41 protein-coding genes, 3 pseudogenes and 1 riboswitch are annotated in these 53,340 nt (G+C 39.4%); of the genes and pseudogenes, 40 read left to right on the top strand and 4 right to left on the bottom strand.

What is annotated here, in order from left to right; translation table 11 throughout:
• The first annotated feature begins 112 nt into the window (after window positions 1-112).
• From AMS59_RS10260 to AMS59_RS10285, 6 genes are all read left to right on the top strand, one after another.
• Window positions 113-805, top strand: coding sequence for an endonuclease V (locus AMS59_RS10260; RefSeq protein WP_053483663.1), 693 nt, complete (start codon window positions 113-115; stop codon window positions 803-805).
• A 63-nt stretch (window positions 806-868) separates the two neighbouring features.
• Window positions 869-1,405, top strand: coding sequence for an SMI1/KNR4 family protein (locus tag AMS59_RS10265; RefSeq protein ID WP_053483664.1), 537 nt, complete (start codon window positions 869-871; stop codon window positions 1,403-1,405).
• 20 nt (window positions 1,406-1,425) lie between these two features.
• The gene (locus tag AMS59_RS10270; RefSeq protein WP_053483665.1) at window positions 1,426-2,964 is read left to right on the top strand and encodes an SMI1/KNR4 family protein; all 1,539 of its coding nucleotides are present in this window, start codon (window positions 1,426-1,428) and stop codon (window positions 2,962-2,964) included.
• Between the two features lie 255 nt (window positions 2,965-3,219).
• Window positions 3,220-6,078 carry a hypothetical protein gene (locus tag AMS59_RS10275; RefSeq protein WP_053483666.1) on the top strand — a complete coding sequence of 953 codons (2,859 nt, stop codon included), beginning with the start codon at window positions 3,220-3,222 and terminating at the stop codon, window positions 6,076-6,078.
• 265 nt (window positions 6,079-6,343) lie between these two features.
• Entirely contained in the window at window positions 6,344-7,183 is an 840-nt protein-coding gene (locus AMS59_RS10280; RefSeq protein WP_234007731.1) for a hypothetical protein, read from the top strand.
• 130 nt (window positions 7,184-7,313) lie between these two features.
• Window positions 7,314-8,279: a glutaminase gene (locus AMS59_RS10285; RefSeq protein ID WP_053483667.1), complete on the top strand. Its 966-nt coding sequence runs from the start codon at window positions 7,314-7,316 to the stop codon at window positions 8,277-8,279.
• Window positions 8,280-8,421: 142 nt separating this feature from the next.
• Here AMS59_RS10285 and AMS59_RS10290 read toward each other — a convergent pair whose 3' ends face one another.
• Both AMS59_RS10290 and AMS59_RS10295 read right to left on the bottom strand, forming a co-directional pair.
• Window positions 8,422-9,771 (bottom strand): amino acid permease, encoded by a 1,350-nt coding sequence (locus AMS59_RS10290; protein ID WP_053483668.1) that lies wholly within the window; start codon window positions 9,769-9,771, stop codon window positions 8,422-8,424.
• 161 nt (window positions 9,772-9,932) lie between these two features.
• A riboswitch (glycine riboswitch) is annotated at window positions 9,933-10,009 on the bottom strand.
• A 527-nt stretch (window positions 10,010-10,536) separates the two neighbouring features.
• Window positions 10,537-10,929: a rhodanese-like domain-containing protein gene (locus AMS59_RS10295; protein ID WP_053483669.1), complete on the bottom strand. Its 393-nt coding sequence runs from the start codon at window positions 10,927-10,929 to the stop codon at window positions 10,537-10,539.
• 348 nt (window positions 10,930-11,277) lie between these two features.
• Here AMS59_RS10295 and AMS59_RS10300 point away from each other — a divergent pair, with 348 nt between their 5' ends.
• The 10 genes and pseudogenes from AMS59_RS10300 (at window position 11,278) to AMS59_RS10340 (ending at window position 19,942) form a co-directional block, all read left to right on the top strand.
• Entirely contained in the window at window positions 11,278-12,108 is an 831-nt protein-coding gene (locus AMS59_RS10300) for a biotin/lipoate A/B protein ligase family protein (protein WP_053483670.1), read from the top strand.
• A 209-nt stretch (window positions 12,109-12,317) separates the two neighbouring features.
• Window positions 12,318-13,106: pseudogene (locus AMS59_RS10305) on the top strand (ribonucleotide reductase N-terminal alpha domain-containing protein); the annotation flags it as partial.
• A gap of 208 nt (window positions 13,107-13,314) precedes the next feature.
• Window positions 13,315-14,166, top strand: coding sequence for an LAGLIDADG family homing endonuclease (locus AMS59_RS10310; protein WP_053483671.1), 852 nt, complete (start codon window positions 13,315-13,317; stop codon window positions 14,164-14,166).
• Window positions 14,167-14,197: 31 nt separating this feature from the next.
• Entirely contained in the window at window positions 14,198-14,929 is a 732-nt protein-coding gene (locus tag AMS59_RS10315; RefSeq protein ID WP_082337454.1) for a hypothetical protein, read from the top strand.
• Window positions 14,930-15,249: 320 nt separating this feature from the next.
• On the top strand, window positions 15,250-15,459 hold the full coding sequence (locus AMS59_RS26950) for an HNH endonuclease (protein WP_082337455.1): 210 nt from the start codon (window positions 15,250-15,252) through the stop codon (window positions 15,457-15,459).
• 202 nt (window positions 15,460-15,661) lie between these two features.
• Window positions 15,662-16,789, top strand: a pseudogene (locus AMS59_RS10320) (ribonucleotide-diphosphate reductase subunit alpha); the annotation flags it as partial.
• Between the two features lie 412 nt (window positions 16,790-17,201).
• Window positions 17,202-18,062, top strand: a complete 861-nt coding sequence (locus tag AMS59_RS10325; RefSeq protein ID WP_053484142.1) for a metallophosphoesterase — start codon at window positions 17,202-17,204, stop codon at window positions 18,060-18,062.
• Between the two features lie 128 nt (window positions 18,063-18,190).
• The gene (locus AMS59_RS10330) at window positions 18,191-18,544 is read left to right on the top strand and encodes a hypothetical protein (RefSeq protein WP_053483672.1); all 354 of its coding nucleotides are present in this window, start codon (window positions 18,191-18,193) and stop codon (window positions 18,542-18,544) included.
• A 297-nt stretch (window positions 18,545-18,841) separates the two neighbouring features.
• Window positions 18,842-19,126: a hypothetical protein gene (locus tag AMS59_RS10335; RefSeq protein WP_053483673.1), complete on the top strand. Its 285-nt coding sequence runs from the start codon at window positions 18,842-18,844 to the stop codon at window positions 19,124-19,126.
• A gap of 177 nt (window positions 19,127-19,303) precedes the next feature.
• Window positions 19,304-19,942, top strand: a complete 639-nt coding sequence (locus tag AMS59_RS10340; protein WP_082337457.1) for a pyridoxamine 5'-phosphate oxidase family protein — start codon at window positions 19,304-19,306, stop codon at window positions 19,940-19,942.
• Window positions 19,943-20,457: 515 nt separating this feature from the next.
• Here the strand turns inward: AMS59_RS10340 and AMS59_RS24165 are convergent.
• Window positions 20,458-20,604, bottom strand: coding sequence for a YrzI family small protein (locus AMS59_RS24165; protein WP_082337458.1), 147 nt, complete (start codon window positions 20,602-20,604; stop codon window positions 20,458-20,460).
• An 813-nt stretch (window positions 20,605-21,417) separates the two neighbouring features.
• Between AMS59_RS24165 and AMS59_RS26215 the strand changes: the two are divergent.
• The 6 genes and pseudogenes from AMS59_RS26215 to AMS59_RS10365 form a co-directional block, all read left to right on the top strand.
• Window positions 21,418-21,516 (top strand): annotated as a pseudogene (locus tag AMS59_RS26215) (alpha/beta hydrolase); the annotation flags it as partial.
• Between the two features lie 343 nt (window positions 21,517-21,859).
• The gene (locus tag AMS59_RS10345; RefSeq protein ID WP_053483675.1) at window positions 21,860-22,300 is read left to right on the top strand and encodes a LytTR family DNA-binding domain-containing protein; all 441 of its coding nucleotides are present in this window, start codon (window positions 21,860-21,862) and stop codon (window positions 22,298-22,300) included.
• Between the two features lie 10 nt (window positions 22,301-22,310).
• Window positions 22,311-22,763, top strand: coding sequence for a DUF3021 domain-containing protein (locus tag AMS59_RS10350; RefSeq protein WP_053483676.1), 453 nt, complete (start codon window positions 22,311-22,313; stop codon window positions 22,761-22,763).
• A 5-nt stretch (window positions 22,764-22,768) separates the two neighbouring features.
• Window positions 22,769-23,494 carry an ABC transporter ATP-binding protein gene (locus AMS59_RS10355; RefSeq protein ID WP_053483677.1) on the top strand — a complete coding sequence of 242 codons (726 nt, stop codon included), beginning with the start codon at window positions 22,769-22,771 and terminating at the stop codon, window positions 23,492-23,494.
• Window positions 23,491-24,222, top strand: coding sequence for an ABC transporter permease (locus AMS59_RS10360; RefSeq protein ID WP_053483678.1), 732 nt, complete (start codon window positions 23,491-23,493; stop codon window positions 24,220-24,222). Before AMS59_RS10355 ends, AMS59_RS10360 begins: the two co-directional genes overlap by 4 nt.
• 446 nt (window positions 24,223-24,668) lie before the next feature.
• A complete protein-coding gene (locus AMS59_RS10365; RefSeq protein WP_053483679.1) occupies window positions 24,669-25,577 on the top strand; it encodes a nitronate monooxygenase family protein in 909 nt (302 codons plus the stop codon).
• A gap of 58 nt (window positions 25,578-25,635) precedes the next feature.
• On the opposite strand, the gene AMS59_RS10370 is transcribed toward AMS59_RS10365, so the two are convergent.
• Window positions 25,636-26,568, bottom strand: a complete 933-nt coding sequence (locus AMS59_RS10370) for a DUF1385 domain-containing protein (RefSeq protein WP_082337459.1) — start codon at window positions 26,566-26,568, stop codon at window positions 25,636-25,638.
• Window positions 26,569-26,738: 170 nt separating this feature from the next.
• Here AMS59_RS10370 and AMS59_RS10375 point away from each other — a divergent pair, with 170 nt between their 5' ends.
• The 18 genes from AMS59_RS10375 to AMS59_RS26220 all read left to right on the top strand — a co-directional run.
• Complete coding sequence (locus AMS59_RS10375; RefSeq protein WP_053483681.1) at window positions 26,739-27,164, top strand: hypothetical protein; 426 nt, start codon at window positions 26,739-26,741, stop codon at window positions 27,162-27,164.
• Window positions 27,165-27,224: 60 nt separating this feature from the next.
• Window positions 27,225-27,659: a type II 3-dehydroquinate dehydratase gene (gene aroQ / locus AMS59_RS10380; protein WP_053483682.1), complete on the top strand. Its 435-nt coding sequence runs from the start codon at window positions 27,225-27,227 to the stop codon at window positions 27,657-27,659.
• 2 nt (window positions 27,660-27,661) lie between these two features.
• Complete coding sequence (locus tag AMS59_RS10385) at window positions 27,662-28,723, top strand: Xaa-Pro peptidase family protein (RefSeq protein ID WP_053483683.1); 1,062 nt, start codon at window positions 27,662-27,664, stop codon at window positions 28,721-28,723.
• 17 nt (window positions 28,724-28,740) lie between these two features.
• Window positions 28,741-29,298: an elongation factor P gene (efp, locus tag AMS59_RS10390; protein WP_053483684.1), complete on the top strand. Its 558-nt coding sequence runs from the start codon at window positions 28,741-28,743 to the stop codon at window positions 29,296-29,298.
• Window positions 29,299-29,497: 199 nt separating this feature from the next.
• On the top strand, window positions 29,498-30,505 hold the full coding sequence (locus AMS59_RS10395; protein ID WP_053483685.1) for a nitronate monooxygenase family protein: 1,008 nt from the start codon (window positions 29,498-29,500) through the stop codon (window positions 30,503-30,505).
• A 207-nt stretch (window positions 30,506-30,712) separates the two neighbouring features.
• Window positions 30,713-30,922 (top strand): hypothetical protein, encoded by a 210-nt coding sequence (locus AMS59_RS10400; protein WP_012295089.1) that lies wholly within the window; start codon window positions 30,713-30,715, stop codon window positions 30,920-30,922.
• Window positions 30,923-30,926: 4 nt separating this feature from the next.
• Window positions 30,927-31,304 carry a hypothetical protein gene (locus AMS59_RS10405; protein ID WP_053483686.1) on the top strand — a complete coding sequence of 126 codons (378 nt, stop codon included), beginning with the start codon at window positions 30,927-30,929 and terminating at the stop codon, window positions 31,302-31,304.
• 13 nt (window positions 31,305-31,317) lie between these two features.
• Window positions 31,318-32,229, top strand: a complete 912-nt coding sequence (locus AMS59_RS10410; RefSeq protein WP_053483687.1) for a stage III sporulation protein AE — start codon at window positions 31,318-31,320, stop codon at window positions 32,227-32,229.
• Between the two features lies 1 nt (window position 32,230).
• Window positions 32,231-32,374, top strand: a complete 144-nt coding sequence (locus tag AMS59_RS25800; protein WP_199777723.1) for a hypothetical protein — start codon at window positions 32,231-32,233, stop codon at window positions 32,372-32,374.
• A 62-nt stretch (window positions 32,375-32,436) separates the two neighbouring features.
• Window positions 32,437-32,856: a hypothetical protein gene (locus AMS59_RS10415; RefSeq protein ID WP_053483688.1), complete on the top strand. Its 420-nt coding sequence runs from the start codon at window positions 32,437-32,439 to the stop codon at window positions 32,854-32,856.
• Window positions 32,857-33,414 carry a SpoIIIAH-like family protein gene (locus AMS59_RS10420; RefSeq protein WP_053483689.1) on the top strand — a complete coding sequence of 186 codons (558 nt, stop codon included), beginning with the start codon at window positions 32,857-32,859 and terminating at the stop codon, window positions 33,412-33,414.
• Window positions 33,415-33,615: 201 nt separating this feature from the next.
• Complete coding sequence (accB, locus tag AMS59_RS10425) at window positions 33,616-34,110, top strand: acetyl-CoA carboxylase biotin carboxyl carrier protein (RefSeq protein ID WP_053483690.1); 495 nt, start codon at window positions 33,616-33,618, stop codon at window positions 34,108-34,110.
• 13 nt (window positions 34,111-34,123) lie between these two features.
• Window positions 34,124-35,482: an acetyl-CoA carboxylase biotin carboxylase subunit gene (gene accC, locus AMS59_RS10430; protein ID WP_053483691.1), complete on the top strand. Its 1,359-nt coding sequence runs from the start codon at window positions 34,124-34,126 to the stop codon at window positions 35,480-35,482.
• 148 nt (window positions 35,483-35,630) lie between these two features.
• Window positions 35,631-35,897: a hypothetical protein gene (locus tag AMS59_RS10435; RefSeq protein WP_053483692.1), complete on the top strand. Its 267-nt coding sequence runs from the start codon at window positions 35,631-35,633 to the stop codon at window positions 35,895-35,897.
• Complete coding sequence (locus AMS59_RS10440) at window positions 35,894-36,133, top strand: hypothetical protein (RefSeq protein ID WP_053483693.1); 240 nt, start codon at window positions 35,894-35,896, stop codon at window positions 36,131-36,133. The genes AMS59_RS10435 and AMS59_RS10440 overlap by 4 nt, the downstream gene beginning before the upstream one ends.
• Window positions 36,134-36,345: 212 nt before the next feature.
• A complete protein-coding gene (locus tag AMS59_RS10445) occupies window positions 36,346-36,576 on the top strand; it encodes a hypothetical protein (protein ID WP_053483694.1) in 231 nt (76 codons plus the stop codon).
• A 186-nt stretch (window positions 36,577-36,762) separates the two neighbouring features.
• Window positions 36,763-50,180 (top strand): amino acid adenylation domain-containing protein (locus AMS59_RS26955; protein ID WP_369814323.1); only part of this gene is annotated, 13,418 nt, incomplete at its 3' end.
• Window positions 50,181-50,217: 37 nt separating this feature from the next.
• A partial coding sequence (locus AMS59_RS26220; RefSeq protein ID WP_234007766.1) for a non-ribosomal peptide synthetase occupies window positions 50,218-53,340 on the top strand: 3,123 nt, incomplete at its 3' end.

Here is a 53,340-nt window from a genome sequence, read left to right on the forward strand (position 1 = left end):
TTTTCGTGCCTGGAATATATTACAGAAAATTCAGTTTAAACGTTAGTGTGGAATTATTTTAATGCGACACTAGTGATCATGATAGTATATTTATATAGAGAGGAGAAGATTCATGGAAATGGAAGAAATGATCCTGAATTATACATCGCAACAAAATGAATTAAGGAAGCGTATTTCCCTACAAAACAATTTTTCTGATGATCAAATTCAACTCGTTGCAGGGGTGGATATTGCCTATTGGGGTGAAAACAATAAAGAATATGGAGCTTGTTGCATACAAGTTATTGATTTTAATTCCAAAAAAATCGTTGAACAAGTTGAGTACATAAATAAAATCACAATTCCATATATTTCTGGGTTTTTAGCCTTTCGTGAATTGCCTCTTGTATTAGAGGCTGTTAAAAAGTTGAGAACGGATCCAGACATTTATATGTTTGATGGAAATGGTTATTTACATAAGCGCAATATGGGAGTTGCTACCCATGCTTCTTTCTACTTAGAAAAACCGACAATTGGCGTAGCGAAAACGTATTATAAAATTGAAAATATGGATTTTATCATGCCGGAAAATAGAGCAGGAGCGTTTACTGATATTGTGATTGATGGGGAAGTGTATGGTCGTGCTCTAAGAAGTAGAAAGGATGTTAAACCGATATTTGTTTCATGTGGTAACGTGATTGATTTAGATACGGCAACTAATATAACGATGCATTTTATTGAAAAAGATAGCCGTTTACCAATCCCTACAAGATATGCGGATTTAGCGACTCATCAGGCAAGGAAATTGCAAAAAGATAATGTGTGAATATGGTGGTATCTTTAAGTAGGATAAATTCTTTTATGGAAAAATTCAGAGTGGAGGTTACAAATGAATACTCAAGCTAAAGATTTGTGGGATCGTATCATTAAAAAGAATTCAAAGGTAGGAGTTAATGGTGAAGAAGTATTGAATCTTCAAACAGGTGCTACAGCTGAAGAATTCCAACTAATCGAAAAAACTTTAAATATTATTCTGCCTGAGGAGATGAAAAGTTTTTATAGCATTTATAATGGGCAAGTTTGGACTTTAGGGGTTGAGCCGATTATTAGGAATTTAACACTTTCTCCTATTTCTGAAATTATTGACAATTGGAAGTTTCTACAGGAGGAATTTGATCCAGATGATTTGCTTCCAGATATAGAGTATGGTGTTGAGGTAAAACCAACGCTTTGGAATGAAAAATGGATTCCGATTGCTGAAAATGGTGGAGGCGATTATCTTTGTCTTGATACAGATCCAACAGAAGAAGGAGTAGTGGGTCAAGTGTTGTATTTTTGGCATGATTGGGGAGATCGAACAATTGATGCAAATGGTCTTTTTGAATTTATAGAAATCTGCTTAAATGAAAATGATTCTGATATTTGAATAAGGAGATGGACACGAAGATGATTCAGTTGATAATGGAGAAATTCAAGGTTCAATTAGACGAACTATTTTCACCGTTTTTAAATCCACCAGCTTCTGAGGAAGAGATACAGAAGGTTGAAAATGAGATGAGCATTAAATTTCCTGATGAATTAAGAGAGCTTTATCTTTTGCATAATGGAGAGAACGAAGATGGGCCGGGTTTGTTTTTTGGAATGCCGTTTTTACCATTAAATGATGTTTTGCAGGAATGGCAAGTATGGGCACAGTTAGAAGAAGAATATGCATTGGAAGGTGCTTCTTATTCTGTCCCAACTGGATATATAAAAGAGAGGTATATCAATCGTAATTGGATACCTATTAGTAAAGATTTTGGTGGCAATAATATCGGCATAGATGTCGATCCAGATCATAAAGGGCGAATAGGGCAAGTCATAAATTTTGGGCGTGATGAGGAAATAAAGTATGTTATAGCAAATCAATTATCAGAATTCCTACTATTTATTTCTGAAACGATAGTACAGGGTAATTATCAAATTGAACAAGAAGAAGATTATATCTACTGGAATTATGAAAACAGCACGCATTTTTTAGATATACTAAACGCCATTGAATTGCCTGTTCTAGATCCTGTATCTTCTCAAATCTCAAACGAGGATACAACGAAATGGATGCAAGATTTGGACTCTCGATGGGAAGAAATAGTACAAGAAGAGTTTTCTGATCCAGAGAAGTTTATGAAAAAAAAGAAACTATATTTAATTGGGAAAAATCTCACGAATATTAAACCGTTACGACTTTGTACAGAAGTAAAAGAATTAATCTTAACAAACAATCAACTGACTGATTTAACACCTTTACATAACATGCTATCTTTAAAAAAACTCTATTTAATTAAGAATCCGCTAAGTGATTTAACGCCATTAGCGAATCTCAAGTATTTGCAAGAATTAAATATTAATCATACAAAAGTTTACGATATAACACCGTTAGTAAGTACTCCACAATTAAAAAAATTAGAAATGGCACAAACAGATGTTAAAGATTTTTCAATTCTTCAACAATGTCAAGCGCTTGAATCCTTATCAATTTCAATAGTGAATAAAGAACAGTTAAAACAAATAGCTCAAATTAGTACTTTAAAACAATTATTTATTCACCAGTTGCAAAATATTGTAGAAGAGGATTTACTACAGTTAAGTCACCTAAAGAACTTGCAAGTAATGAAATTTGAAAATTGTTATTTGAAAAATGTAGATTGTTTTACATCCAGTCATTCACTGCGAGAAATCATTTTACATGATACAGTATTAGAGGACGGGAGAGCAATAGGTGCACTTAAAAATTTAAGAAGTATAGAGTTAAATGGTTCTACAATTGGAAATCTTGAGGTTATTGCAAATTCTTCATCGCTTAAAATATTTACAGGATCATTTGAACAGTTTCATTTCTTAAAAGATCTTTTTCATCGAACGATTGACTTTTCCACAATTATTGGTGAGATGTCAGATGAGGAAGATAAAGTATGGCATCAGTATTTAGATACCCATAAAATCTAAATTAAAATATATGTAAAGAGGTATCCCAAATCTTTAATTGAGATGCCTCTTTGGTTTTTCGTTAAATGCGCTAAATAGTTTATGTTTTTTAAAGCAACATCATCGAAAAGTTAGAGTTTCAGGTATCAAAAAAACATTATTTAAATTCGAGTAAATGAGCACTATTTCCTTTTTTGGATATATTGCCAAAATTAAGGGAAATTTTTAAACTCATACCGATATAAAATTTAGAAGGTATAAAGGAGGACAAAAGACTTGAATAAAAAATTTCTTTTATCAGTTGCAGCAATTCCTGCAGTCATTGTTGCACCAGCAGTAGTAGGGGCGGAAGAAGTATTAACTATTAAAATAAGCGCAGATGCGAAGGTCAATGACATAATCACAGCGGATGTGAAAAATTTACCACCTAATACATATGTAAACAGTTATCAATGGTACTATATTGAAGCAGATGGTTCGGAAAAAATGATTCCTGGTGCTACAGACATATCTTTAAAAGTTCCTGTTGATGCAGAAAATAAAACTATTTTCGTAAAAGCGACAACTTCAAGTGAAACCTATAAAAGTAATACATGTACGATAAAGCCATTGCAATTAAGCCTTGATGAACCAATTTTTGAAGGCTACTCATCAACTAACTATGTGTCACCAGGTGATACTGTTAAAGTGGTAGGAGCAAATGTGATAGATGCAAATGGAGCAAAATTTCAAAGTAACCAGATTACATACAGCTATCAATGGTTTTATAAAGTAGGAGAAGTCTTTTCAATTATTAATGGGGCAACAGGAGCAACATTTACGATTCCTACTGATGCCATAGATAAGGAACCGAAAGATATTGTAGTGAAAGTAACTGCGAAAGTAGGTCCACGCACACTCGAATCGCCTCCTTCAAAAATTCTTACAGTATCTAAAGCGCCGACAGAGACATTAACGAAGAATATTGAAAATTTACTGAAGAATGGCAACAAATATAATTTGACAAGCTTTGGAGAATTTCAGGCACTTGTGAAAGACTTAGATAAAAAATATCAAGCTCTATCAAGTGCTGCAAAGGCGAATGTTACTAATTATGATGTCTTGAAGCGAGCACTTGCAGATATTGCTACGATAAATGCATTAACTGAAAAGTTGGATAAGTTAAAAGATAAAGGCGTTAGTGAAAAAGATTTACCTCAGTTTTTGAAAAATCTTGAAGCAGATTATAATAAGCTTGACTATTTACAGCGCAGTTTAGATGTCAATGATGAATTATACAATGCGATTAAAGTGGCATTGCATAACCCATCAAATATTAATGAGCTTTCAGAAGTAAGAGAGATTAATAAACAAATTATTGCATTATTATCCTACGAAAATTCCTATATCAAATATGTCCCTTCTAGCTTAGAGTCTTTACAAGCGGAAGTGAACAAAATTGAAACTCGAATGTCGAAGCTGTCAAAAGATTACCGAACAATCGTACAAAACCAAACAATTTTACAAGAAGCAAAGCAAGATATTAAGAAAATTGAGCAGTTTATAAAATCATTTGATAAATTGTCACCAAATGATACACCAAGCAAGCAAGTGACTGCTGCAAAATCGATTCGCTCTACTTATGAAAAGTTAACTTACAAGCAAATGCTATTAGTTCCAAATACGTATAAGGAAAAATTGCAGAATGCAGAAAATGCAGAACAAATTCAAATTGTGAAATTAAACGCATTAATTCAATCATATGTAGGAGGCAAGCAGTATCCAATTAATCCAACAAAAGAGACTTGGAAAGAGATTGTAGATAATGTAAATAAAATAATCAGTGATTATAAAAACTTAACGAAGACTTCAGCGGCACAAATTATAGATTATGATCGTATTTTAACATTGCAAAAAGATCTTAAAACGGCTGAAAAAGTTATTAAGGATATGGATGCCTATCAAACACTTAAGAAAACACCAGGAGTCTCAGAGAGCAAGTTAAAATCAAGCTATAGCAGTACACTTAAAGCCTATAATAAGCTAACAACTTTACAGCAATCACTTGTCTATAATGCAAAAGAATTTTTAAATAATTCACCAGATGTGACTGTTGGTAACGATGGAAAGTTGCCAGATGATAAAGCGGCAGCAGAAGCCCTAAAAAAACAAATCGATTCCTTTGCAAACATCACCAACTATACACTGGAACAATTAGAAAAAGAAGTAGAGAGTGCTACAGCGGCTTACAAAAAGTTATCATCTGCAGCTCGGAAATATGTGACGAATTATGACTTACTAACAGCAGCAAGCAAAGATATTTCTGGCGCCAAATCGTTCCTTAAAAAAGTACAGGATGCTAAAGAAGAAAAGGATGTTACGAAGCAGGTCAAGAAAATTCAAACAGTGCAAACAGCTTATGCAAAGTTACCTGCAAATCAGCAACATTTAGCTAAACCTGAGTATGAAAAATTACTGAAACTATTAGATGGAAATGTTCCAAACGTATCAAAACTAGATAATGAAATTGCTGGAATTGTAAACAACAATTTGTATACCGTATCTATAGATAAAATTAAAGAGCTTTCAACTCAATATAATAAGCTGAGTTCTAGTGATAAAAAACGAGTTACCAATGCCTCTATCTTAACAACGGCTGTCTCTGATGTGAAAAAAGTAGAGTCATTCATGAAGCAATATGACAAATCATTCGAAAAAAATCCAGCAACTGTTACTAAAGCATTTTCAAAATTGACGTCAAAGCAGACGAGTTTAATAAATGAAAGTGTTCGGAAAAAAATTGTTGAAGAAGAAGCGAAACAACAATCTGCACACGAATCTGCTTTAAATTTAGTGGAAATGATAAATGGGCTTGAGAAAAATGGAGAATATATTGCCAATTTAGATACTGAAGTAACAAAAATTCGCATTTCGTATGACAAGCTTAATTCTACTGAGAAAAAAGTAGTGAAAAATTACTCGAAGCTAACGCAAGCAGAAAGTGATTTGAAAAAAGTTACGGAAGTATATGAGCTATATAAAACATATGAAGCGGCTGCAGAAGAAAAGAAGGCAGCTGCATATAAGACATGGCAAACTGCTTATGGCAAACTTTCTAAAAAGCTTGAACTTCTATATAAACAAATGCAACCCTAATATTTTTATTTGCTGTAGCCCTGAATAACGAATTTATTCGGGGCTTTTCAATAACCAAAAATTCAATTGTTCAAACTAAACTTATCGCTTTTATTTGTCTAAATATTCATTTTTCCGCTATACTATTTACAGTTAATTTTGGCTGTTTTCTAGATATACACCTTTTAAAATTGCTAGATAGACAAGCGTTTCACAGGATAAGCTGGCACATATAATCTTTTCTGAAGCGGCCATCTATAAAGGATTTTTAGAGCAGTCCTTTAAAATGAAAAAATTTATTGAGAGTGTCAGTATTGATATTATCCCATCACATGCAGCAGCTGCACCTCATCTGGGACGAAGTGCATTAGATACTGTTGAGTTAATGAATGTTGGGGTAAACTACGTGCATTATGCGGTTACAAACACAGGAGGATCGTCTCCAAATGTCGTTCAGCCATATGCAGAGGTGACTTACTTAGTTAGAGCGCCTAAAAAGCATCAAGTACAAGAGATTTATCAACGTGTTAAAAATATTGCTAAAGGGGCAACGTTAATGACTGAAACATCGTTAGAAATTGCCTTTGAGGGAGCTGCGTCAGATCTTATTCCAAATAAAACACTTTATGATGTGATGCAAAAACAAATACTTGATTTAGGAATGCCAACTTATACAAAAGAAGATGAGCAGCATGCCCAAGCTATTTTTAATACATTTTCTTCTGAAATTCAGGCAACATCGTTAATTGGTCTAAAAAAAGAAGATGCCGCGCAGTTACAAGGTAAAGTTATTGCTAACCACATCCCAAGCGTCCTTCCTGAGTTTATATTGGGTGGATCAACGGATGTTGGAGATGTAAGCTGGAATGTCCCAACTGTTCAATGTACAACGGTGTGTATGGCATTAGGTACACCACTTCATACTTGGCAGGTTGTATCACAGGGTGTCATGCCAATAGCTCATAAAGGGATGTTACAGGCTGCAAAAATTATGGCTTGCACTGCTGTTGATTTAATTAATAATCCGGCACTTATTGAAAAAGCTAAAAAAGAATGGAAGGATCGTCTGGATGGAGAGACATATGTTTCACTAATTCCAGAAGGTACTAAGCCACCAAAGCTTTAAAAAGTTATAGCAGATAGAGTCTTCATAGGGTAAACTATGGAGGCTCTGTTTTTGCCTAATAATAAGTTTTATCTTAGTAAAGTGTACGAAAGAGTAGCAAAGTTGCATTTTTTGAAAGGAGACCACAAGTATGCCGACAAATCATATTAACCATCATCACCTTGCGGCAGAATGGATGAAACAGTTTCGTCCTTATGCAAAAGAGGGGAAATGCGCAAGCTATATTCCTGCTTTATCAGAAAAAGATCCAAATCAATTAGCTATTTCGATTATCGGACCAGATAGTGACGAAATCAAAGCAGGAGAGGCAACTGAACTGTTTACTCTGCAAAGTGTTTCAAAAGTTGTTACATTTATTTTAGCGTGTATGGAACGGGGATTACCCTATGTTTTAGAGCGAGTAGATGTTGAACCGACAGGCGATACCTTCAATTCAATCATTCGACTTGAAAGTCATCAGCCTGGAAAACCTTTTAACCCAATGATTAATGCAGGAGCGATTACAGTATCCTCTATGCTTGACGGAAATTCACCACAAGAGAAGGTTTCAAAAATCTTAAATTTTTTAGAACAAATCATTGGCAAAAAAATAAGGGTAAATGAAGAGGTTTTCCAATCTGAATGGCAAACGGCTAATCGTAATCGATCATTAGCATACTATTTAATGGATTCAGGCTTTTTAGATTGCCCTGTAGAGGAGGCATTGGAGGTTTATTTGAAACAATGTGCTATTGAAGTCAATGTTTCGGATTTAGCGATGATTGGTTTAGTCATCGCCAATGATGGCTATCATCCTCTATTAAAAACCCAACTCTTTCCAAAGCAAGTGGCAAAATTAGCGAAGGCATTAATGGTTACTTGCGGTATGTATAATGCTTCTGGTAAATTTGCTGCATTTATTGGGTTACCTGCTAAAAGTGGTGTCTCTGGCGCAATTTTGGTGGCTGTACCAAGTCACGCAGGCTTAGATTCACCATTTCCTGCTGGCTGCGGTATTGGCATTTATGGACCAGCCATTGATACCATCGGGAACAGTGTAGCGGGTGTGAATTTACTAAAGCATATCGCTACCGAGTGGAATATGAATATTTTTTAATCACAAAAAAAGATGACTTCGTAAATGGACGAAGTCATCTTTTTTGTGATTTGATTTTGCTGCAGCTTCGATTTCACACAAAAAATAAAGCCCTGAATAGGTTCACTTTCTTTAAAAGTGTTACTATCCAGGACAATTCATCTTAGCGTATTGCTTTCTTTCTTTTCATTTTATAAATAATTAGTAGCATAATAAACCAAATTGGTGTTAGCAGTAATGCAGTACGTGTTGCCTCTGAAATGAACATGACTACTAATAGAAATGCAAAAAAGGCAAGTACTAAATAGTTTACGAACGGAGTAAAAGGTGCCTTGAAAATCGATGCTTCATGAAGTGCACGATTTCTACGTTTATAAATGATATGAGAGATTAATATTATACTCCACACCCAGATAAAGCAAATTGCACTAATCGTTGTAACAACACTAAAGGCGTTTTCAGGCATTAATTTACTTAGTAATGCACCGGCGGAAACTACAATTGCAGAAACAATGAGTGCGTTACTTGGTACACTGTTTTTATTGAGCTTTGCAAACGTTGGTGAAGCTTGCTTGTTGTTGCCAAGATTAAAAAGCATGCGGCTTGTAGAAAATAAACCACTATTACCGGCCGAAGCAGCAGATGTTAGAACGACAAAATTAATAATACCTGCAGCAATTGGAATTCCAGCTAGTGTAAATACTTGTACAAATGGACTACTTGAGGCAGACATTTCAGACCAAGGATTAATACATAAAATAACAAATAACGCTCCTACGTAGAATAATAAAATACGTAATGGAATTTTGTTAATGGCAGAAGGGATATTTTTTTTAGGATTGGCCGTTTCTGCAGCAGAAACGCCTACTAATTCGACACCAACAAAAGCGAAAACAACCATTTGGAATGCCATAAGGAAACCGTTTAGGCCGTTCGGGAATAACCCGCCATGTGCCCAAAGATTTTCAACAGAAACTGTGCCAGAGCTTGTTTGAAAGCCTGTAAATAACATGATTAGTCCAATAATAATCAGCGCAACAATGGTGATGACTTTTATAAGGGCAAACCAAAATTCTAGTTCGCCAAATAGTTTTACAGACAATAAATTCAAAATTAATAACAGTACTAAACAGCCAATTGCAGGCACCCATTGGGGTATATCAAACCAATATTGTATATAAACGCCGACAGCAATAATATCTGCCATAGCAGTCATAATCCAGCAAAACCAGTATGTCCAGCCAGTGATGTAACCTGCCCAAGGGCCTATGTATTCGGATGCAAAATCAGTAAATGATGTATAGCCAGCATTCGATAATAATAGTTCGCCTAATGCCCGCATGACAAAAAATAAGGCAGTTCCGACAATTAGATAGGCAAAGAGGATGGAAGGTCCCGCTAAAGCAATGGCTTTACCTGATCCTAAAAATAAACCAGTACCTATTGTTCCGCCAATCGCAATGAGCTGCACATGGCGATTTTTTAAATCACGTTTTAATTGTTGTTGTTCCACGTTGATCCCCCTCAAAGATGTAAAAACTATGACTGGAAAATAAAAAAGAGACTAGTAGTGACACTAGTCTCGTAAACGACAGAATAACAAATACCGATAACGGATGTTGTATGTAAAAAAAGAAAACATTCGTGTGGTATAGCTTTCATGATGAAAGTTGATATTACTCTTCTGTCCTTTTGCCTGAGATAGTGAACCCTTCGGCGACGCAAAATGCGCTCTCTCCAGAACTGCTCCTGCTATAGTGTTATCCATAGCATTCATAGCTTGTATTGTATGTCTTATTGACATTATTTTAAGATATTATACATCCTATCAGTGCCTGCTTAATTATTCAAGGGTAAATTTCAGTTATTTTCAGAAAAAAAGAAGATTGGAGTTCGTCTAGGTAAATATTTTACGAAAAATAGTATTTTTAGACATACGTTAATTTATGGATAATATTTAATTTGTGGTATATGGCGTTAAAAGAGGCGAACTATTGGAACTAGCCTAGGAAGCGTCTTGCATTTTGGCAAGGGAAAAGTGATGAAAGAAGTATATTACACACGTTGCTTTATGTTCCTCGAACTAACTTGTCAGACGTTAAACAATATATATTATAGTAGAAACTCAGAATTTTTTGCAAAAAGCAAACCATCTCATAGTCATTTGAGATGGTTTGCTTTTTGTTTAAAACAAAGTGATATAGGTAAATATAAATAAACTTACTTTGTTTCCATGAGTAGATTTATTTATATTAGTCACTAATGTCTTATCGATTTTTTAATTTTGTTTTTTGGATTTTATTTTACCTGTCCAAGTACGGAAGCCGCCTTGAAGTTGGTAAATTTGGTTGTAGCCACGTTTTTTAAGAAACAGAGCAGCACGTGAGCTACGGCCTGTATTTTGACAGTATAAATATACTGGTAAATCTGGGCGAATTTCTTTGTAACGTTGACGTAGAGTAGTTGAAGGAACATTACGTGCACCAAGAATGTGGCCAGCATCAAATTCTTTTTGCTCACGTACGTCGATAAGCTGTGCTTTACGATAGCCTTCAATAAATTGTTCTTGTGTTAGGTTTGTTACGGCTTTTTTTAGTCGTAGGGCATTGATGCCGATATATGCAATTACAACTACTAAAATAACACCGATTGTGATAAGTGTGTTTAACAAAATTTCTTACCCCTTTCTATCTTCTTTATTATTATAAAAGATGCGCTAGCGATAGTCCAATGAGTTTGATAAAATTAATTAGATTGTGGCTAGAATTAATCTATCTTATGTATATGAATGTTTTAGTGAAAGGTCTCAGAAGTATTCCTCTATTTTCTTGGTTTAGGGTGGGGGAATACTTTAATAAAGAATAGAACTTAATGCAGAGTGTCAAAATTTTGAGAAGCATTATTTTTGGCTGATCACCAAGAGTTGAACATTTGTTAAAACGTATGCAAATATATATAAGGTGACTTATTTTGTACACTTTCGCTAAAGTTTAATTAAATATTTGTAGGAGATGAAAATATGACAACTTGGTATTTTCTTAATTCAGGGAAATGTAGCCCTTCTTTTAATATGGCATTAGATGAAGCATTACTCGATTGGCATAGTGAAGGTTTAATTCCACCAGTCATTCGCTTTTATGAGTGGGAGCCAGCAACTCTTTCGATTGGCTATTTTCAGCAAGCGAAAAGAGATATTAATTTCGATGCTGTGCGAGAGCAAGGATTAGGTTTTGTTCGTCGACCAACAGGTGGTAGAGCCGTTTTACATGAACATGAGTTGACATATAGCGTCATTGTTTCAGAAAGCTACCCAGATATGCCTGAATCAGTGACAGAGGCATATAGAGTGTTAAGTGAAGGTATATTGCAAGGTTTTCATAATCTAGGTATGGATGCTTATTTTAGTGTACCTGATACAGAAGAACAAAGAGCAGACTTAAAGAAACCAAAAAGCGCAGTTTGCTTCGATGCACCAAGCTGGTATGAGCTTGTTGTAGAAGGTAAAAAAGTAGCTGGTAGTGCACAAACTCGTCAAAAAGGTGTTATTTTACAGCACGGAGCTATTTTACTTGATTTAGATCAAGAAAAATTATTGTCTGTCTTCAATTTTTCAAGTGAAGAGGCGAAGGACCGTATGCGTAGAAAGATGCCAGAGAAAGCGGTAGCTATCAATAATCTTGTTAAAGAACCAGTGACTATTGAACAATGTGTAACAGCTTTTAGAGATGGCTTTGCAAAATCGTTGCAAATTGATTTAAAACCATTTACACTTTCTGAGGAGCAATTAGAATACGTGCATGCACTTGAAGAGAAAAAATATGCATGTGATGATTGGAACTTCAAAAAATAAAAAATGGTAGAAGAAAAATATTTTTTTATCGTTCAACCCTTGTGATAACAAGAGGTTCGGATTCTATTCGAAATTGCAAGTGTTGAATTAAAAAACTATATATAGTATCTTTTTTAAAGAACCATACACAATATGTAGTGTTTAACGACACATGATATTGTGTATTTATTATGTAATGCAAGTAATGCAAAAATAAGGGAGGCAAAACGATGGTACTCACAAATCATCAACCCGAAGTAAACAAATTTGAACAGTTAAACAAAGATATTGAACAATTTCCACAGGTGCATCCTGTAACGCCTGATATGCACATTAAGCATAAAGGTGTATCAAGGCTTGTGATGATCGATCGCTACTCGTTTAAGGATACGGAGAAGAAAACGTTAAAAGCCGGTGATTTCGTCGTATTAACAGTGAAAGCAGATCCAAAATTCCCTGCACGTGGTTTAGGGACAATCCAAAAGCTTGATATGTCTACAAAAACAGCAGATATTTTGATTGAGGAAGATTATCGTAGTGCTTTAGATGATCCAAAAGAGCAAGAAACGGGTGTGATTACGCGTTCAATTGACGTGCTAGAAAAGCCTCTTGAAATTTTTTATGAACAAATCGCAAAACGAAATGCAACAGGACTTGCTGCTGTTGAAAAAACACCAGAGAAACGCCAAGAATGGTTTGAGAAGTTCTATGCGCAGTTAGTATCATTAAAATTCATTCCAGCTGGACGAGTTATTTACGGAGCAGGGTCTGAAACAGATGTAACGTTCTTCAACTGTTACGTAATGCCATTTGTAGCAGATTCACGTGAAGGAATCAGTGATCACCGTAAGCAAGTGATGGAAATTATGAGCCGCGGTGGTGGTGTAGGGACAAATGGTTCGACATTACGTCCACGTAACACTTTAGCACGTGGTGTAAATGGTAAATCATCTGGCTCTGTATCATGGTTAGATGATATTGCGAAGCTGACTCATCTTGTCGAACAAGGTGGATCCCGTTAACCGAAAACGGCGGGATTAAAATCTCGTGAATTGCTGGAACACCCTGATAGCTTTTCTTGCTACAACGTAAACTGTGAAGTTAGGCGTGAATGCTTGAAAAAAGAAAAGATTGGGCAATCAGCAGCGAAGCATCTATGGAAACGTAGTTGAACGTTCAACGACTATTGAACCTTCCTAAACTTTGAACCACATCGGAGGTGGAAGCATGGAAGAAGTAAATCGTATTGTACGGAGACGTCCTTACGAGGCGCGAGACAAAGAACGATTGATTAAAAGAATTATTGAGTTGCATGAAAATGGTATGAGCCAAGTTGATATTGCAAAAACACTTAACATAAGTAGAGGAACAATCCTTAGATGGAACAAAGAGCTAGAGCTTTTTAAAGCGAGAAAGCCTGGTCAAGCGGGAAAGCTGAAAAATAAGAAGTATCATTACGATGAAAACTACTTTAAAAATATTGATACACCCAATAAGGCTTATTTAGTAGGTTATATTACTGGTGATGGTACTCTACATGACCGTGGTAAATCTAAACGTCTTATTTTATCACTTGCTGAGCAGGACCGGCAATTACTTGAAGATATAGCAAAAGAATTGACTATGCAAGAAGCGATTAAATTCCGTAAGCGATATGCACCAAATGAACAAAACAAATACTCTTTAATAATAAATTCAACAGAAATGTGCAATGATTTAATGAGGTTGGGAATTAAACCTCGAAAAACAGGTTTTGAAAGTTGGATTGATTTTAAAAATGAGGATTTGCAATGGACCTATTTAAGAGGTTTTTTTGATGCAGATGGCCATTTCTCAAAGCGTGGGAGAATAGGTTTTACGGGTAGTCGCGAAATGCTTTTATCGTTACTAAAATTTTTGCATAATCAACAACTAGCTTTGACGGTCCATAAAGTTTACCCAAAACAAGGATGCGTTGATTTATTTATTAATCGAAAAGATGACGTGTTAAAGATTGTTCGTAAGTTATACGCACATGGTTCCATACAGCTCAATAGAAAATATGAAAAAATCAAATCCTTCTTTGATGATATAGTCTGATCTTATGTGAAAGCATAAGAATGTGGCAGAAATGACCACATCGAAAAAGTATTTTAAAATATTTTTTTGTAACAAAAAGCGTGGGGCACAAATGATTATGCTGGCAGATTGGCATCCTGATATCGTGGAATTTATTATTTCGAAAATGCAAAATCCACGTATTCTACGATACCTAATCGAAAATACAACGGATGAAACGATCATTCGTCTAGCAAAAGAAAAATTAAACTTTAAACCTCTTTCATTCCAAGAGGAAGCTATGTATCAAGGGATTGTTAACTATAAAGGTATTGAAGGCTTAGGCGGTTTTGATACGGCTATTATTCGTGAAGCGGAAAACAAACTACGCGATGGTGGTACTTATACTGTTCACAATCCAGAGTTTTTAACGGGTGCAAATATTTCTGTAACATTAACAAAAGAATTTATGCAAGCTGTAGAAAATGACGCTGATTTTGAGCTTCGTTTCCCAGCTGTTGAAGAATATACAAAAGAAGAGATGGCTATTTACAACAGTGAGTGGCATAAAGTTGGAGATGTGCGCGAATGGGAGAAAATGGGCTATAAAGTACGCACTTACCGCACGATTAAAGCGAAGGAATTATGGAATTTAATCAACGTTTGTGCAACATACTCTGCAGAGCCAGGTATTTTCTTCATCGACAACGCTAATGACATGACAAATGCAAAAGCATATGGTCAAAGTGTTGTAGCGACAAACCCGTGTGGTGGACTTCGCCTCACGTTAAAAATTGCGGGATAAAGCGGGAAGGCTGAGAAATAGTAATTAACGATACTTTCAACATGATTCTTATTTGTTAGGTGATAACATGACAAAACAATGTAGGAAGTGTAATAAGATAAAAAATTTAAGTTGTTTTGGAAAACGATCTGACAGTAAAGATGGCTATAGAAACGATTGTAAAGAGTGTGTATCTCAAAGAGTGAAGGTTTGGGGAAAAAATAACTTTTGAAAAAATCGAACAAAATCTTTTAATAATGGCTCTGGAAGAAGAAATGGAAAAGCTGGAGATATTATTAGAAATTCAGACCCTATATCTGAGAATGACTTGAAAAAGCTCTATGAAACTGAACCATTTTGTAGCTATTGTAAAATTGAACTTGAAAAAGGAACAAGTAGTATTTGAACATAAAACCCCTCTAAGTAGAGGTGGAAAGCATTGTATCCAGAATGTTTGTATAAGCTGTCATGATTGTAATCAACTTAAAGGGACAAGAACGGAAGATGAATTTCAGAAGTTCATATTTAGTTACATTGAAAGATTTCGTTAATTATTTGCTAATCCGAACCGAAGGCTAAAGGTAAAACTTCAGTCAGGGGCAACGCATACCCGGTGATCCTACCTAGTAGACTATAATCCGGGCACGAGACCGCAACATTACAGAAAGAAGTGTAATGAAAATGTATGCTGAACTTGCAGGAATTGAACTGTAAGAACTAGAGGATAAAAAGCCTTTAGGATAACAATAATTGGAACAACCACTTGCACCATATTCTGTGTGTAACTTAGCAGCTGTGAACTTAGCACAGTTTGCAAATAAAGAAGATCAAACAATTGATTACGAAGCACTGCGTGAAACAGTTCGTGTTGGTGTTCGTATGCAAGATAACGTTATTGATGCTACACCATACTTCTTAGAAGAAAACCGTGTACAAGCTCTTGGAGAGCGTCGTGTTGGCTTGGGCGTAATGGGCTTAGCGGACTTACTTATTTATTGTGAGAAAGAATATGGCTCAGAAGCGGGTAATGAGCTAGTTGATGAAATCTTTAAAACGATTGCTGAGACTGCGTATGAGGCGTCAACTGAGCTTGCAAAAGAACGCGGTAGCTTCCCATTCCTTGTAGGAGCAACAGAGGAAGAGACAGCACGTTTACGTAAAGCATTTACTGAAACAGGCTACATGCAAAAAATGCCTGCGCACATTAAGGAACAAATTTTAGCAACAGGTATTCGTAACTCGCATTTATTGACAGTAGCCCCAACTGGTTCTACTGGTACGATGGTTGGCGTGGCAACTGGTCTTGAGCCATACTTCTCGTTCACATATTACCGTTCTGGTCGTCTAGGTAAATTCATCGAGGTAAAAGCAGAAATCGTTCATGAATATTTAGAACGTCATCCAGAAGTAAATGAGAATGACCTTCCTGAATGGTTCGTTACAGCGATGGAGTTAAAACCAGAGGCACACGCGGATGTGCAATGTATCATCCAAAAATGGATCGATTCATCCATTTCAAAAACTGTAAACGCACCAAAAGGTTATACAGTACAACAAGTTGAAAAAGTATATGAGCGCTTATATAAAGGCGGTGCTAAAGGTGGTACGGTCTATGTAGATGGTAGCCGTGACTCACAAGTACTGACACTAAAAGCTGAAGAAAATGATATGGATCAACTATCATTTGAAGAAGAATTAGTAGAAGAGCCAACAAAACGTCCTGTTGTATTAGTAGATACGATTCAAGCGTTAGAATCGACAACAGTTATCGGTTCGGATGTAGGGAATACTTGTCCAGTATGCCGTAAAGGAACTGTTGAAGAAATCGGCGGCTGTAATACATGTACAAACTGTGCTGCACAACTAAAATGTGGCCTATAAAATAATGAAAAAGTGTCTATCTCGTGGTAGGCACTTTTTTATTGTATGCTTTGTAAAAAAGATTGATCGTTTATCATAAAGATTGATTATTTGTAATAAAGTTTGATGAAAATCACCTCTTTAGTTATTATTTGAGATGATTTTTTTATTGGGCATAAATGTTAAAAATGATGTTTATCTTGTGAAGAAATGTACATAAACTAACAGTTCAGGTTAGTTCCACAGTGTTGTTGAACTATACCTTATAAATAATAAGCTTTCTATGTAATAGTTTAAAAGAGATTGTAAGGTTTGTACTTAAAATAAGGGGACAGATTAAATAAATTTCATAATATACCCTAAAATGATAAAATAAGAATATACATTCTATTTTGATTATATTGTCAATTTTAGGGGAGGGCAAATGAAAGATATGAAACATAAGATTGCTTTACTAGCAGATGTCCATGGGAATGCAAGTGCTTTAAAAGCAGTTATCGAAGATTCGATTAAAGAAGGTGTTACTGAATATTGGTTTTTAGGGGATTTAATCATGCCTGGTCCTGGGGCAAATGATTTATTTGAAATATTAGATAGTATTAAAGTTGCTACTTATGTTAAAGGAAATTGGGAAGACTGCTTCCTTGACGTATTGAATAAAGAGATTGACTTTAATAATGCTTCTGATATCTATGTTTCTAGGTTAGTTCAGTATCAGTGTGAAAATTTGGATGAAAACTATATTAATCTTATTAAGAATTTACCATTACACCTAACAAGACAAGTTAATAATCTATCAATCAGTATTAGCCATAATTTACAAAATAAAAATTATGGAGGGGATTTATGGCCCACTAATAATCAGAAAAATTTTGATCAGTTATTTGAGCATGATTACGATATTGCGATTTATGCTCATACCCATCACCAATTGTTACGCTATAGTAGCAATGATCAATTGATTATTAACCCAGGAACTATTGGACAGCCCTTTTACAAATGGGACAAGTTACATTCTGACCTACGTGCTCAGTATGCAATTCTTGAAATTGATGAGACGGGGATTGCTGAGGTGAGATTTAGAAAAATTTCCTATGATGTAGAAAAGGAATTAAACAACGCTATTAATAATAAACTTCCTTATATTGACTTATATCGAGAAATGCTTGAGACAGGAAAAACTCATACCCATGATATTGAGTTATTACAAAAGGTCAATGATAAATTTAACTATAAAGATGAGATAATAAATTTTTTTGAAAAAAAATATTGGGAATATAAAGGGATAAAGTGAACTTTTTCAACTAACGACAGATTAATTGAATAAGACATGTACTTATGATCTTCGGATTAATATGCATAATAGCGAGAAGAAAGTTCTTGAGTGATTGTTGTTAAAACTATAATAAAGGAGAAATGTGCATGGGAGTTTCTGTTTATTACACTTGTAGGAGAAACCATAACCTTACCAACAGTGAGGAGCAAGAGATAACGACCATCATCGATAAATACAATGCGGGTTTTGAAATGAAGGATATTGGAGAAACATTTTGTGTTTATGACTATGATCAGGATGAACCAACAGTGATCTTTACAGGTTCAACAAAGCTACCTTTTTCAGATGATTTTGAAGATACATTGCATGCGCTGTTTTATTGGTTGACCTGTTTGACGGATATTAAAAGAAGTATTTCTAAAGGGGATTGGCATGTACATCTAGACGATACCGATGCCATTTGGGATGAGGAAACGGGTTGGAAAATGCCTGAATATTAGTACTAATATTTCTAAAAGAGTGATGGACGGATTTTATTTAAGTGCATGTGCGAGGCAAATCAAAAATGCGTCAATTACTCACTAAATTAAGAAGAGGAGGCATTCTCCTTTTTACTGTTTTCTTCAGACTGTCTGTTACTGAACTAACGGAGCAGTTCATTTTTTTAGAGTTGATTTTTCTGTTGGATATTTATGGTAAAGTTGATTTAAAGATTGTGAAGAAATGTACATAAACTAACGCCTAGTTTGGTTTAATTAAGAACTACAATAAATGCTGTAATATATGGAGGTATAGTTATGTGGATAATATTAGGGATTATTGCAATAGTAGCAACTCTTATAAATCTTTATATGTATATAGCAGGAAAGGATTATAAGCTTGCTATGGCGATAGGATTATCATTTACAGCATTAACACTTTGTTCAGAATACAGTCTTGTATCTAGGTGGGTAAAGATGGAAGATTGGCCAGCTCTATTGGATGTAGTACCTAGTATGGAAAAGGCATTATGGTTTTTGACAATTGTTTCCATCATGCTAAATATAACACCTATACTTTTAGAACTAAAAGGTAAGAGATAATTACTTATTGTCACATCATTTATATAATATGCAATTATTGTGTATGTCTGTTTGTATAACTAACGGGCGCTTTCACGGAATAAGAATTGCTCCCTTTTTGCTTTTAAGGGCATTTAATTAAAGAAGAATGGTATTATCAGTTCTTATGTAATCGTAAAACGAAGGAGCGAAGTCTGTTTGGAACAAAATAAAAAATTTAAAAATACTATTGAAACTGAAGAAGAATTACGTTCAATTATTGGATTTCCGAGTGAATTAGTAATAAGAAAGGTGATTACAGATTTAGACCATCATTGTTATGATTTTATTTCTAAGTCACCTTTTTTAGTGATTTCAACTTCTGATAATTTAGGTTTCTGTGATGTTTCACCAAGAGGGGATATGCCTGGTTTTGTTCGTGTACTAGATAATAAGCATTTAATTATTCCAGAAAGACCAGGAAACAAAAGAATAGATTCTATGCGTAATATTTTATTAAATCCGAAAGTGGGCCTTTTATTTTTTATTCCGGGATTAGGGGAAACACTCAGAGTTAACGGTAAGGCTTGTTTGGTAAAAGATGATGAACTACTTGAAAAGATGGCTGTTAAAGGACAAAAACCTATTGTAGGTATTGGAGTGGAAGTAGAGGAATGTTTCATACATTGTGCAAAAGCTTTTAAGAGGTCAAAATTATGGGAAACGTCCTCTTGGGCTAATAAGGAAACATTACCATCTGCCGCTAAAATTTTATTTGAACACGCTAAGATTCCAAACTCTAGTGTTGATATAATTGCTGAAAGACTTCAGGAAAGTTATACAAAAAGACTTTATTGAAAAGGTGTTTTTCTTAATCAATGCTCAGCAATGATCTTCAGTAATCGGGCGCGATTGTTTAATAAACGTCACTGTTCTTCTTAAACTCCCATGAAAGAACTTAATCATCTTTCATTTTCTGTGATGTAGCGCTGGTTTTTGCGCTACATGGATGGCTAACGGCAGAATAATGGAATTAAGATAAAAATTGCTAAATTCAATTTTAGTATCGAGGAATTACGCTTTTTAGAATTAGAATTTCCCTAACATTGTAATTCCGCATTTTCCTAAACTACATCAAGTTGTATGTGTAAAATATCGCTAAAAAAAGTGCGAAATACCTCCTGAAGCAACCCGTCCTAGGTTAGAACGGGTTAGCTTTACTGAGATTATAAAATTAAATAGCTATATTGTCACTTTATATTACTTCATCTGGTGGCTAGGTTGTGTCTTTCTCCACCCATAAAACTGCATGACGTCTTTTGATCATATAAATCATCTCAATTCCCACCTTTCATGTTTTTTAATTAACAAAATTAATATTGACGAATACGAATATAATTTTCTACTTTTCTTCGGTTCTCTTCAAAGATTTTTTTCGCATTTTCATTATGAAGTGCTTCCTCAAGAGAGTTCTCACGTTTTGTAATAGTTATCGTGAGAGCAAAAATGTTTAATATCATTTATTATCACCTCCTTAAATTACCATGAAAAATGAAAAAAACCGTAGAGAGACTCCCCTACGGTGAAAAAAGGCACAAAAATACCGCAGGGGCACACTTCTCCCTGCGGTATGGGTATGCTTAATTACAAAAAAAACCTTAAGCGATCCATTCCGATCTGGTCGAATGTGTGATTTTCATTTTTACTGAAGTTGTAACTACCAATGACATCAATTTAACGATAACGATCATTTCATTCGACCTCCTTAAGAATTTTTTGTTTACTTTGTAAGTATATCTATCTTTAAGTTGTTTGTAAACATCTTTTACTAAGTTTTCCTTATTGTGTTAATGATTAGTAAAACTCTTTGCTGCTTTACATTGTTAGTTACCTGATTTTTTCGGAGGAGCAAATAGAAGGTATAGAAGACTTAAAGCCAAAAAACATAATTATTTTTAAGGCAGGGATTTCAGAAAAGGTTTAGAATAATTAAATTTAAGGACAATTTAAAGGAAAACCTAAGGTTCATCACCATAACTTGGGGTTGACCATAAAAAATTCAATAAAAATAAAAAAAGCTGTCATTTTGATCTTTATTCAAAACGACAGCTTTTTATTTACAATTAAATCAAGGATTTAGAGTGATTTATAATCAAAATTTATTCTAAACCAACATCAAAGCTTTTAGCTATGGCCAATCGTACAATCAAGTCAGATCTGGTCAAACGACTTCGTACGAAAAGAGGCTCCAAAATGGATAATAAAAGTTTCGCAAATACAACATGGAATTGTAAGTATCACATCCTATCTCACCAACAGTGAATTGAAACAATACCTTTGTTTATCCTAAAATGAATCATGTGTTTGTTGTTATGCCCATCCCTGAGGCCATAGATGCTCATCACAAAATTATTAATATAATTAGTAACTAGATTAGCTAAACGAAAGAGTGCGTTACTTTAAGAAGCATGAGCTATATGTTAGTTCAATTAAAAGGCGATTTAAATAAGCAAGGTTCACGAAAAACATCAAACTTTTTATAACATTTGAGAATAGAAAAAGCGTGTTTGGATCAATCTTTTTTTTCAAAACATGCTTTTTCTTTTTGTTCGTTAATCAATATTATAAGTAGCTATTTGATAAAACTTTGTTTCAAAGCAACACTTTTTTTATTGCTAAACCACTTATCCCATATAACCGACCAGTCGTCCAAAATCCATTTACATAATTAGTTAAAAATTTTATAGTGAAGTCGAATGAAAGGACTGTGATGATATGAAGGTAGAAGTGTCGATTGACCCGGCATGCAAAGAGCCAAAAGTTATTATTCACACAGATAAGATGACCGATGAAATAGAGAATCTCATGCAGTGTATCACTTCCACTGAAATGAATACATTGTCGGCCCTATCACAAAAAGGTGTTGAATTTATTAACTGTGGGGACATTGTGCGCATTTATACGGAACAAAAGAAAGTTTTCGTTCAAACAATGGATGGTATTTACACTGTACGCTTTCGCTTGTATGAGCTTGAAGAAAAGCTAAATACACAGATGTTTGTACGTATTTCAAATGCTGAAATTGTCAATCGCAATATGATTATACATATGGACATTAGTAAAACAGGAACAATCGGGGTTGAACTAAAAGGTGGAATTAAAACATACGCTTCAAGGCGCTATGTTACAAAAATTAAGAAGCAATTAGGGTTATGAGGTGAAAAACGTGCGAAAAGAATTATTAATTCGAATTATTGGTGGGTTTGTCATTGGTGCTGTACTTGGGCAAGTAGTGCAATTCTTTGTATCAATGGGGATAGCGCAAGGAAGTTACGCTTGGGTAGTTCCCGAATTCCGAGCACTATTTACAAATGGAATAATCGCAATTATTACTCAAGTTTTGTTGACTGGTTTGATTGGGATAACTTTCGCTTTAGCAGCACTATTTTTTGAAATGGCTAGATGGGGGATGCTGAAGCAGTATATTGTGCACTTTTTTGTAACGGCAATTATTTGGATACCGATTGTGATGATTTTATGGATGCCGAAAACGGTGGCTAATGTTTGTTCCTTATTAGCAAGTTTCTTAGGAACATATGTCATAACATGGCTATTTCAATATAAGCTTTCTAAACGTGATATTGAAAAAATAAATGCAATGTTAACAAAAGAGAGGTGAGGCTCATGACAATTGAAATTAACGGTTTAACAAAGCAGTATAAGGAACATGTAGTGGTGGATCAGTTATCTTTAAAGATAAAGATGGGGGAATTCTTTGCACTTCTTGGCCAAAATGCTGCCGGGAAGACGACAACGATTAAAATGCTTTGTGGACTTTTATCACCAACAGCTGGAGATGCCCTTTTGGATGGTGAAAGTATTGTTCATCATCAGGTCGCTGCTAAAAAGAAATTAAATATTTCTCCGCAGGAAACAGCCGTTGCACCGAATTTAACGGTATTAGAAAATTTGCTATTAATGGGCCGGATTTATGGGTGCTCAAAAACAGAGGCAAAGAAACGAGCGAGCGCACAAATGAATTTATTTGGCTTGATTCCTCGTCAGTCTAGTAAAGCCAAAACATTATCGGGCGGCTATAAGCGTCGATTAAGTGTTGCGATGGCTATGATGTCTAATCCGAAAATACTTTTTTTAGATGAACCAACATTAGGTATGGATGTACGTGCACGCCGCGATTTATGGAAAATACTAAATCAGTTAAAAGGTCAAGTAACGATTGTACTAACGACTCACTATTTAGAAGAAGTAGAGATACTGGCAGATCGTGTAGGAATTATGCATCAAGGGAGATTACGTGCTCTTGGTACAGTCCAGCAATTAAAGCATGAAACACAAAAGAATTCTTTAGAAGACGTATTTTTAGAGCTTACAGAGGAGGAGTTACTTTGAGAGCAGGTGTATTTGCAACAAGAAATCATAAGGAAATAGTACGTGATCCATTAACACTCATTTTTGGCATGGGCTTGCCAATGCTTCTTATGTGGCTATTTTCTGTCATGCAAAAAAATATGCCGTTTGCATTATATGAAATTAGTAATCTCACACCAGGTGTTATTGTTTTTAGTTTCTCATTTCTCACTCTTTTTTCTGGTATGTTACTAGGTAAGGATAAAAGTTCATCGTTTTTAATGCGGATTTTTGCTTCTCCTATGTCAGCAAGAGATTATATTTTGGGCTATGCCTTGCCTCTGCTACCAATTGCAGTATTGCAAATCGTATTCAGTTTACTTACCGCTGTATTTTTAGGCTTGTCCTTAAACATATCGGTCTTTTTAATGGTAGGCGTACTTATTGTAATTTCTTTATTGTATATAGGGTTTGGTTTATTACTTGGAACAATTTTTACGGACAAGCAGGTAGGAGGTATCTTTGCGATATTTGTCAATTTATCAACGTGGTTTAGTGGTATATGGTTTGAGCCTGACATGATAGGTGGTACATTTCAATCTATCACACAATTTTTGCCATTTATTCATGCCGTGAATGCAGCGCGTGCAGTACTAAGTGGAGCATATTCAGATGTTTTCGTTCCGCTCTCTATCGTTTTAGGTTATACGGTCTTTATTTTTATGATTGCTACTCTGTTATTTCAACGTAAGATGCGTGGACAGAGCTAAAATTTAACTTATTTCAGCAGAAGTCTCCCACCTCTATAGGTGGTGAGATGAATGCAAATGTAAGCTATTTTTCAGCGGGTGTCCAAACGCCTGCTGAAATAGAAGAACTCAGTCTAAGATCGCCACGTCCTGTGGCGATCTTAGACTGAGTGACCAACATCATGTTGGCCTAAAGCCTCCGGCGGATGTCATGGAATCGGAAAGGAGTTCTTAGGGGATGTTAGCCTAAAACCATCGCATCCATGCGATAACGGCTAACTGACCTGCATCGGTAAAAACGCCACGTCCTGTGGCATTACCGAAATGACCGACGTCGTGTCGGCCCTCACGCAGGCCTAAGCACAAAGCCGATTCCAGACGCAATTATGCCAAGGCACAATTGATTTTTTTTTAGTAGGATTTTCAGGAAATTTCTCGAAATATTTAAGTATAAAGGGGGAGAGTGTATGTCTAGTTTGCCAATTATAGTAGCTCCGATGTTTTTAGTTTCTAACCCTAAAATGGTTATTGAGGCTAGTAGAGCAGGGGCTATCGGTTCATTTCCGTTATTAAATGCAAGACCCGCTTCAGTTTGTGCTGAGTGGCTTGAAGAAATAAAAAAGGCACTACCTACTAAGCAATGGGCAGTCAACTTAATATGTCATCCTGTAGCGAATACACGCTTTGAGGAAGATTTACAGTTAATTGAACAATTCCAGCCACCAATTGTCATTACGTCACTCGGTAATCCAAAGAGAGTTATGGACGTTGTGCACGGCTATGGAGGGAAGGTCTATGCAGATGTTGCGAACGTCAAACATGCTAAAAAGTCTGCCGCCACAGGTGTAGACGGACTAATCCTTGTTTGTGCAGGCGCTGGTGGGCATGGCGGACAATTGAACCCATTTGGCTTTATCTCTGCGGTAAAGAAATTCTTTACGGGGACCATCATTTTATCGGGCTCCATCTCTAGCGGTGCAGACGTACTAGCTGCTCAAATAATGGGAGCAGACTATGCCTATATGGGTACTCGTTTTTTAGCTTGTAATGAAGGAAATGCACCTGAAGAGTACAAAAATATGGTAATTGAAAGTGATACCTCTGATATTTTATATACAGATGCCTTTAGCGGTGTCCATGTGAATGTGTTAATTCTATCCTTATTGAAGGAGGGCATTGATCCAGCGACATTGAAGCCAAGAGAGGACATTGATTTAACACATCTCGTGAATGTCAAGGCATGGCGAGACATTTGGTCTGCCGGACATGGCATTACCAATATTGTCATGCGGGAGTCGGTTCGTGAAATAATCAAAACATTGGAAGAAGAATACGAGAAAGCAAAGCAGCAAATAATTTCTGTACAGTCATTGTAAAAACTATAAAAAAAGGCAAGTCCAACTGATGCATTTAGTTGGACTTGCTCTTTAATTTTTAATCATGATTTAAAGTAGCTGCGATTTCTGGTTGCTGTTCAACTTGAAGCAGCATATTGAAGGATGCGATAGCTACTTCTACTTGCTCATCCTTAGGCTCACGTGTTGTCAGTAATTGGAGCCATAAGCCTGGATAGCCAAGGAAGCGTAACACGGGAATATTACGGCATGCATTTGTCGCTTGAAGTACTTCAAATGATATACCAAGAACGACTGGAATTAATAGAATACGGTCCAAAAGGCGTAACCAAAGTGGATCAGTTGGTACGAAGAAATATAAAAACATGCCTACAAACACAGTGAATAGCATAAAACTACTACCGCAACGATAGTGTAAGCGTGATTGTGCTTGTACATTTTCTACTGTTACGTCCATACCAGCTTCATAGCAATTGATAACCTTATGTTCTGCACCATGATATTGGAATACTCGTTTAATTATCGGAGTTAAAGATATAAAATATAAATAGGTAAGTAGTAAAAATAGCTTAATGCCGCTTTCCAGTAAAATTTGACCGGTTTTGCCCTCTATCCATCTAGAGAAAAAATCTGCAATAAATACAGGAATTAATGTAAAGGCAAATTTACCAAATAAAAAGGAAAGAATACCTACAACTGCAACTCCTAAAATCATTTGAAGTCTCGAGCCTTCCTCTTTATGATCTTCTTCTTCGCCAGGTGTAACGTCGTAACGGTCCCCTGAAAATTGCATATGGCGAGAGCCTAAGCCAGCTGATTCAATCAGTGCTACAACGCCCCGTACCAATGGAATTTTTTTAAGCTTTTGTAAAATAGGGTTTTGAACTTTTTTAAAATGATAATAATCAATGGAATCATCGTTACGGCGAATAGCAGTAATCGTATGTTCCTTTCCTCCGAACATTACACCCTCTAATTGTGCTTGTCCCCCGTATACAGGTGAATTGCTCAAGGCTAACACCACTCTCTTTATATATTTCAACTGTATCATTGTACTAAATTTAGCGAAAAACCTCTAGAGTTACGCATAGTAAAATTTCTATATGGTTACACTAATCGTACAGTTTAGGAAATGATTAACGTTTGAAAATAAACTCGTGGTACAAGTTAGGAGGACTTTGCTTGAAAGTAGCTAGTATTACATCGCTCGTCAGTGCACTTGTTTTAGCATTGTGTTTAAAGGGATTTCAATACTTTCAACTCATTAAATGGAATCCAATAGGTTTTTATAAGAAGTGGGATATATTTGAAGGTAGTTCAAAACTATTTCAATGGAGCTTTCTCATCCTAGTCTTATTTTTTATTGGATTTTTATTATTTATTACATTGAGATATGTCTATATTATCCCAGCTGTGCTAACTTCTTTTTTGCTCGGCCTTTTTTTGTCCATCACATTAGAATGGATTGTTCTTGATTTGCCTTTACAATCTTCTTCCTTTAAAAAACTATCAATCCCTTTCATAGTCATCGTTATTTGTCTATTACGTTTCTTGCTTGAAACTGCGAATTTTCATCAGAAAGAGCACACAGCACAAAAAGGAAATTAGTTGCTGTATGTGTCTTGTATGATAAAATAATGGCAAGTACATAGAAAGAGGCGAGTATGCGTGAAGTTATTATGTTTGAATGGACCTAACTTAAATCGGCTAGGTAAACGAGAGCCACATATTTATGGTTATGAGACATTAGAAGATGTGAAAAATAATGTTCAGAATCTTGCGGCGTCTTTAGGTGCCACTGTCGAGTTTCGTCAATCTAACCATGAAGGAGTACTTGTTGATTGGGTGCATGAAGCAGAGGACGAAAAATATGATGGTATTATCTTTAACCCCGGTGCATATACCCATACAAGCATCGCGTTACATGATGCAATTGCAGGAATTTCTGTGCCGGTTATAGAAGTACATATTTCAAATATCCATAAACGTGAGGCTTTCCGTCATCATTCTTATCTCGCTCCGGCATGCCTTGGTCAAATCAGTGGACTAGGTACGAAAGGCTATGAACTGGCACTACGCACATTTATCGAGAGGGAGAATTGATTATGTTGAAATTACAAAAGCTACGTAAGGCACTTCAGGAGCAAAGTATCGATGGCATTTTAATTACGAACGGATACAACCGTCGTTATATGACTGGTTTTACAGGGACATCGGGTGTAGCGATTGTGTCTCAAAATGATGCTGTGTTTATCACGGATTTTCGTTATACAGAGCAAGCGGCTGCGCAAGTACAGGACTTCCGAATTGTCAAGCATGAGGCGACGATCATTGAAGAAATTGCAACGCAAGTAAACAACATGGGTATCAAATTATTGGGCTTTGAGAAAGATACTGTTAGCTATGGCACATATGAGCTGTATAAAAACAAAATTCAAGCAGATTTAGTACCGATTTCTGGGCTAATTGAAAAAATTCGCTTGATTAAGACGCAACAAGAGATTAATATTATTAAGGTTGCGTGTGAAATTGCTGATCACGCATATACACATATCTTAAACTTCATCAAGCCAGGTAAAACAGAGCTTGAGGTTTCGAATGAATTAGAATTTTTCATGCGTAAACAAGGAGCAACTCAGTCCTCGTTTGATATAATAGTTGCGTCGGGTCTTCGCTCAGCTTTACCACATGGCGTTGCAACGAATAAAGTGATTGAAAAAGGCGACTTTGTTACATTAGATTATGGAGCGCTGTACAATGGCTATATCTCAGATATTACACGTACTGTGGCAGTTGGCGAGCCATCTGAAAAATTAGTGGATATGTACAACGCAGTACTTGCTTCCCAGCTTTTAGCACTTGAAAAGGTAGGCCCTGGCTTAACAGGGATTCAAGCAGATGCGATTGCACGTAACTACTTAACAGAAAAAGGCTATGGCGCGGCATTTGGTCATTCATTAGGACACGGGATTGGTCTTGAAGTACATGAAGGTCCTGGCTTATCGATGCGTTCTGAAGTGGTGCTAGAGCCAGGTATGGCCGTAACGATTGAACCAGGCGTTTATTTACCTGGAATCGGTGGTTTACGTATCGAGGACGATATTTTAATCACAGAGACAGGTAATGAACTACTAACTCATTCGTCAAAAGAACTTATTATTTTGTAAACTATGGAGGAACACAAATGATTTCAGTAAACGATTTCCGTACAGGTCTAACTATTATTGTAGATGGCCAATTATACCGCGTGTTAGATTTCCAACACGTTAAACCAGGTAAAGGTGCTGCATTCGTACGCTCTAAATTACGTAACCTACGTAACGGTTCAGTAAACGAAAAAACTTTCCGTGCTGGTGAAAAAGTTGAAAAAGCACAAATTGATAACCGTAAAATGCAATACCTTTATGCTCAAGGTGACGAGCATGTTTTCATGGACTTAGAATCATATGAGCAAACTGAACTTGCTTCAGCTGCAATTGAATATGAATTAAAATTCCTAAAAGAAAACATGGAAGTTCATATTCAATCATACCAAAGCGAAATGCTAGGTGTTGAATTACCAAACACTGTTGAGTTAGAAGTAGCAGAAACAGAGCCTGGTATTAAAGGTGATACAGCTTCTGGTGGTACAAAACCAGCAACTCTTGAAACGGGTCTTATTGTACAAGTGCCATTCTTCGTAAACCAAGGTGACAAGTTAATCATCAATACAGAAGAAGCTTCTTACGTTTCTCGTGCGTAATGAATAACAATATCAAGCCTACTCTTTGCTAACAAAAGGGTAGGTTTTTATTTATACATAAAATACAAACGCAATCGAACTTTGTGACAATAGATAGAGAAATAGCAACCTTTTTACTAGTATAAAAATTTGGTTCTATCATTTGATATATGGTCATATTTGGAAGAGTTGTTTACAATAATGGTAAGGAGTGAATGCTATGTTACAAACAACTTTTGAGACAACATATCCAATAATACAGGCACCAATGGCTGGTGTAACTACGCCGAAATTTGTGGCTGCCTGTGCAGAGGAAGGTATTTTAGGCTCGATTGGAGCGGGCTATTTAGATGGGGAGCAAACGAAAAGCTTTATTCAGGAAGTTAAAAAGTTAACGAAAAAGCCATTTGCTGTTAATTTATTTGTACAGGAAGAGCCACGTATTGATATCGATGTCCTTCAAAAAGCTCGAATGGCTTTACAACCGATTTATGATGAACTAGGACTTTCACCTGTACAAAGTGTTATGTCCAAGGAAGTGTTTGAAGGACAAGTACAAGCTGTTCTTGATGAAAATGTAGCTATTTGTTCCTTCACATTTGGTATTCCTTCAGCAGATGTCATTCATCGTTTACAGGACAACAATGTTTATGTTATGGGTACAGCTACTACATTAGAGGAAGCAAAACGTGTAGAACAAGCAGGGATGCAAGCTGTTGTCCTTCAGGGTGGGGAAGCTGGTGGTCATCGTGGTTCCTTCACTGAACCTATGCAATTAATTGATTTGCATGATTTACTGCAGCAAGTAGTAGGACAAATTTCCATACCGATTATTGCTGCAGGAGGTATTGTTACAAAGGAAGATGTAAGCAAAGCACTAGCAATGGGTGCTCAAGCAGTTCAAATCGGTACAGCCTTATTAGTAGCGGATGAGTGTGAAATTTCACCTCTCTATAAAAATGCCTTACTTGAATCGAAAGCACAGCAGACGACGATTACTCGTGCTTTTTCTGGTAAACCAGCAAGAGGCTTAGTGAATGGTTTTACGGAACGTATGAAGAATGCTGTTGTAGCACCTTATCCATTGCAAAATGATCTAACTACAACAATTCGTAAAGAAAGTGCAAAACAGGGCAAAGGCGAATTTTTATCGATGTGGATGGGTGAAAAGAGCTATTTAGTGAATCAACCAGGTACTGTGAAAAGCATCATTGAAAAGCTACTTTAACTTCTTTCCGATTCCGGACGCGTTGTTTATCTGAGAAGAAGCGTAGCCACAGCGGCAAATGTTTTCTGTAGCGAAAGCAAAGCGTCAGTTACAATTATGTCGAGGCATCATTAATTTCATAAAAATACTAAGATCTCTATACGTCTGTATAGAGGTCTTTTTTTTCGGGTAACAACATATATTGCTGTACACGAGGGGGCGTATGAAATGGAATTACAAGACGTATTAAGAGTCGCTGGAGTGGGACTAGTAGTTGCGCTTCTTCATGTCTTCTTTGATCAAACAGGAAAGAAAGAATTTTCATTTTTCCTATTTTTCATTGCCTACTTATATATGACAGCGGAATTACTGCGATTTTTACGTCTATTTTTCAATGAAATCCTTACATTCTTTCAATGGCTGACCTCATCAGGGTAGGTAAATGGAAATTGTCATCGTTGCTGTTGTCATGTTGCTTTTATTATTGCTTATTAAAGAAGTCATAAGGCCACTCCATGCGCTAATTAGTGTAATGTTTTCGTTTTTGCTATTCGGTATGTTGTTTTCGACACTCTTAATGCCATTCATCAAGCAATTGCTTGAGACATTAGCTTTTTTACCTTATGCAAAAGCAATTGTAGTAAGTGCTAGCCTTTTTTATATAGGGCAATGGGTGTCTTTTTTACTTGTAGAACAAGGCTATAAAGTACTCGCGCAAATTGTCTATGATGGGGTCAAGATTGTTATTTTGTTGTACTGGTTTAAGGAATTTTTGGCTGTTTTACAGGAGGTGTCGGCCATTTTACAACGGCTAAACTAAGGGGCGGAAGACATTGCTGGAGCAAATATTTTCGTTTTTAACAGATCCATTTTTTCTATTGCTGAAGATGACGCTTATTTTATGTGGCTACGTCATTATAATTTTGATTGTCAATATGATATTACCAGAATTTGAAAAAGGGACAAGGATACTTTTTTTTCTTATTGTACTTGCAACAATAGGACCAGTCGTTGTGAAATCATTTAATTTAATAGACGAAATAGCACAGGGACTTGCACATATATTTACTGCATTTTATCCCATCCTTACTTCAAGCTTTCTTTTATCAAGCAGTATCACAGCGATTGCTTCTTGGCAGCCTTTTTTACTTTTTTTTGTACAAGTCTTAACGATTATTAGTAGTAAATGGCTTATTCCGGGAGTGCTTTTTGCCATTGTTTTCGATGTTTGCAGTGTCATTGTTAAAGAAATTTCGTTTACGAGAATTGCTGAATTGATTCGTTTTACCATAATGAGTATCGTCTCTGCATCTGTTATTTGTTACATCATTCTAATGTCGGCGAGTGGCGTGGCGGTATTTACTGTCAACGCAGCTGTTGCAGAGCCTGTGAAAAAATTAATAGAGGAAAATATTCCGGTTGTTGGTTCCTTTATAGTAGATAGTTTTTCGATGTTCCAGCATATGACACAATTTTCCTCTTCCATTACTAGTATTTCTGCATTTATAGCGGTTATTACCGTATCGTTCATTCCAACAGTTCAGCTTGTTGTCAGTGCCTATTCGTTGAAAATGTTAGCTGCTATTTTAGAACCAATTGCTTTTGATGATATTTGTAAACTACTTGATCATGTTAGTAAATCTCTATTTACATTGTGCGCTGTATCATTTCTAATTGCTTTTTCATTTATGTTTTCTTGTTTATTCCTCATCGTTTTTGTGCAAGTTATGGCTGGGGGGAGATAGATTGATTCTTTTATTGGCAATGCTCTTTATCTGTCAGATATTTGTGTTTCTAACAGAAGATAAAGAAATAATTTCACTCACAAAGCTTGTTATTACGTTAGTATTTTTGCAATTGCTATTAAAGATTCCATTTATCAATTCATAGGAGGAAACAAGCGTACATACACTTGAAAAAGAGAAGATGAAAGGAGGCAATGTACAAGTGATGTGGAAAAGAAACGAAAAAAAACAACGTCATTTATAGTCTTAATGCTTATCGCTGCCTCCATGGGAATTTTCATCATTTTACCAATGTATCAATCGAATACAACAAATGGGCAAGAAACACCGATGACCAATGAAGCAAAACTTGAGCAGACACTGAAGGCTATGAAAGGTGTTGGGGAGGTTAAAGTCTATTTTTATTACGGAGATATGACAGATGCAAAAGATGACAATAAACTATTCAGTCAATATTTTCGAGGAACTGAACAAGGCACGAAAGAAGTAACAGGGATGCTAATTGTTTCAGAAGGAGCAGCAGACATCTTTGTTAAAAACGAAATTCGTGCGGTCGTTAGTCAAGTAATGCAATTGCCGATTCATCGAATTATTATCGTTCCAATGGAAAATAAGGAGGAAAAGTAAATGCGCGTACGTAGAAGAACAGTTTGGTTTATGACATTATTAAGTCTAGTAGCGGTTATTTCAGTGTATTATTTGGTTGATCCAGCAAAACAATTTAATGGACTAACTATTTTCACAGATGACTCATTACAGCAAACTGCGGTAACGGGTGTGACAGATCAACAAGCAACGAAAGAGGGAGAGACGAAGGAAGTATCTTCTCCAAGTCATTTATTTGAAGAAATGCGCATGCAAGTTAGTGATGAAAGAAGTCAGCTTAAACAACAATTAACACAGAAGATCGGTTCAAAAGATTACACAGCAGAACAAAAAAGTGAAGCTTATAATGAAATGGATAACCTTATAAAACAAGAATCCTCTGAAGCAATGTTAGAAATGCTTATTAAATCTTCAGGTTACTCCGATGCGTTTGTAAAAGCAGATGGTGATAAAGTATCTGTAACTGTTATGGCGGAGGAGCTATCAAAAGCTCAAGCAAATGAAATTATTTATTTGGTAAAAACAGAGATGGAAGGCGCAAATGACGTCCAAGTAAAATTCAGCGCAAATAACTATTAAAAATAGAAAGAAAAAGATGAATTTTCTGTTTATTAGATAACTATTGTTATATATCAGCGTAATGAAAAGGCTTTCGTTTAGTAAAGGAAAGCCTTTTATTTTGTTCATATTTACTTAATTTGCATTAAAGTATTTCAAATTGTTCGAAAAAAATATAGAATAGTGTTTGTAGTAGATTTTATTTCATAAGGAGAGTTAGAAATGTTCAAAATTCAAGAAATTCGTGAAATTATCAAATTAGTAGATTCTTCTTCAATTGACGAGTTCGTTTACGAAGTAGATGGCGCAAAAGTTAAATTAAAAAAGAATGGTGTTGTTGTTACTGAAACTGTAGCACCTAAAAAAGAAGTAGTTGCACCTGTTGTACAACAGTCTGCACCTGTAGCACCAGCTACTCCAGCACCAGTAAAAGCTGAAGAAGCACCGGTTGCATCAACAACAAATAACGACTCGTCGTTACATAAAATTGTATCGCCGATGGTTGGGACTTATTATCAATCTCCAAATCCAGATTCACCAGCTTACGTTAAAGTGGGAGACAAAGTTGGTAATGAAACAATCGTATGTATCGTAGAAGCTATGAAACTATTCAACGAAATTGAAGCAGAAGTTCAAGGGGAAATCGTTGAAGTACTTGTTAAAGACGGTGAATTAGTAGAATACGGTCAACCATTATTCCTTGTAAAAGCTGAGTAAGGAGTGCACAACCATGAAAAAAGTATTAATTGCAAACCGCGGCGAAATCGCTGTGCGTATCATTCGTGCTTGTAAAGAGTTAGGCATTCAATCTGTTGCCGTATACTCAGAAGCAGACGCAGACGCATTACATGTGAAATTAGCAGACGAAGCATATTGTATCGGACCAAAGCTATCAAAAGATTCATATCTTAGCTTCCCGGCTTTACTTAGCGTAGCAGAAAAAACAGGTGCAGACGGTATCCATCCTGGTTACGGTTTCGTATCTGAAAACGCTGACTTCGCTGAAGCTTGTGAAAACGCAGGCATTAAGTTCATTGGACCTTCATCTGATTCTATTAAAATTATGGGTATTAAAGACGTTGCACGTACAACAATGGAAGCAGCAGGCGTTCCACTTGTTCCGGGTACTGGTATTGTTCCAGATATTGAAACAGGTAAAGAATGGGCTGCTAAAATTGGTTACCCAGTGATCATCAAAGCAACTGCTGGTGGTGGCGGTAAAGGTATCCGTGTAGCTCGTACAGAAGAAGACCTTGTAAAAGGCATTGATATTACGCAAAAAGAGGCTGCTGCAGCATTCGGTAACCCTGGCGTATATTTAGAAAAATTCATCGAGTACTTCCGTCACTGTGAAATCCAAGTATTAGCGGATGGCTATGGTAACGTTGTACATTTAGGTGAACGTGACTGTACAGTTCAACGCCGTATGCAGAAATTAGTAGAAGAAGCTCCATCTCCAGCTCTATCTTCTGAACGTCGTGCTGAGATGGGTGCCGCTGCTGTTAAAGCTGCAGAAGCTTGTAACTACGAAGGTGCTGGAACAATCGAGTTTATTTATGACTATCAAGAAGATAAATTCTACTTCATGGAAATGAATACTCGTATCCAAGTAGAACACCCAGTAACTGAAATGATTTCTGGTGTAGATCTTGTACAACAACAATTAAAAATTGCATCTGGTGAAAAACTTCCTTTCACACAAGATGATATTAAATTAAATGGATGGGCAATTGAATGCCGTATTAACGCAGAAAATGCTTATAAAAACTTCATGCCATCAGCTGGTACTGTAGATACTTACGTAACTCCAGGTGGCTACGGTGTACGTATTGACTCTGCTGTATATGCTGGCTATACAATCCCACCATACTATGACTCAATGGTTGCAAAACTAATTGTTCATGCCAATACACGTGAAGAAGCGATTGCGAAAATGAATCGTGCGCTTAGCGAATTTGAGGTATCTGGTCCTGGGATCAATACAACAATTCCATTCCACCAAGCATTAATGAACAATGATGTTTTCAAATCAGCGCAATTCAATACGAAGTTCCTTGAAGAGAATGATGTTTTGGGGACAAGCAAGTAAGACGTATCAAATCGTCTCGGCTAATAGTCGGGAAGCTTGCGAAATAGTTGTGCGATATTTGACAACGAAATAGAATTAGGAATAAAACAAAACGGAATATCCGAATTTTAGACCCTTTAACGAACCTGATTCGTTAGGGGGTCTTTTTGTGTGTAAAAATAAGCTGCGTACCGGTATTTTCGATTTAGAAAATATGAATCCGATCGAACTAAAAACGATTAATCCTATAACCAGAAATAATGATCCGTTAATAACAGTGCCAACAGTTATGATTGAAGTTATTTCAGTTCGTTTAAAAGGTAATCGTATAAGTGCATATTCGGCGCTAATCATCGTTAAAGAACTAATGCGCTTATTGAGTATACGCAAACAAACGATTAATGAATACGACTACAACTACAATTTACGAATATGAATATCGAATATTTAGACGAAATAACAACGGAAACATTATTCGGATTTATAACATTATTAGGCGATTTAAAAGACATTACAAAGCAAAGTAAATTATGTGTGATAAAAGCTATATTAAATCGTATGGTCGGTAATGGCTGGATTGAAAAGCGATTTTGGAAAGATATAAAAATTAAAGTCGACGGGAAAATCAAACCGCCTGCTAATGAGAATTATTTAGCAATACTTCTTTCGTAAAGAAAACTCGTGGCATAGTGGAGAATTGGATAGGTGAATTCTTTACATATTTTAGGAGTATTCACTATAAAGGTCGTGGAATCTACCTATTAATAGTACAAATAAAATTTTATGGACATACTGTAAAAAAATAACTATACTGAATAGTATGAAAGATTAATTGAGTTGAAGTCACATGTAAATATCTTTCAACAAAAAGGGGGCGCATAACAATGAAAAAAAGAATTAGAATTGGAATTTTTATTTGGGTGGTTGCTTGCGGGTTTGATATTGTTACTACCAGACTGGGTTTAGCTAAAAAAGTCACTTCTTTTAATGAACTCTTCCCTATGACAGTCTCGGATGGCATCTTTATCGGAATCAATACTGCTCTGTATCTGTGCGGATTATTTGTTTTCCTTAGTGGGATCTTACAGCTATTTAAGAGACAGAGGCATGCGTAGCTTCGAGGAATCGATAGAGAGAATGCAAAGTGTTCCCATTGGTCGTAGATGGGGCACTAGCACGATCTTTATTACCATTATTTTGTTTAAAAGTATATTTTTGTAATATGGTAAATGAATTTACCGAGGGAATAGGGGGAATTGTTTATGAAAGGTAACAGCGACAGTGGAAAGATGGTCAAAGAGATGTACCCTCTCACGTCTTTGCAGGAAGGGATGCTCTACCATCATATAGCCAACAATGGGTCGTCAGGCTATGTATTTCAGAAAATCTTGACTTTCACGGGTGACATAAGCGAGGAGCGATTCGTTCAAGCATTGAACCTGCTTGCGATACGCCATGATGTATTAAGAACGGTCTTTATTTATGAAAAAGTGATAAGTCCGAAACAAATCATATTAAACAATAAAGAATTGGAATATGAAGTCTTTGATCTGAGGGGACTCCACGAAATGGAGCAGGAGAAAAAGGTATCAGAAATAGCTAACTCGGATGTTGAGCGAGGATTTGACCTTGAGCATGATCTCCTGTTACGCGTAAAGTTTCTCTTCCTCCGAGATGATTGTTGCAAAGTAATCTTGGGCTACCATCATATTATCTTGGATGGCTGGTCCTTGTCCTTAATCATCAACGACTTCGTAAGATACATAAGCCTTCGCCAACGTATCGGTATGTCCGAGGCGAAACGAATTGTTCTGAAGGAGAAAAGTCAGACAGGTGAATTCAATGAATATGTGCAATGGCTCGAAAAACAGGACAAAGAAACTGGTCTAACCTATTGGAGAGAGTTACTCTCTGAGTATGACGAAACGGCTAATCTGAAGCCTATGAGCAAGCCGATTCTCACTGATGTTCAGATCGCTAAGACTAGCATCAAGTGTTCCGAAGAAATGACGCAACGCTTACAAGAATTAGCTCAATCCTATGATACCCAGATTGATACGCTTACAGAGGCAGCATGGGCCCTTGTCTTGCAACAATACAACAGATGTAACGATGTCGTATTCGGAAAAGTCTTGCCAGGGAGACCATCTGAGATCCGGGACAACAAAAATATAGCCGGACTGTTTATTCAAACCATCCCTACAAGAGTCAAATGCACGGATGATATGACCTTTTCGGAACTGGTGGAAGCACTGAAGAAGCAAAAAATGGCGAGTAATGACTATTCGTATTGCTCACTTGCTGAAATTCAGGCGGTATCCAAACAAAAAACTGATCTCATCAAAACGTTATACGTATTTGAGGATTACAATGTTTATAAGGAGAGAATGCAAGACCATGCTGAAGGGTTTCAACTCTCTCTTTCTGCTGAAAGAAAAATGACAAACTATGAGATTACGGCAAGCGCCAGCTTCGAGGATGATGCCTTACATTTCGGTATTGCATACAATCCTAATGTGTACCCAGAAGATGACATCCAGAGCACCCTGTCAAGAATTGAAGTCATTTTGCAGGCGTTTGTGGCAAACCCCCAAGGGAAATTGTCGGAAATCGAAGTGATCACTGAACAGGAGCGAGTCCAAATTCTCGGTGAGTTCAACAATACGGCCCGCGAGTATGCTAAGGACCAAACGGTTGTAGACTTGTTTGAGGAGCAGGTTAGTAAAACGCCTGACGGGATCGCGCTTGTCTTCCAAGATGAGCAGTTGACCTATGCGCAGCTGAACCAGAAAGTGAATCAAGTGGCATGGAAACTCCGCGAGTTGGGTGTGAAACCTGGTGATCGGGTGGCGATCGTGGCGGAGCGCAGTATCGAGATGATTGCTGGGATTTACGGCATCATGAAAGCAGGCGGCGCGTATGTACCGATTGATCCTACGTTCCCGGCAGACCGTATCCAGTTCATTTTAGAGGATTGCCAGCCACAAGCGGTGCTGCTCTACCAAACGAACCTAGAAACGGAGCTGCCTGTCCTCGATCTTGCAGGCCGTGTGCTCTGGAAAGGTTCGTCTGACAACCCAGAAAAGGTCAACAAGCCCGATGATTTGGCGTATGTCATCTACACATCGGGAACCACTGGCCAGCCAAAGGGCGTCATGCTCCAGCATCAAGGTGTTGCAGCGTTGCGTATCTCTCTGCAGGACATGTACCAGGTAACTAAGCAAGACAACGTGTTGCAATTTGCCAACTACGTTTTTGATGCGGCGGTCGCCGAAATGACCATGTCGCTGTTGCTTGGCGCAAGGCTGACGCTGATCTCGAAAGAGATTATTGCAGATATCAGAAGCTTCAATGCGTTCGTGAATAAGAGCGGAATTACGTTGACTGTGTTGCCGCCACAGTATTATCTACAGACCGAGTTAACAGGCCTGAAAGTGCTGACGACCGCTGGATCGGCATCGAATGCGGAAATCATTCAAAAAGCAGGAAGTCAGTACCGATACGTCAATGCATATGGACCAACGGAAAATACCGTACAGGCTACAAGCTGGGAATATGACGGGTTAAGTGACATCCCGTATCCAATACCGATCGGCAGACCGGTCTCCAATACACAGGTCTACATCATGAATGATATGAAACTGTGTGGAATTGGCATCCCAGGCGAGTTGTGCATAGCGGGGGACAGTGTGGCCCAAGGGTACGTAAACAAGCCGGAACTGACAGCCGAAAAATTCATTACCAATCCGTTTGGAGAAGGCAGACTGTATCGTTCGGGAGACCTGGCAAGATGGCTGCCTGATGGCAATATCGAGTATCTTGGTCGAATCGATCAGCAGGTGAAGATCAGAGGGTTCCGCATCGAGATGGGCGAAATCGAAGCTGTGCTCCGAAAGATTGGTCATATTCAGGACGCGGCCGTCATTGCACGAGAGGATGCTACGGGTGAGAAGGCAATCTGCGCATATCTCGTATCTAATGAGGCGATCAGCATAGCGGCCATCAGGGATACCCTTGACAAATCGTTACCTGACTACATGATTCCGGCATACATAATGCAAATTGACAGTATTCCGGTTACCAGAAGCGGTAAGTTGGACCAAGATGTGTTGCCAAAGTTTGATACCAGCAGCCAGTATGCATATGTCGCTCCAAGAAGTGAAGTGGAAGAAATTTTGTGCCAATCCTTCGTCGAAGTTCTGGGCGTGCAGCTAGTAGGTATGAAAGACAATTTCTTCGAGCTTGGCGGTGATTCGATTAAGGCGATCCGAATCGTATCGAAAATCAGGAACGCCGGGTATGAAATTTCTGTCAAGGACATCATGGAGAAATCGAATGTTGAACAGGTTGCATACGCTGTCACCTCTTCCGCTCACGAGAACACCTATGAGCAAAATGAAGTAACAGGTAAAGTGCCCTCAACGCCGATCATTGAAGAGTTCAAGTCTTGGGAATTGTCGAAGCCGCATCATTTTAATCAGGACATCATGTTGGAAATCGATACCGATGATGTTGTACAAATTAAAACAGTGCTTGACGCATTGTGCATCCACCACGATGCGATTCGTTCGGTTTATAGAGACGGGACGCTTGAGATATTAGATAGTCAAGCGAGCGAGATGTACGGTTTTGGGGTTCTTGATTTCCGAGATGAAACTGATACAACTGCCAAGATCGCTTCGGCTTGTACTGAGGCGCATGCGAGCATCGATTTGGAAAACGGACCGCTGATGAAAGCGCTGTTGTTCCAAACTAAAGATGCCCATCATCTGTTTATATGCATTCATCATCTGGTGGTAGATGGTATTTCGTGGCGTGTCTTGATTGAAGACTTCAACACCGCTTTGCAACAGGTGCAAGAAGGCAAAGCAATAGAGTTCTCTCCGAAGACTGCTTCTTTCAAGGAATGGGCAGAAGCACTAAACGAATACAAGAGCAGTAGACAGTTAGGGAAAGAGAAAAAGTACTGGGATACTGTTATGACCGAGATGCAATACGGCAGAATGGCTGTCGAGGATTCCATTATCGAGTCAGGGTATGCGGATGTCACGATCACATTCACAGAAGACGAAACTGATCAATTGGTACAAAAGGCAGGTAAAGCCTTCAATACTAAGATAAATGATTTGCTGTTGAGTGCGATTAGTATGTCGGTACAACGTCTAACGGGACAAGCTCGAGTTACCGTCGGCCTTGAGGGTCACGGGCGGGAAGAAATTCACAAGAAGATTGACATTACGAGAACTGTCGGTTGGTTCACGACGGTTTATCCTGTCGTTGTCGACTGCTTGGAAGATGTACAAACAAGCGTTGTATCGACGAAGGAAAAATTACGGAAACTCCCGAATCAGGGGCTCGGGTTCGGTCTGCTGAAAGAGGAGCTTGGAGACATTTCGGCCGACATTTACTTCAATTACTTGGGGCAAATGGACGCTGAGTCGAAAGCAGTCTTCTATTCCTCGGGGAAACGCTCGGCGGATGAAAATAAAACCTTTGCTAATATCGCCTTCAGTGGCATGATTACCCAGGGAAAACTGGGGTTCACGATTAAATATAACCGGAGTAAATTCTCGGCGGAAACGATTGAGAAACTGGCCGAGCTGTATCAAAGCTGTCTGGTTGAAATCATTGAGTACTGCATAGGGCAGGAGAAATCACTGAAGACCGCATCGGACTACTCGGCACCAGAGCTGACAAGTGCGGATATTGCTAGTTTGAGCAACCGTTATGGCGGACAAGACGAGATTGTGGACATCTATTCACTCGTGCCTTTGCAAGAGGGCATGCTCTATCACCACTTGATTAACGGTGAATCCTCCGAGTATTTCGTACAAAACGTGTTCGATGTCAATTCCAGTTTGAACGAGCAGACCATTCAGCGGGCGTTGAAGTTTTTAGTCCTGAAACATGCGGTCTTGCGTACGGCTGTTGTGTACGAAAAACTTTCGGCTCCAAGACAAGTGATCCTGAAGAACCGGAAAGTGGAGTATGAACGAATTGATTTATCTGGTTTGAATGAAGATGAGCAAAGAGTTCGAGTGGCGGATTTGGCTGCACAAGATGTTAAACGAGGATTCGATCTGCAGCATGATTCGCTGATCCGAGTTAAGCACATCCAACTGGCTGATAATCGCCACACAATGATCTGGAACTATCACCACATTATTGTGGACGGCTGGTGCGGATCGTTGCTACAGAGTGATTTCGTGCGCTTCTACAACCTGATTGACAGCGGTAGAAGCATGTCTGACATGGAACAGCTTGTTTCGGAAGAAAAAAATCAGACAGCTTCCTATGGTGATTTCATCAAGTGGATAGAAAAACAGGACAAGGAAAGCGCGCTTTCATACTGGAGCGAAACGCTCTCCGATTACGACTCAATGGCAGAGATCAAGCCAATGACACAACCTAAGCCTTCGGGCATGCAGGTAGAGCAAGTCAAACTTTTGATTTCCAGGGAAACAAGTCAAAGTCTGCTCGGACTGTCGGCTTATCATCACTTTACCCTCAATACGTTAGCTGAGATGGCATGGGGAATCGTCCTGCAAGCATACTGCCACACACAGGACGTTGTGTTCGGTAAAGTCGTGTCAGGAAGAAATGCAAACATTAGGGGCATTGAAAAAATCATCGGGATCTTCATCAACACCATCCCTACACGGGTCAAATCCGATGCGAATACGACAATTCTGGACCTGTTGAAAGAGTTGCAAAAAAGGGGGACCGAGAATGATCAATATTCATATTGCTCCCTTGCTGAGATTCAAGAAGTAACCAAGCAAAAAGCCGATCTGATCAAAACCTTGTTTGTATCTGAATACTATCTTGGGCAGGAAGACTCGAAGGACAGCGAAGACGGACTTCGGCTGACCCTGCAGTCGGCTCGTGAGCAGACCAACTATGCGATTACCATAGTGGCTGGGATGGAAGGTGACGCTTTGCGCTTTGAGGTTCTGTACAACCCGAATGAGTTTGCGAAGGAGGAAATCCAAAGTATCCTGGCAAGAATTGAAGTCGTCTTGCAGGCGATTGCGACCAACCCAAATGGGAAATTGTCGGAGATCGAAGCGATTACCGAACAGGAGCGAGTTCAAATCCTTGGTGAGTTCAACAATACGGCCCGCGAGTATACTAAGGACCAGACGGTTGTGGACTTGTTTGAGGAGCAGGTTAGTAAAACGCCTGACGGGATCGCGATTGTCTTCCAAGATGAGCAGTTGACCTATGCGCAGTTGAACCAGAAAGTGAATCAAGTGGCATGGAAACTCCGCGAGTTGGGTGTGAAGCCTGGTGATCGGGTGGCGATCATGACGGAGCGCAGCATCGAGATGATTGCTGGGATTTACGGCATCTTGAAAGCGGGCGGCGCGTATGTGCCGATCGATCCAACGTTCCCGGCGGACCGCATCCAGTTCATTTTAGAGGATTGCCAGCCGCAAGCGGTGCTGCTCTACCAAACGAACCTGGAAACGGAGCTGCCTGTCCTTGATCTTGCAGGCCGCGTGCTCTGGGAAGGTTCGTCTGACAATCCAGAAAAGGTCAACAAGCCCGATGATTTGGCGTATGTCATCTACACATCAGGAACCACTGGTCAGCCAAAGGGCGTCATGCTCCAGCATCAAGGTGTTGCAGCGTTGCGTATCTATCTGCAGGACCTGTACCAGGTAACTGAGCAAGACAACGTGTTGCAATTTGCTAACTACGTCTTTGACGCGGCGGTCTGGGAAATGACCCTGTCGCTGTTGCTTGGTGCAAGGCTGACGCTGATCTCGAAAGAAATCATTGCAGATATCGGAAGCTTCAACGCGTTTGTGAATCAGAGTGGAATTACGCTGACCGTGTTACCGCCGCAGTATTATCTACAGACCGAGCTGACAGGCTTAAAAGTGCTGACGACCGCTGGATCGGCATCGAATGCGGAAATCATTCAAAAAGCAGGCAATCATTGCCGATACGTCAATGCCTATGGACCGACGGAAAACACCATACAGGCTACTAGTTGGGAATATGACGGGTTGAGTGACATCCCGTATCCAATACCGATTGGCAGACCGATCTCTAATACGCAGGTATACATCATGAACAATATGAATCTGTGCGGAATCGGCATCCCAGGCGAATTGTGCATCGCTGGGGACGGTGTGGCACGAGGGTACCTAAACAAGCCGGAACTGACAGCCGAGAAATTCATCGCCAATCCGTTTGGGGAAGGTAGACTGTATCGTTCGGGAGACCTGGCAAGATGGCTGCCTGATGGCAATATCGAGTATCTTGGTCGAATCGACCAGCAGGTGAAAATCAGAGGGTTCCGGATTGAGTTGGGCGAAATCGAAGCTGTGCTCCGAAAGATCGATCATATTCTGGACGCAGCTGTCATCACACGAGAGGATGCTACGGGTGAGAAGGCGATCTGCGCATATCTCATATCTGATGAGGCGATTAGCTTTGCGACCATCCGGGATACCCTTGACAGGTCGTTGCCTGACTACATGATTCCGGCATATATGATGCAGATTGACAGTATTCCGGTTACCCGAAACGGCAAGCTGGACAAAAACGCACTGCCGGATATTGAAGCAAACAGCGCACGTGAGTATGTGGCACCAAGAAACGAGATGGAAGAAATCATCTGTAAGATCTTCAGTCAGATCCTCGGCGTTGAACAAGTGGGAGTTCATAACAACTTCTTTGAACTCGGCGGTCATTCGCTGAGAGCAACAAGACTTGTCAACCAGATCGAAACCGAGACTGGCTATCGGATGATGCTTCAGGAGATTTTTGCTCATCCGACACCAGCGTGGCTGGCAGAGAACATCTCTGGAAAAGAATCGGATTCCTATGCGCCAATCGTGGCGGCGGAAGAAAAAGACTATTATCCAATGTTATCCGCACAAAAACGGGTTTATCTTGTTTGCCAGATGGGGATCGACGGAACTGCCTACAATATCCCGCAAAGCTTTAAAATCAAGGGACCGGTGAGCGTTGAATTCATAGAATCGGCACTGCAAAAAATGATCGATCGTCACGAAATCTTACGAACGGATTTCCTGCTGATAGACGGGGAACCTGTACAAAGAGTAAAAAAGACGGCCAAAGCTGACTTTGAATTTGTGGCAGACAGTGAAACGTCGGAAGTAGAATTATTCAAGGCGTTTATCCAACCTTTCGACTTGAGCAAGGCTCCGCTTGTGCGCATCAAGCTCATTCAGCGAGGCGATTACCATTTGCTGATGCTAGATATGCATCATATCGTCAGTGATGGAATGAGCTTAGCAACCTTTATCCGAGAATTCACCGCACTGTACAACGGGGAATCACTCAAACCTTTGACGATTCAATACAAGGATTACAGCGAATGGATCAGCAAGAGGGATTTCAGCACTCAAAAGGAGTTCTGGGCCAACGAGTTCCGTGACGAACTTCCAGTGCTGGATTTGCCACTCGATTACAGACGTCCGAAGATACAGAGTTACAACGGAGCTATTATCGAATGCACAACCGGCAAAAAATTGGCAGAAAAGGTCAAGGACATCTGCCTCAAGACAGAAGCGACTGAATACATGGTGTTCCTGTCGGCAGCCATGATCTTGCTGAGCAAATACAGCAGACAGGAAGACATCATTGTTGGCAGTTTGAGCAGCGGCAGAACCCACAAGGATACCGAGAGCATGCTCGGAATGTTTGTAAACACCTTGGCGATGAGAGGAAGGGCAGAAGGTAAGAAAACATTCGCTGAGTTCTTGAATGAAATGAAAGAAAAATGCCTGAATGCGTACGACAATCAGGAGTATCCGTTTGAAGAATTAGTTGAAGCGGTGCAAGTTAGACGAGACATGGCCAGAAACCCACTGTTCGATGTCCTACTGGTCATGCAAAACAACGAACAGCAAGAATTCAAGTTGAACGGAATCCAAACTGAGTATGTCAAGCAGGAAAGTACGATTTCCAAGTTTGACCTCAACTTCAGTATCGTTGAAACGGACGCCGAATTCTGCATCTTGTTGGAATACTGCACGGACCTGTTTAAGGAAGAAAGCGTCAAGCGAATGCTTGAACACTTTGTAGGCGTGCTGGAACAGATTGCAGAAAATTCCAATCTGCTGATTAGCGAGATCGAAGTCATCAATGAGGCCGAGAAAACGCTTATTCATCAGACAATTAACGACACCGATATGGTGTTCCCGCTGGAGAAGTCAGTTGTCGATCTGTTTGAAGAGCATGTTGAGAATAAACCGGATCAACTTGCGCTCATCTTCGGGGAAGAGCAGCTCATGCGCTCTGAATTGAATCAAAAAGCAAACCAACTGGCGAGGATGCTCCGAAATCATGGCATCAAGCCTGGCGATTTTGTGGCCATCGTCGCTCAAAGATGCCCTGAGATGATTGTTGCGATTCTTGGCATCCTGAAGGCGGGTGGGGCGTATGTGCCGATTGACCCGATGTACCCGACTGACCGGATTAGCTACATCATCGATGATTGCCAGCCAAAAGTGATCTTGACAGCAAAGGCTGAGGTGCCGTTTAATACGGAAATTCCGTTGATTGATCTCTGTGATGCGGACGTCTACACAGGGGTGGCGACGAATTTGGACAAGGTCGTTTCCAAATATGATGTGGCGTATTGCATCTACACCTCTGGGACAACGGGCAAGCCGAAGGGAGTTATGATTGAAAATCATTCCTTGACCTCGAACATGTTTTATTCGGCTAAACGTTTCTTACTGGGCAATGAAATTCTGGTACCGCTGTTCACCAACTATTGCTTCGACTTGACGGTTCCGTCGATTTTCTTGCCCCTCTGCTTCGGCGGTACGCTTGATCTGATCGACAACGAAAAAGAACTGGATATCGAGTTCATTATGACGAACAAAGAGTACACATTCATCAAGATGACGCCTTCACAGTTGAAAACGCTTATCGACTCCAAAAACGGCAAGACGCTTGAGAAATTGCGTTGTCTGGTGGTCGGGGGCGAAATGCTGGAGAGCGCTGTAGCACGTTCTATCTTGGAAATCTACGGTGGGCATATCGTCTTGCTTAATGAATACGGACCGACAGAAGCAACTGTTGGCAGCTTGTTATACACGTATTCCAAAACTGACGACCGAACATTCGTACCGATCGGCAAGCCGTTCGCCAACACGCAAATCTACATTATGAACGAGATGAAGCTGTGCGGCTTGGGGGTTCCGGGCGAAATTTGCATCGCAGGCGAACAAATTGCCCGAGGCTACCTGAATATGCCAGAGTTAACAGCTCAGAAGTTCATCGACAATCCTTTTGGCGAAGGAAAACTGTATCGTACCGGAGACCTTGCGATGTGGCTACCTGACGGTAATATAGACTGTCTGGGCCGAATCGATGAGCAGGTAAAAGTTCGGGGCTTCCGGATTGAACTTGGCGAGATCAGTCATGCGATTCGTAACATCGAACCGATCATCGATACCGCCGTGATCGTAAGAGAAGACGAATACGGTGATAAAACGATCCATGCGTATTATGTGTCCGACCAAGAAATCAGCACATCCGATGTGCGTGAAGATCTAAGAAAGAACCTTCCGGAATATATGATTCCGACCTACTTCATGCAGGTCGACAAACTACCGGTCACAGAAAACGGAAAGCTTGACAAAAGGGCGCTGCCGCAGATCGTCCTCGACAGAGCGACTGAATTTGTGGCGCCGAGAAACAAGACGGAAGAACTATTAAGTCAGACCTTTAGCGAAATGCTGGGAGTGGAAGCAATAAGCGTTACGGACAGCTTCTTCGAACTTGGTGGGGATTCTATCAAGGCAATCCGAATCGTTTCGAGAATGAGAAGTGCAGGCTATGAACTGTCTGTCCGTGACATCATGAGTCAATATACTGTCGAAGCAATCGCTCGCAAAGTTGTTGTCACCCAAGAGAATCGCTATGAGCAGAATGAAGTGACTGGACACGTCATCCCGACACCAATCATCAAAGACTTCGCGACTCGAAATTGGAACAATCCGAACCACTACACTCAGGATGCAATCTTGGAGATCGATACGGACAATGAATCGCACATCCGAACAGCGCTTGGTGTGTTAACCGTTCACCATGACATCATTCGATCTGTCTATCGGGATGGTAACTTAGAGATATTAAGTAGTCGTGAAAGCAGGTTGTATGATTTCGTAGAGTTTGATTTCAGAGATGAAGAGAATGCAACGAGTCACTTGAAAACGGCATGCACCAAGCTCCAGAATAGCATCATTTTGGAGAATGGACCGCTGATGAAAGTTGCTTTCTTCCAAACGCAGTCCGGCAACTTCCTCTTCCTGTGTATGCACCATCTAATAGTAGATGCTGTTTCATGGCACATTTTACTGGAAGATCTTCAGACTGCGCTGCAGCAGGCGAAGGACGGAAAGCAGATCAGCTTGCCACCAAAGTCTGCTTCCTTTAAGGAGTGGGCAGAAGCGCTGGAAGAATACAAAGGCAGTATACAGCTGAAGCAAGAGCGCCTCTACTGGGAAACAGTAACGGCAGACATGAAAGATGGCAACATCAACCTAGAAGAAAGAACGAACAAAACAGGCTACGACGATGTGACGATCACCTTTAACGAAGAACAAACGGAACAACTTGTTCGACGTGCAGGCAAAGCCTTCAACACAGAAATCAACGACTTGCTAATCAGTGCCATCGGTCAGTCGATCAGAGAATTGACGGGACAAGCCAAAGTTACCGTTGGCCTGGAAGGCCACGGCCGGGAAGAAATCCATAAGAAGGTGGACATCGACCGAACTGTCGGCTGGTTCACTATCAAGTATCCAATCATCGTTGAGTGTCATGAGAAAATAAAGGAAAGTATCGTTTCAATCAAAGATATGTTACGAAAAGTTCCCGTAAACGGATTGGGTTACGGTCTGCTGCAGGATGGACATTCGGGCATCTCTGCCGATATTTTCTTCAACTATTTGGGACAACTGGACATCGAATCGAAAGCAGCTTTGTTCTCGACTGGCAACAGCTTAGATGAAGCAAACGGTATTTCCGGAACCATAGACATGAACGGATATATTGTAGAGGGCAAATTAAGCTTCCTGATTCGATACGACAGAAGCAGATTCACTGCTGATACCGTCGAACGCTTTGCCGAAATGTACCATCGTCATTTGACAGAGAGCATTACGTATTGCAACGCACAGGTAACAACGGTAAAGACTGTTTCAGACTATTCGGCAAGTGATTTGACGAGCACGGACTTGTCGGCCTTGTACGCTCAAATTACCGACCCAGCAGAGATCGATGACATATACGCGCTAACCTCTCTTCAGGAAGGCATCCTCTATCACAACATAGCGGATCCGGAATCGACAAGCTATCTCACACAGGTTGTATATGCATTCAGCGGAGCAACGGATGAGGAAACCGTTTGTCAGGCGTTGAAACTGCTCGTCATGAGGCACGATGTGCTGCGAGCGGCGATTGTGCATGAAGAGCTTTCTAAACCGAGACAGATTCTGTTACACAACCGAGAAGTGGAATATGAAAAAATCGATCTGTCGGGACTTAGCAAGTTGGAGCAGGAGCAAAAGATTGACGAATTGAAAAACCTGAATCTCCGTCGAGGCTTCAATCTGCAGCATGATTCACTGCTGCGCGTTCAGCATATAGTTCTCAATTCTACCGAAGGCAAACTCATCTGGAGTTACCATCATATCGTCTTTGACGGCTGGTCCTCCAACTTGTTGTTCGGCGATTTAGTCGAAATTTCCAAGCAATTGCAGAACGGCAGTAGACTGTCTGACCTCGAGCGGATGATAGTGGAAGAAAAGGCGAAAACTGCAAGCTATGGTGAGTATGTCGACTGGATCGAGAAGCAGGATATGGAGCAGGGGCTGTCTTATTGGAGCGAATTGCTCTCCGATTATGAGGAGACGGCTGAAATCAAGCCGCTGCGCAAGCCTGAACCGTCTAAGCTGCAAATGGAGCGAATCGGAATGCAACTTGCCGATGAAACTACCCAACAGCTGCTTCAGACATCAGCTACTCATCGGATTACAATCAATACAGTGACAGAAGCCGCATTGGGAATTGTGTTGCAGGAATATAGTGGCATCAAAGACGTTGTATTTGGCAAGGTTGTTTCCGGAAGAAATGCAGACGTTCAAGGGATTGAGAAGATTGTCGGATTGTTCATTAATACCATCCCTGCAAGAGTTAGACTAAGAGAGCAGATGACTGTGGTGGAGCTCTGGCAAGAGATTCAAGAACAGGGGATCGAAAGCAGTCAGTATTCCTATTGTTCTCTTGCGGATGTCCAAGGATTGACCGAACAAAAAGGAGATCTAATTAAGGTTCTGTTCGTGTTTGACAACTATTATGTGGATGAGGAAAAACAAAAAGGCGATGAAAACAGACTTCAGTTTTTCATGGAATCGGGACGAGAACAGACAAACTACGCCATCACCTTGAAAGCGTACTTTGTCGATGATCGATTAGTATTCGATGTTCTTTACGATCCAAACCAATTTGTCTTGGATGAAGTCAAAAGCATCTTGTCCAGAATTCAAGCTGTCTTGGAGTCGTTTGCTGCCAACCCAAATGGGAAATTGTTGGAGATCGAAGTGATTACCGAACAGGAGCGAGTCCAAATTCTTGATGAGTTCAACAATACGGCCCGCGAGTATGCTAAGGACCAGACGGTCGTGGAGTTGTTGGAGGAGCAGGTACGGAAATTCCCTCATCGNAATACGGCCCGCGAGTATGCTAAGGACCAGACGGTCGTGGAGTTGTTGGAGGAGCAGGTACGGAAATTCCCTCATCGCACAGCAGTCGTATTTGGGGATGAGCGGTTGACCTATGAAGTGTTAAATCAGAAAGCCAATCAGTTGGCTGCAAAGCTGCGCGAGATGGGCGTGAAGCCTAACGATTTTGTTGCCATTCTTGCCGATCGTAGCATCGAGATGCTTATTGGCATCTGCGGCATTCTCAAAGTAGGAGGCACTTATGTCCCAATCGATCCGATGTATCCGGAAGATCGAATTAGGTTTATTTTGGTGGACTGCCAGCCGAAGGTGGTACTCATCTGCAACGCGGAGCTCGAAACGGACCTGCCTGTCCTCGATCTTACAGATCAGGAGGTCTGGGCATGTGTATCCGATAATCCGGAAAAAGTGAATAAACCAGAGGATGTGGCGTATTGCATCTATACTTCTGGCACAACTGGCAAGCCCAAAGGGAGTCTCATCGAGCATAAAAGCATCATCCGACTGACTACCAATACCAACTATATTGAACTGAATGAACGAAGCGTGATCTTGCAAACGGGCTCCATGTCTTTTGACGCATCCACGTTTGAGGTGTGGGGTGCCCTCCTGAATGGAGGCACGTTGGTGCTTGCAGATCAGGAGGTGATTACCGACAACAACAGCTTGAAAGAGTACTTGCTCCGTTATGAAGTAACCACGATGTGGCTCACAGCATCCTTGTACAATCTGATGATCCAAACGGATGCTAGCCTTTTTGATAGTCTGAATGAGCTACTGATTGGTGGAGAAAAGCTTTCGGAAGAACACGTTAGAATGTTAAAGAGCCGAAAGAACCATGTAAAGCTGATCAACGGATACGGTCCAACGGAAAATACTACATTTACGGCAACTTATGAAATTCCCGAGCAGTTTGAACTGATCCCGATTGGTAAACCGATTTCCAACACGCAAGTCTATATTATGAACCAAGACAGACTTTGTGGAATTGGTATCCCTGGCGAGCTTTGCATCGCGGGTGACGGTCTATCCAGAGGGTACCTGAATCGACCAGAACTGACGGCAGAGAAGTTCATCGATAATCCGTTTGGAGCAGGCAAGTTGTATCGATCAGGAGACTTGGCGAGATGGAGTCCCGATGGAAACATCGAATATCTAGGGCGTATGGATGAGCAGGTCAAAATCAGAGGCTTCCGCATCGAACTTGATGAGATCGAAAACGTGCTCCGAAAGATTGATCATATTCAGGACGCAGCTGTCATTGCACGAGTGGATGATTCGGGGGATAAGGCCATCTGCGCGTATCTTGTATCCGATGAGACCCTCCGCTTGTCGGCAGTCCGGAATGCTCTGAACAAGTTGTTGCCTGACTACATGATCCCAGCTTATATGATGCAGATTGACAGCATTCCAATCACCCGAAACGGCAAGCTGGATAGAAGAGCGCTGCCGGAGATTGAAGCAAGTAGTGGACGGGAATATGTGGCACCGAGAAACGAAATTGAAGAAACGCTGTGCGAGATCTTCAGTCAAATCCTGGGGGCTGAAATCGTGGGTTCCAAGGACAATTTCTTTGAACTTGGCGGTGATTCAATCAAGGCAATCCGCATCGTATCGAAGATGGGAAGTGAGGGGTATAGCATTTCCGTGAAGGAAATCATGAGCCTTTACACAGTGGAGGCTATTGCGTCCGCCGTTGCTGCTGCAAGTGGAAATCACTACGTGCAGAATGAAGTAACAGGAAACGTGATTTCGACACCATTCATGCAGGAGTTCGAGTCGTGGAAATTGCCGAAACCGCATCATTTCAACCAAGACACGATGCTGGAGATCGCTCTCGATGACGAAATCCAAATCCAAAAGGTGCTTACCGCCCTGGCGATTCATCATGATGTCATCCGCTCTGTCTATCGGAATGGTAAAATGGAAATTATTGGTGTAGATGAAGGCGAATTGTATGAATTCAAGGTGTTTGATCTTCAAGATGAAGATCAAGTGCCAGCCAAAATCGAAGTTGCATGCGCAGATCTGCACAGTAGTCTCGATCTGGAACATGGACCGCTGATGAAAGCCGTGCTCTTCCGAACTGCAGAAGGAAACCACTTGTTCATCTGCTTGCATCATCTAATTGTGGACGGAGTCTCCTGGCGCATCCTGCTGGAAGATTTGAACACAGCTGTGGAGCAAGTGCAGGAAGGCAAAAAAATCAGTTTACCTTCTAAGACGGCCTCCTTCAAGGAATGGGCGGAAGCTCTGGAGGAATACAAAGGCAGCAAGAAGCTTCAACAAGAACGGATCTATTGGGAGAAAGTCATATCCGTCATGCAAGAGGGCGGAATCGCGATCGAAGAAAGCACTAACGAAACTGGTTCTGCGACCATCGATATTACCTTGAGTGTAGAGGAAACGGAACAACTCGTTCATCGAACGGGGAAGGCTTTTAATACCGAGATAAACGACCTACTAATCAGTGCCATCGGCATGTCAGTCAAAAAGCTAACTGGACAAGCCGTGGTATCCGTGGGCCTTGAGGGACACGGTAGAGAAGAAATTCATAAGAAAATCGACATTGACCGGACGATTGGCTGCTTTACAACCAAGTATCCAATTGCCGTTGAGTGTCATGAGGATGTATTCGAAAGCATTGTGCAAACAAAAGAAATGCTGAGAAAAGTTCCGAACCACGGTCTGGGATATGGGGTTCTAAAGCAGGAGCTTCCAGATCTCTCAGCCGATATATATTTCAACTATCTTGGACAAATGGATGCCGAAACAAAAGATTGCAAGACTGTGTTTGATTCAACTGGAAAAAGCTTTGCAGAGGAAAATGCTATGTTCCGCAAGATCAACATTAGCGGAGGCGTCATGCAGGGGATGCTGAAATTCGCCATCACCTATGACAGTAGCAAAATCTCAACTGAAACGATGGAAAAGTTTGCAGCGTTGTACAAAGAAAGTTTGGTTGAAATCATCGGGTGTTGCCTCTCACAAAAAGGAACAGTTAGAACGCCTTCTGATTATTCCGCGTCCGATTTGACCAGCAAGGATTTAGCCATCATCCAGAACCGGTTCGAGACAAGGGTTGAGGATATCTACTCTCTTACGCCTTTGCAGGATGGGATGCTGTTCCACAACATTGCT

The organism is Lysinibacillus sp. FJAT-14745, assembly GCF_001275675.1.
GTDB lineage: Bacteria > Bacillota > Bacilli > Bacillales_A > Planococcaceae > Lysinibacillus.

Excerpts from the sequence above, each read along its gene's own strand:
- AMS59_RS10385 (WP_053483683.1), top strand. The coding sequence starts at position 27,662 with ATGTTGAAATTACAAAAGCTACGTAAGGCACTTCAGGAGCAAAGTATC.
- AMS59_RS10335 (WP_053483673.1), top strand. The coding sequence starts at position 18,842 with ATGTGGATAATATTAGGGATTATTGCAATAGTAGCAACTCTTATAAAT.
- AMS59_RS10440 (WP_053483693.1), top strand. The coding sequence starts at position 35,894 with ATGAATATCGAATATTTAGACGAAATAACAACGGAAACATTATTCGGA.
- accC (WP_053483691.1), top strand. The coding sequence starts at position 34,124 with ATGAAAAAAGTATTAATTGCAAACCGCGGCGAAATCGCTGTGCGTATC.
- AMS59_RS10265 (WP_053483664.1), top strand. The coding sequence starts at position 869 with ATGAATACTCAAGCTAAAGATTTGTGGGATCGTATCATTAAAAAGAAT.
- AMS59_RS10365 (WP_053483679.1), top strand. The coding sequence starts at position 24,669 with ATGTCTAGTTTGCCAATTATAGTAGCTCCGATGTTTTTAGTTTCTAAC.
- AMS59_RS26950 (WP_082337455.1), top strand. The coding sequence starts at position 15,250 with ATGAAACTGAACCATTTTGTAGCTATTGTAAAATTGAACTTGAAAAAG.
- efp (WP_053483684.1), top strand. The coding sequence starts at position 28,741 with ATGATTTCAGTAAACGATTTCCGTACAGGTCTAACTATTATTGTAGAT.
- AMS59_RS10300 (WP_053483670.1), top strand. The coding sequence starts at position 11,278 with ATGACAACTTGGTATTTTCTTAATTCAGGGAAATGTAGCCCTTCTTTT.
- AMS59_RS10355 (WP_053483677.1), top strand. The coding sequence starts at position 22,769 with ATGACAATTGAAATTAACGGTTTAACAAAGCAGTATAAGGAACATGTA.
- AMS59_RS10325 (WP_053484142.1), top strand. The coding sequence starts at position 17,202 with ATGAAACATAAGATTGCTTTACTAGCAGATGTCCATGGGAATGCAAGT.
- AMS59_RS10285 (WP_053483667.1), top strand. The coding sequence starts at position 7,314 with ATGCCGACAAATCATATTAACCATCATCACCTTGCGGCAGAATGGATG.
- AMS59_RS10280 (WP_234007731.1), top strand. The coding sequence starts at position 6,344 with ATGAAAAAATTTATTGAGAGTGTCAGTATTGATATTATCCCATCACAT.
- AMS59_RS10315 (WP_082337454.1), top strand. The coding sequence starts at position 14,198 with ATGACCACATCGAAAAAGTATTTTAAAATATTTTTTTGTAACAAAAAG.
- AMS59_RS24165 (WP_082337458.1), bottom strand. The coding sequence starts at position 20,604 with ATGATATTAAACATTTTTGCTCTCACGATAACTATTACAAAACGTGAG.
- AMS59_RS10345 (WP_053483675.1), top strand. The coding sequence starts at position 21,860 with ATGAAGGTAGAAGTGTCGATTGACCCGGCATGCAAAGAGCCAAAAGTT.
- AMS59_RS10260 (WP_053483663.1), top strand. The coding sequence starts at position 113 with ATGGAAATGGAAGAAATGATCCTGAATTATACATCGCAACAAAATGAA.
- AMS59_RS10270 (WP_053483665.1), top strand. The coding sequence starts at position 1,426 with ATGATTCAGTTGATAATGGAGAAATTCAAGGTTCAATTAGACGAACTA.
- AMS59_RS10400 (WP_012295089.1), top strand. The coding sequence starts at position 30,713 with ATGGAATTACAAGACGTATTAAGAGTCGCTGGAGTGGGACTAGTAGTT.
- AMS59_RS10310 (WP_053483671.1), top strand. The coding sequence starts at position 13,315 with ATGGAAGAAGTAAATCGTATTGTACGGAGACGTCCTTACGAGGCGCGA.
- AMS59_RS10395 (WP_053483685.1), top strand. The coding sequence starts at position 29,498 with ATGTTACAAACAACTTTTGAGACAACATATCCAATAATACAGGCACCA.
- AMS59_RS10420 (WP_053483689.1), top strand. The coding sequence starts at position 32,857 with ATGCGCGTACGTAGAAGAACAGTTTGGTTTATGACATTATTAAGTCTA.
- AMS59_RS10445 (WP_053483694.1), top strand. The coding sequence starts at position 36,346 with ATGAAAAAAAGAATTAGAATTGGAATTTTTATTTGGGTGGTTGCTTGC.
- AMS59_RS10330 (WP_053483672.1), top strand. The coding sequence starts at position 18,191 with ATGGGAGTTTCTGTTTATTACACTTGTAGGAGAAACCATAACCTTACC.
- AMS59_RS10405 (WP_053483686.1), top strand. The coding sequence starts at position 30,927 with ATGGAAATTGTCATCGTTGCTGTTGTCATGTTGCTTTTATTATTGCTT.
- accB (WP_053483690.1), top strand. The coding sequence starts at position 33,616 with ATGTTCAAAATTCAAGAAATTCGTGAAATTATCAAATTAGTAGATTCT.